This is a genomic window from Pseudomonas koreensis, assembly GCF_012986595.1.
GTDB lineage: Bacteria > Pseudomonadota > Gammaproteobacteria > Pseudomonadales > Pseudomonadaceae > Aquipseudomonas > Aquipseudomonas koreensis.
The window spans coordinates 673072-730373 of the sequence record NZ_JAAQYM010000001.1 but is presented as its reverse complement, the minus strand read 5'-3'; the positions used below and the strand labels follow the sequence as shown (position 1 = coordinate 730373).

Annotated in this window: 52 protein-coding genes (1 of these 52 running past the window's edge); 34 read left to right on the top strand and 18 right to left on the bottom strand. The window is 61.1% G+C overall.

Features of this window, described 5'->3' with window-relative positions:
* Positions 1-1179, top strand: partial view of a formate-dependent phosphoribosylglycinamide formyltransferase gene (purT, locus tag HBN98_RS03510; protein WP_024011715.1) — the 3' portion only. Its footprint begins 3 nt before the window's first position; only the last 1179 of its 1182 coding nucleotides appear in the window; its start codon lies off the left edge, out of view; it ends in the stop codon at positions 1177-1179.
* 94 nt (positions 1180-1273) lie between these two features.
* Here the strand turns inward: purT and HBN98_RS03505 are convergent, their stop codons facing one another.
* From HBN98_RS03505 to HBN98_RS03495, 3 genes are all read right to left on the bottom strand, one after another.
* Positions 1274-2590, bottom strand: coding sequence for an MFS transporter (locus HBN98_RS03505; RefSeq protein ID WP_083366921.1), 1317 nt, complete (start codon positions 2588-2590; stop codon positions 1274-1276).
* Between the two features lie 357 nt (positions 2591-2947).
* Positions 2948-4180 carry an HlyC/CorC family transporter gene (locus HBN98_RS03500; RefSeq protein ID WP_083366920.1) on the bottom strand — a complete coding sequence of 411 codons (1233 nt, stop codon included), beginning with the start codon at positions 4178-4180 and terminating at the stop codon, positions 2948-2950.
* A gap of 12 nt (positions 4181-4192) precedes the next feature.
* Complete coding sequence (locus HBN98_RS03495) at positions 4193-5005, bottom strand: cytochrome C assembly family protein (RefSeq protein WP_064586117.1); 813 nt, start codon at positions 5003-5005, stop codon at positions 4193-4195.
* A 195-nt stretch (positions 5006-5200) separates the two neighbouring features.
* Between HBN98_RS03495 and ffh the strand changes: the two genes are divergently transcribed.
* The 6 genes from ffh (at position 5201) to HBN98_RS03465 (ending at position 9390) form a co-directional block, all read left to right on the top strand.
* Positions 5201-6577: a signal recognition particle protein gene (gene ffh, locus HBN98_RS03490; protein ID WP_008081630.1), complete on the top strand. Its 1377-nt coding sequence runs from the start codon at positions 5201-5203 to the stop codon at positions 6575-6577.
* Between the two features lie 306 nt (positions 6578-6883).
* The gene (gene rpsP, locus HBN98_RS03485; protein ID WP_003185073.1) at positions 6884-7135 is read left to right on the top strand and encodes a 30S ribosomal protein S16; all 252 of its coding nucleotides are present in this window, start codon (positions 6884-6886) and stop codon (positions 7133-7135) included.
* Between the two features lie 5 nt (positions 7136-7140).
* On the top strand, positions 7141-7677 hold the full coding sequence (gene rimM / locus HBN98_RS03480; protein ID WP_003221979.1) for a ribosome maturation factor RimM: 537 nt from the start codon (positions 7141-7143) through the stop codon (positions 7675-7677).
* Between the two features lie 3 nt (positions 7678-7680).
* Entirely contained in the window at positions 7681-8433 is a 753-nt protein-coding gene (gene trmD, locus HBN98_RS03475) for a tRNA (guanosine(37)-N1)-methyltransferase TrmD (RefSeq protein ID WP_003221981.1), read from the top strand.
* A 45-nt stretch (positions 8434-8478) separates the two neighbouring features.
* Positions 8479-8829, top strand: coding sequence for a 50S ribosomal protein L19 (rplS, locus tag HBN98_RS03470; RefSeq protein WP_003175895.1), 351 nt, complete (start codon positions 8479-8481; stop codon positions 8827-8829).
* 147 nt (positions 8830-8976) lie between these two features.
* Positions 8977-9390, top strand: coding sequence for an acyl-CoA thioesterase (locus HBN98_RS03465; protein WP_083366919.1), 414 nt, complete (start codon positions 8977-8979; stop codon positions 9388-9390).
* A 119-nt stretch (positions 9391-9509) separates the two neighbouring features.
* On the opposite strand, the gene HBN98_RS03460 is transcribed toward HBN98_RS03465, so the two are convergent.
* A complete protein-coding gene (locus HBN98_RS03460; RefSeq protein WP_083366918.1) occupies positions 9510-11318 on the bottom strand; it encodes a cation:proton antiporter in 1809 nt (602 codons plus the stop codon).
* 108 nt (positions 11319-11426) lie between these two features.
* Between HBN98_RS03460 and xerD the strand changes: the two genes are divergently transcribed.
* From xerD to HBN98_RS03425, 7 genes are all read left to right on the top strand, one after another.
* Positions 11427-12323 (top strand): site-specific tyrosine recombinase XerD, encoded by an 897-nt coding sequence (xerD, locus tag HBN98_RS03455; RefSeq protein WP_083366917.1) that lies wholly within the window; start codon positions 11427-11429, stop codon positions 12321-12323.
* 298 nt (positions 12324-12621) lie between these two features.
* Positions 12622-13353: a bifunctional protein-disulfide isomerase/oxidoreductase DsbC gene (gene dsbC, locus HBN98_RS03450; protein WP_083366916.1), complete on the top strand. Its 732-nt coding sequence runs from the start codon at positions 12622-12624 to the stop codon at positions 13351-13353.
* 130 nt (positions 13354-13483) lie between these two features.
* Positions 13484-14788: a homoserine dehydrogenase gene (locus tag HBN98_RS03445; RefSeq protein WP_064586124.1), complete on the top strand. Its 1305-nt coding sequence runs from the start codon at positions 13484-13486 to the stop codon at positions 14786-14788.
* Positions 14789-14893: 105 nt separating this feature from the next.
* Positions 14894-16303 (top strand): threonine synthase, encoded by a 1410-nt coding sequence (gene thrC, locus HBN98_RS03440; RefSeq protein WP_064586125.1) that lies wholly within the window; start codon positions 14894-14896, stop codon positions 16301-16303.
* A 119-nt stretch (positions 16304-16422) separates the two neighbouring features.
* Complete coding sequence (locus tag HBN98_RS03435; RefSeq protein WP_083366915.1) at positions 16423-17796, top strand: transporter substrate-binding domain-containing protein; 1374 nt, start codon at positions 16423-16425, stop codon at positions 17794-17796.
* Positions 17797-17913: 117 nt separating this feature from the next.
* Positions 17914-18321: a response regulator gene (locus HBN98_RS03430; RefSeq protein ID WP_083366914.1), complete on the top strand. Its 408-nt coding sequence runs from the start codon at positions 17914-17916 to the stop codon at positions 18319-18321.
* A 163-nt stretch (positions 18322-18484) separates the two neighbouring features.
* Positions 18485-18766, top strand: coding sequence for a DUF3509 domain-containing protein (locus HBN98_RS03425; RefSeq protein ID WP_064586128.1), 282 nt, complete (start codon positions 18485-18487; stop codon positions 18764-18766).
* 175 nt (positions 18767-18941) lie between these two features.
* Here HBN98_RS03425 and HBN98_RS03420 read toward each other — a convergent pair whose 3' ends face one another.
* Positions 18942-19895 (bottom strand): TIGR02285 family protein, encoded by a 954-nt coding sequence (locus HBN98_RS03420; protein WP_082920284.1) that lies wholly within the window; start codon positions 19893-19895, stop codon positions 18942-18944.
* The gene (locus tag HBN98_RS03415) at positions 19849-21048 is read right to left on the bottom strand and encodes a CaiB/BaiF CoA transferase family protein (protein WP_064586129.1); all 1200 of its coding nucleotides are present in this window, start codon (positions 21046-21048) and stop codon (positions 19849-19851) included. The genes HBN98_RS03420 and HBN98_RS03415 overlap by 47 nt, the downstream gene beginning before the upstream one ends.
* Positions 21049-21194: 146 nt before the next feature.
* Here HBN98_RS03415 and HBN98_RS03410 point away from each other — a divergent pair, with 146 nt between their 5' ends.
* The 4 genes from HBN98_RS03410 (at position 21195) to HBN98_RS03395 (ending at position 25495) form a co-directional block, all read left to right on the top strand.
* Positions 21195-21737 carry a YaeQ family protein gene (locus tag HBN98_RS03410; RefSeq protein WP_083366913.1) on the top strand — a complete coding sequence of 181 codons (543 nt, stop codon included), beginning with the start codon at positions 21195-21197 and terminating at the stop codon, positions 21735-21737.
* Positions 21738-21791: 54 nt separating this feature from the next.
* Positions 21792-23501: a single-stranded-DNA-specific exonuclease RecJ gene (gene recJ / locus HBN98_RS03405; RefSeq protein ID WP_083366912.1), complete on the top strand. Its 1710-nt coding sequence runs from the start codon at positions 21792-21794 to the stop codon at positions 23499-23501.
* Between the two features lie 270 nt (positions 23502-23771).
* Positions 23772-24878 (top strand): NADH:flavin oxidoreductase/NADH oxidase, encoded by a 1107-nt coding sequence (locus HBN98_RS03400; protein ID WP_064586131.1) that lies wholly within the window; start codon positions 23772-23774, stop codon positions 24876-24878.
* An 83-nt stretch (positions 24879-24961) separates the two neighbouring features.
* Positions 24962-25495, top strand: coding sequence for a GNAT family N-acetyltransferase (locus HBN98_RS03395; protein ID WP_083366911.1), 534 nt, complete (start codon positions 24962-24964; stop codon positions 25493-25495).
* A gap of 168 nt (positions 25496-25663) precedes the next feature.
* Here HBN98_RS03395 and HBN98_RS03390 read toward each other — a convergent pair whose 3' ends face one another.
* The gene (locus HBN98_RS03390) at positions 25664-27292 is read right to left on the bottom strand and encodes a glucan biosynthesis protein D (RefSeq protein ID WP_064586132.1); all 1629 of its coding nucleotides are present in this window, start codon (positions 27290-27292) and stop codon (positions 25664-25666) included.
* Positions 27293-27686: 394 nt separating this feature from the next.
* On the opposite strand from HBN98_RS03390, the gene HBN98_RS03385 reads away from it, so the two are divergent.
* Complete coding sequence (locus HBN98_RS03385; RefSeq protein ID WP_064586133.1) at positions 27687-27872, top strand: hypothetical protein; 186 nt, start codon at positions 27687-27689, stop codon at positions 27870-27872.
* A gap of 365 nt (positions 27873-28237) precedes the next feature.
* Here HBN98_RS03385 and HBN98_RS03380 read toward each other — a convergent pair whose 3' ends face one another.
* From HBN98_RS03380 to HBN98_RS03345, 8 genes are all read right to left on the bottom strand, one after another.
* A complete protein-coding gene (locus HBN98_RS03380; protein WP_083366910.1) occupies positions 28238-29722 on the bottom strand; it encodes an APC family permease in 1485 nt (494 codons plus the stop codon).
* A 226-nt stretch (positions 29723-29948) separates the two neighbouring features.
* Positions 29949-31373: a gamma-aminobutyraldehyde dehydrogenase gene (locus HBN98_RS03375; protein WP_083366909.1), complete on the bottom strand. Its 1425-nt coding sequence runs from the start codon at positions 31371-31373 to the stop codon at positions 29949-29951.
* Positions 31374-31532: 159 nt separating this feature from the next.
* Positions 31533-32342 (bottom strand): ABC transporter permease, encoded by an 810-nt coding sequence (locus tag HBN98_RS03370; RefSeq protein WP_003222021.1) that lies wholly within the window; start codon positions 32340-32342, stop codon positions 31533-31535.
* Positions 32332-33267: an ABC transporter permease gene (locus HBN98_RS03365; protein WP_083366908.1), complete on the bottom strand. Its 936-nt coding sequence runs from the start codon at positions 33265-33267 to the stop codon at positions 32332-32334. The genes HBN98_RS03370 and HBN98_RS03365 overlap by 11 nt, the downstream gene beginning before the upstream one ends.
* A gap of 1 nt (position 33268) precedes the next feature.
* Positions 33269-34306, bottom strand: a complete 1038-nt coding sequence (locus HBN98_RS03360; RefSeq protein ID WP_083366907.1) for an ABC transporter ATP-binding protein — start codon at positions 34304-34306, stop codon at positions 33269-33271.
* Positions 34307-34528: 222 nt separating this feature from the next.
* Positions 34529-35680: a putative ABC transporter substrate-binding protein YdcS gene (gene ydcS / locus HBN98_RS03355; RefSeq protein WP_083366906.1), complete on the bottom strand. Its 1152-nt coding sequence runs from the start codon at positions 35678-35680 to the stop codon at positions 34529-34531.
* 84 nt (positions 35681-35764) lie between these two features.
* Positions 35765-37222, bottom strand: a complete 1458-nt coding sequence (locus tag HBN98_RS03350) for a gamma-aminobutyraldehyde dehydrogenase (protein WP_083366905.1) — start codon at positions 37220-37222, stop codon at positions 35765-35767.
* 130 nt (positions 37223-37352) lie between these two features.
* Entirely contained in the window at positions 37353-38267 is a 915-nt protein-coding gene (locus HBN98_RS03345) for a LysR family transcriptional regulator (protein ID WP_007954670.1), read from the bottom strand.
* Between the two features lie 208 nt (positions 38268-38475).
* Here HBN98_RS03345 and HBN98_RS03340 point away from each other — a divergent pair, with 208 nt between their 5' ends.
* The 15 genes from HBN98_RS03340 (at position 38476) to HBN98_RS03270 (ending at position 55074) form a co-directional block, all read left to right on the top strand.
* Complete coding sequence (locus tag HBN98_RS03340; RefSeq protein WP_083366904.1) at positions 38476-39198, top strand: tellurite resistance TerB family protein; 723 nt, start codon at positions 38476-38478, stop codon at positions 39196-39198.
* A gap of 294 nt (positions 39199-39492) precedes the next feature.
* Positions 39493-41115 (top strand): methyl-accepting chemotaxis protein, encoded by a 1623-nt coding sequence (locus HBN98_RS03335; protein ID WP_064586142.1) that lies wholly within the window; start codon positions 39493-39495, stop codon positions 41113-41115.
* A complete protein-coding gene (locus tag HBN98_RS03330) occupies positions 41115-41633 on the top strand; it encodes a chemotaxis protein CheW (RefSeq protein ID WP_083366903.1) in 519 nt (172 codons plus the stop codon). The genes HBN98_RS03335 and HBN98_RS03330 overlap by 1 nt, the downstream gene beginning before the upstream one ends.
* The gene (locus tag HBN98_RS03325) at positions 41630-42904 is read left to right on the top strand and encodes a CheR family methyltransferase (RefSeq protein ID WP_083366902.1); all 1275 of its coding nucleotides are present in this window, start codon (positions 41630-41632) and stop codon (positions 42902-42904) included. The genes HBN98_RS03330 and HBN98_RS03325 overlap by 4 nt, the downstream gene beginning before the upstream one ends.
* The gene (locus HBN98_RS03320; RefSeq protein ID WP_064586145.1) at positions 42901-43596 is read left to right on the top strand and encodes a chemotaxis protein CheW; all 696 of its coding nucleotides are present in this window, start codon (positions 42901-42903) and stop codon (positions 43594-43596) included. The genes HBN98_RS03325 and HBN98_RS03320 overlap by 4 nt, the downstream gene beginning before the upstream one ends.
* Complete coding sequence (locus HBN98_RS03315; protein ID WP_083366901.1) at positions 43593-45887, top strand: hybrid sensor histidine kinase/response regulator; 2295 nt, start codon at positions 43593-43595, stop codon at positions 45885-45887. Before HBN98_RS03320 ends, HBN98_RS03315 begins: the two co-directional genes overlap by 4 nt.
* A complete protein-coding gene (gene cheB, locus HBN98_RS03310; protein WP_083366900.1) occupies positions 45884-46894 on the top strand; it encodes a chemotaxis response regulator protein-glutamate methylesterase in 1011 nt (336 codons plus the stop codon). The genes HBN98_RS03315 and cheB overlap by 4 nt, the downstream gene beginning before the upstream one ends.
* A gap of 48 nt (positions 46895-46942) precedes the next feature.
* On the top strand, positions 46943-47944 hold the full coding sequence (locus tag HBN98_RS03305; RefSeq protein WP_064586148.1) for a response regulator: 1002 nt from the start codon (positions 46943-46945) through the stop codon (positions 47942-47944).
* A gap of 196 nt (positions 47945-48140) precedes the next feature.
* Positions 48141-49236 (top strand): peptide chain release factor 2 gene (gene prfB / locus HBN98_RS03300; protein ID WP_098967418.1). Its coding sequence is split into 2 segments (ribosomal slippage): positions 48141-48212 and positions 48214-49236, totalling 1095 coding nucleotides; the frame shifts between segments, so codons are not numbered across the junction.
* Positions 49237-49348: 112 nt separating this feature from the next.
* Entirely contained in the window at positions 49349-50851 is a 1503-nt protein-coding gene (lysS, locus tag HBN98_RS03295) for a lysine--tRNA ligase (protein ID WP_083366899.1), read from the top strand.
* Between the two features lie 105 nt (positions 50852-50956).
* Positions 50957-51670 carry a TetR/AcrR family transcriptional regulator gene (locus tag HBN98_RS03290; protein WP_064586150.1) on the top strand — a complete coding sequence of 238 codons (714 nt, stop codon included), beginning with the start codon at positions 50957-50959 and terminating at the stop codon, positions 51668-51670.
* A gap of 149 nt (positions 51671-51819) precedes the next feature.
* Positions 51820-52377: a hypothetical protein gene (locus tag HBN98_RS03285; RefSeq protein ID WP_083366898.1), complete on the top strand. Its 558-nt coding sequence runs from the start codon at positions 51820-51822 to the stop codon at positions 52375-52377.
* Between the two features lie 33 nt (positions 52378-52410).
* Positions 52411-53688, top strand: a complete 1278-nt coding sequence (locus HBN98_RS03280; protein WP_003222055.1) for a flavohemoglobin expression-modulating QEGLA motif protein — start codon at positions 52411-52413, stop codon at positions 53686-53688.
* Between the two features lie 154 nt (positions 53689-53842).
* Positions 53843-54748, top strand: coding sequence for an alpha/beta hydrolase (locus tag HBN98_RS03275; protein WP_064586152.1), 906 nt, complete (start codon positions 53843-53845; stop codon positions 54746-54748).
* Positions 54745-55074 (top strand): PA3694 family proteiin, encoded by a 330-nt coding sequence (locus HBN98_RS03270; protein ID WP_083366897.1) that lies wholly within the window; start codon positions 54745-54747, stop codon positions 55072-55074. The genes HBN98_RS03275 and HBN98_RS03270 overlap by 4 nt, the downstream gene beginning before the upstream one ends.
* A 143-nt stretch (positions 55075-55217) precedes the next feature.
* Here HBN98_RS03270 and lptF read toward each other — a convergent pair whose 3' ends face one another.
* From lptF to HBN98_RS03255, 3 genes are all read right to left on the bottom strand, one after another.
* Entirely contained in the window at positions 55218-56006 is a 789-nt protein-coding gene (gene lptF, locus HBN98_RS03265; RefSeq protein ID WP_041063276.1) for a lipotoxin F family OmpA-related lipoprotein LptF, read from the bottom strand.
* 56 nt (positions 56007-56062) lie between these two features.
* On the bottom strand, positions 56063-56467 hold the full coding sequence (locus HBN98_RS03260) for a DUF4398 domain-containing protein (RefSeq protein WP_007964219.1): 405 nt from the start codon (positions 56465-56467) through the stop codon (positions 56063-56065).
* A gap of 365 nt (positions 56468-56832) precedes the next feature.
* Positions 56833-57177, bottom strand: a complete 345-nt coding sequence (locus tag HBN98_RS03255) for a hypothetical protein (RefSeq protein ID WP_064586154.1) — start codon at positions 57175-57177, stop codon at positions 56833-56835.
* Between the last annotated feature and the right edge of the window lie 125 nt (positions 57178-57302).

Below are 57302 nucleotides of genomic sequence, written 5' to 3'. Positions count from 1 at the left end.
ACCCGTATCGGAACTCCATTGTCGCCGACCGCGACCCGCGTATTGCTGTGTGGCTGTGGTGAGTTGGGCAAGGAAGTGGTGATCGAGCTGCAACGCCTGGGCGTTGAAGTGATTGCCGTCGACCGTTACGCCAACGCGCCGGCCATGCAGGTTGCGCATCGCAGCCACGTGATCAACATGCTCGATGGCGCCGCCCTGCGTGCGGTGATCGAAGCCGAGAAGCCGCACTTCATCGTGCCGGAAATCGAAGCGATCGCCACCGCCACTCTGGTCGAACTCGAAGCCGAAGGCTTCACCGTGATTCCGACCGCGCGCGCCGCACAACTGACCATGAACCGTGAAGGCATCCGTCGTCTGGCGGCTGAAGAGCTGGACCTGCCAACGTCGCCGTACCACTTTGCCGACACCTTCGAGGACTACAGCAAAGCCGTCCAGGACCTGGGCTTCCCGTGCGTGGTCAAGCCGGTCATGAGCTCCTCGGGCAAAGGCCAGAGCCTGCTGCGCAGCGCCGATGACGTGCAGAAAGCCTGGGATTACGCGCAAGAAGGCGGCCGCGCCGGCAAAGGCCGGGTGATCATCGAAGGCTTCATCGATTTCGATTACGAAATCACGCTGCTGACCGTGCGCCACATCGGTGGCACCACGTTCTGCGCACCGGTCGGTCACCGTCAGGAGAAGGGCGACTATCAGGAGTCCTGGCAGCCACAGGCCATGAGCCCGATTGCCCTGGCCGAGTCCGAGCGCGTGGCCAAAGCCGTGACCGAGGCACTGGGTGGTCGCGGTCTGTTCGGCGTCGAGTTGTTCATCAAGGGTGATCAGGTGTGGTTCAGCGAAGTTTCGCCGCGCCCGCACGACACCGGTCTGGTGACCCTGATTTCCCAGGACCTGTCGCAGTTCGCGCTGCATGCCCGCGCCATTCTTGGCCTGCCGGTGCCGCTGATCCGTCAGTTCGGCCCTTCGGCTTCGGCGGTGATTCTGGTGGAAGGGCAGTCGACTCAAACCGCCTTCGCCAACCTCGGCGCCGCGCTGAGCGAGCCGGATACCGCGTTGCGTCTGTTCGGCAAGCCGGAAGTCAACGGTCAGCGCCGCATGGGCGTGGCGTTGGCGCGGGATGAGTCGATTGAGGCTGCTCGTGCCAAGGCAACCCGTGCGTCTCAGGCTGTTGTTGTAGAGCTGTAAACCGAGGCGCGGCATTCGCGAGCAGGCTCGCTCCCACAGGGAAATGCATTCCAAATGTGGGAGCGAGCCTGCTCGCGAAGCTTTTGATCTTCTGTCAGGCAACCTGATTCAGATCGTTGCCACGCGTTTCCTTCAGGCACAGCACCGCAATCAAACTCAGCACCGCTGCCGCCGACACATACCCGCCTACATAACTCAACCCCCCCATCGCCACCAGTTTCTGTGCGAAGAACGGTGCCGCCGAGGCGCCGACAATGCCGCCGAGGTTGTACGCGGCCGATGCGCCGGTATAGCGCACGTGCGTCGGGAACAGCTCCGGCAGCAGTGCACCCATGGGCGCAAACGTCACGCCCATCAAGAACAGCTCGATGCACAGGAACAGCGCCACGCCCCAGGTCGAGCCCTGTGTCAGCAACGGTTCCATCAGGAATCCGGACAGAATCGCCAGCACGCCACCGATGATCAGCACCGGTTTACGCCCGTAACGGTCGCTGGCCCAGGCGGACAGCGGCGTTGCGGCGGCCATGAACAGTACGGCAAAGCAAAGCAATCCAAGGAACGTTTCCCGGCTGTAGCCGAGGGTGGACACGCCGTAGCTCAGGGAAAATACCGTCGAGATGTAAAACAGCGCGTAGCACACCACCATCGCCGCCGCGCCGAGCAGGGTTGGCGCCCAGTACTGGCTGAACAGCTCGACCAGCGGCACCTTGACCCGCTCCTGACGAGCGATGGCATTGGCGAATACCGGGGTTTCGTGGAGCTTGAGGCGCACGTACAGACCGACCATCACCAGCACCGCGCTGAGCAGGAACGGAATCCGCCAGCCCCAGCTGCGGAATTGTTCGTCGTTGAGGGTCATGGCCAGGGTCAGGAACAGGCCGTTGGCCGCGAGAAAACCGATAGACGGGCCGAGCTGCGGGAACATGCCGAACCACGCCCGTTTGCCCTTGGGCGCGTTTTCCGTCGCCAATAGCGCCGCGCCACCCCATTCGCCGCCCAGCCCCAAACCCTGACCGAACCGCAGCACACACAGCAGAATCGGTGCCCAGGCGCCAATGCTGTCGTAACCCGGCAGTACGCCAATCAGCGTGGTGCACACGCCCATCAGCAACAGCGAGGCGACCAGGGTCGATTTGCGCCCGATGCGGTCACCGAAATGGCCGAACAGCGCCGAACCCAACGGTCGGGCGAGGAAAGCGATGCCGAACGTGAGAAACGCCGAGAGCATCTGCGCAGTGCCGGAGGTTTGCGGGAAGAACACCGGCCCGATCACCAATGCGGCGGCGGTGGCATAGACGTAGAAGTCGTAGAACTCGATGGCGGTGCCGATGAAACTCGCCGTCGCCACGCGGGTGGCAGAGTTGGTCGGCTGGGCAGGCGCGGTGGCGCTGTAAGCGGTACTGGTCGTCATGCGGTGATCCCTGACAGTCATGAGCTCCGTTGGAGCGAATTATTATGGTCGAGCACCCAGGGATGTGGGATGAGGCGCGGTCGCTGTTTCGAGTAGGAACAGTCGCCGGGGTGATGTGGAAATAGCCGAAACCTGTCTTGTGCGGGGTAAGCACGAGGTTCGGCGGCGCTTGGGTAAGCGCCTCGATTATAGGAAGGGGGCTAACGATCAAACAAGAGCAAAAGAATGCAGCGGATTGACGTCGATTGATCTTCCAGTGGTGAGGGAGCTTGCTCCCGCTGGGTGGCGAAGCGACCCCAACACATTTACGGCCGCTGCGCGCCCGAGCGGGAGCAAGCTCCCTCGTCACAAAAACGCTTAAACCTTGGCGGGCACCGAGCTCGTATGCCAGATCAACACCTTGCTCACGCGGTTCTCCTCGGTCTCGAGAATTTCCAGCCGGTAACGTCCGATTTTCAGGCACACCGCGCTTTCCGGAATGGTCTCCAGCGCTTCGGTCACCAGGCCGTTGAGGGTTTTCGGCCCGTCGCTGGGCAGGTGCCAGCCCAGGCATTTGTTCAGTTCGCGGATCGACGCGGTGCCGTCGATCACCATGCGCCCGTCGCCCTGGGGATGAATGTGCGGATTGTCCAGGCTGTGCTCGCTTTCGAATTCGCCGACGATCTCTTCGAGAATGTCTTCCAGGGTGACGATGCCCAGCACTTCGCCGTACTCGTCCACCACCATGCCCAGGCGACGCTGCTGTTTGTGGAAGTTCAGCAGTTGCAGCTGCAGCGGCGTGCTTTCCGGGACGAAGTACGGTTCGTAGCTGGCGGCCAGCAACGCTTCGCGGGTCAGCGTGCCATCGTTGAGCAGGTGGCGGATCTGCCGGGTGTTGAGCACCGCTTCGACCTGGTTGATGTCGCTGTGAAACACCGGCAGGCGCGTGCGCTTGTTGTGGCGCAGTTGTTCGATGATCTCTTCGATCGAGTCGTCGAGGTTGATCCCGTCGACATCGCTGCGCGGCACCAGAATGTCGTTGACCGTGATGTTGTCCAGCGCGTGGATGCCCGAAACCGGATGGCTGCGCGACGGATGTTCCGGGTCTTCGTGGTGATCAGTCGGATCTTCGTCGTCGCTCTGCTGCACCACTTGTGGCTTGCGGGCGAAAGGGCGCAGCAGCACGCCGCTGATGCTGCTCAGCAGCCAGGCCAGCGGATAAAGGATTTTCAGCGGTACGGCCAGCAGGGTATTGCCGAAGGACAGCACGGCCTCCGGATAGCGCTGGGCCACGGTGCGCGGGAAGTAATCGGCAAACACCAGCAGCACGGCAGCGGCGCCGAGGCAGGCTGCCCACGGGCCGTTCTCTTCGCACAGGAAGATCGCCAGCAGCGTGGCGATGACCACCGCGAGGGCGCGGCACAGGGTGTTGCAGAGGATCAGGCTGTCGAGCGGGAAGCTCAGCTTCGCCAGCGGTTTATCGCTGGCGCGTGAGGCGGTGCGTTTGGCGAGCAGGTGCTGCTGCGCGATTTCGACGGCGGTAAACAGCCCCGACCATAAAATCAGCAGGACAAATACCGCGAGCATCGGCCCTATGGGCAAACCGTCCATTTATGCCGCCCGTCAGATGTGCAGGATGTATTCACGAACCAGTTTGCTGCCGAAATACGCCAACATCAGCAGGCAGAAACCGGCGAGGGTCCAGCGAATCGCCTTGTGACCGCGCCAGCCGAGACGATTGCGGCCCCACAGCAGCACGCTGAACACGATCCAGGCCAGGCACGCCAGCAGGGTCTTGTGCACCAGATGCTGGGCGAACAGGTTCTCGACGAACAGCCAGCCGGAGATCAGCGACAGCGACAGCAGCGTCCAGCCGGCCCAGAGGAAGCCGAACAGCAGGCTTTCCATGGTTTGCAGCGGCGGGAAGTTCTTGATCAGGCCCGACGGGTGCTTGTGCTTGAGCTGGTGATCCTGCACCAGCAGGAGCAGGGCCTGGAACACCGCGATGGTGAACATGCCGTAGGCGAGGATCGACAGCAGGATGTGAGCGAGAATGCCCGGCTCTTCGTCGATGATCTGTACGGTGCCCGCCGGGGCGAATTGCGCCAGCAGCACGGTGGCCGCGCCCAGCGGGAACAGCAGCACCAGCAGGTTTTCCACCGGGATCCGCGAGCAGGCCAGCAGTGTCAGCGCGATAACGGCGGCGGCGATCAGGCTGGCGGCGCTGAAGAAGTCCAGGCCCAGGCCGATCGGCGTCAACAGGTGAGTGAGCAGGCTGGCGCTGTGGGCGAGCACGGCGAGGACGCCGAGCGTAACCAGCAGGCGCTTGTTCGCCTTGGCGCCGGAGGCCAGGCGGGTGCCCTGATAAAGGGTCGCAGCGGCATAAAGAAGCGCGGCGGCGAGTGTGGTCAGCAAACTGGGTGACAAGGGGAGCATAAATCCTGTTAAGCAGGCCCGAAAGGCGCTGAGTTTGGCATAGAACCGTCATGCCACGAAAGTGCGAGGTGTCCGCCCGACGCAGTCTTCGCTATAATCCGCGACCTGCCCACGCCGCAGGCTCGCCGAGCACAAGTTGAATCCGGTCTGGGCCGCCATTATCCCGGTCTACACAGGGCCTGAAAGGATCGCGCAATGTTTGAAAACTTAACCGACCGTCTCTCGCAGACGCTGCGCCATGTCACCGGCAAGGCGAAGCTGACTGAAGACAATATCAAAGACACCCTGCGCGAAGTGCGCATGGCGTTGCTCGAAGCCGACGTCGCCCTGCCGGTGGTCAAGGACTTCGTCAATTCGGTCAAGGAGCGCGCTGTCGGCACCGAGGTGTCGCGCAGTCTGACGCCGGGCCAGGCGTTCGTGAAGATCGTCCAGGCCGAACTCGAAAGCCTGATGGGCGCGGCCAACGAAGACCTGAACCTGAGCGCCGTGCCGCCAGCGGTCATTCTGATGGCTGGTCTGCAGGGTGCCGGTAAAACCACCACGGCCGGCAAACTGGCGCGCTTCCTTAAAGAGCGCAAAAAGAAGTCGGTGATGGTCGTGTCGGCGGACGTTTACCGTCCTGCGGCTATTAAACAGCTGGAAACCCTGGCCAACGACATCGGCGTGACGTTCTTCCCGTCCGACCTGAGCCAGAAGCCGGTGGATATCGCCACCGCAGCTATTAAAGAAGCCAAACTGAAGTTCATCGACGTGGTCATCGTCGACACCGCCGGTCGTCTGCACATCGACGAAGAGATGATGGGCGAGATCAAGGCGCTGCACGCCGCGATCAACCCGGTCGAAACGCTGTTCGTGGTCGACGCCATGACCGGTCAGGACGCCGCCAACACGGCCAAGGCCTTCGGTGATGCGCTGCCGCTGACCGGTGTGATCCTGACCAAGGTCGACGGTGATGCCCGTGGCGGTGCCGCGTTGTCGGTCCGCGCAATCACCGGCAAGCCGATCAAGTTCATCGGTATGGGCGAGAAGAGCGAAGCGCTCGATCCGTTCCACCCTGAGCGTATTGCTTCGCGGATCCTCGGCATGGGCGACGTGCTCAGCCTGATCGAACAGGCCGAAGCGACCCTCGACAAGGACAAGGCCGATAAACTGGCCAAGAAGCTGAAGAAGGGCAAGGGCTTCGACCTCGAAGACTTCCGCGATCAGCTGCAACAAATGAAGAACATGGGCGGCCTCGGCGGGCTCATGGACAAACTGCCGAGCATCGGCGGCGTCAACCTGTCGCAAATGGGCAATGCCCAGAATGCTGCAGAGAAGCAGTTCAAGCAGATGGAAGCCATCATCAACTCCATGACCCCGGCCGAGCGCCGCGACCCTGAGCTGATCAGCGGTTCGCGCAAGCGCCGGATCGCCATGGGTTCCGGCACTCAGGTGCAGGACATCGGCCGCTTGATCAAGCAGCACAAGCAGATGCAGAAGATGATGAAGAAATTCACCGCCAAAGGCGGAATGGCGAAAATGATGCGCGGCATGGGCGGAATGTTGCCCGGCGGCGGCATGCCGAAAATGTAAGGTGTCCCGTCTCACCCATTCTGCTCATTTATGGCGCGTGGCTGAGACGGGACACAAGAATCTCGCCGGTCGTCGCACCGGCGCAGACCCCGCAAGGACGCGGGATCAACAGCAAACCCGCACTCGGCGGGAGCTGACTGGCCGTTTTCATCGACGGCTCTACATGCAAATCCGCACGGCATGCCATAGGCGCCGGAAAAAGTCATTTGCAAAAGTCCGGATATTCCTTAGAATATGCGGCCTTTCGGGCACCCATGCCCGCTGTGCATTTAGATTTGCAGCACCGACTACAGGAACGATGTTCACATGCTAACAATCCGTCTTGCCCTTGGCGGCTCCAAAAAGCGCCCGTTTTACCACCTGACCGTAACCGACTCGCGTAACCCGCGTGACGGCTCCCACAAAGAACAGGTTGGTTTCTTCAACCCTGTTGCCCGTGGTCAGGAAATCCGTCTGTCCGTGAACCAAGAGCGCGTAGCCTACTGGCTGAGCGTTGGTGCACAGCCTTCTGAGCGTGTTGCTCAGTTGCTGAAGGAATCTGCCAAGGCTGCAGCCTGAGCAGTATGAGCGCGACGCCAGAAAAAGCTGATGACCTGATCGTTGTCGGCAAGATTTTTTCGGTTCACGGCGTTCGCGGCGAGGTGAAGGTCTTTTCCTTTACCGATCCGATTGAAAACCTGTTGGACTACCGCAACTGGACGCTTCGGCGCGAAGGCGTGGTGAAACAGGTCGAGCTGGTCAGCGGCCGATCCACTCAAAAGGATCTGGTTGCCAAGCTCAAAGGCCTCGACGATCGCGATGAAGCCCGTCTTCTGAGCGGTTATGAGATTTGCATCTCGCGAAGCCTTTTGCCCAACCTGACAGGCGACGAGTACTACTGGTACCAGTTGCAGGGTCTGAGCGTCATCAACCAGGACGAGCAATTGTTCGGCAAGGTTGATCACTTGTTGGAGACCGGTGCGAACGATGTATTGGTGGTCAAGCCCTGCGCGGGCAGCCTGGATGATCGCGAGCGGTTGTTGCCCTACACAGAGCAATGCGTGCTGGCAATCGACCTGGATGCAGGCGTGATGAGGGTGGAATGGGACGCGGACTTCTAAGCAATGGCCAGCCTGCGCGTAGACGTCATTACGCTGTTCCCCGAGATGTTCTCGGCCATCAGTGAGTACGGCATTACCAGTCGTGCGGTCAAACAGGGGCTGTTGCAGCTGACCTGTTGGAATCCGCGGGATTACACGACGGATCGGCATCACACTGTGGACGATCGCCCGTTTGGCGGTGGTCCGGGCATGGTGATGAAGATCAAGCCCCTGGAAGATGCTCTGGTTCAGGCCAAGGCAGCAGCCGGGGAGGCGGCGAAGGTGATTTACCTGTCCCCCCAAGGCCGTCAACTAACTCAGTCGGCGGTACGCGAGTTGGCAAAATCGGATGCATTGATCCTGATTGCCGGCCGCTATGAAGGCATTGACGAGCGCTTTATTGAGGCTCATGTCGATGAAGAGTGGTCGATTGGTGACTATGTACTGTCTGGCGGCGAGCTGCCGGCCATGGTCATGATCGATGCGGTTACACGACTGCTGCCTGGAGCTTTAGGGCATGCGGATTCCGCTGAGGAAGATTCCTTTACGGATGGTCTGCTGGATTGCCCGCACTACACCCGACCTGAGGTGTATGCGGATCAGCGTGTTCCCGACGTGTTGCTAAGTGGCAATCACGCGCATATCCGGCGTTGGCGTTTACAGCAGTCCCTTGGTAGGACCTATGAACGACGCGCCGATCTTCTGGAAAGCCGCTCGCTTTCTGGAGAAGAGAAGAAGCTGCTCGAGGAATACATCCGCGAGCGGGACGATAGTTAACAACGTATCGATGGTAGATCAGTTGATTTACCTTAGGAGCACAGCATGACCAACAAAATCATCCTTGCACTCGAAGCAGAGCAGATGACCAAAGAAATCCCTACCTTTGCCCCAGGCGACACCATTGTCGTTCAGGTGAAAGTGAAGGAAGGCGATCGTTCCCGTCTGCAAGCGTTCGAAGGCGTTGTAATCGCCAAGCGTAACCGCGGCGTGAACAGTGCGTTCACCGTTCGTAAAATCTCCAACGGTGTTGGCGTAGAACGTACTTTCCAGACCTACTCCCCGCAGATCGACAGCATGGCTGTTAAACGTCGCGGTGACGTACGTAAAGCCAAGCTGTACTACCTGCGCGACCTGTCGGGTAAAGCAGCTCGCATCAAGGAAAAACTGGCTTAAGTCCAGCTTCCGATGCAGAAAAAAGCAGCCTACGGGCTGCTTTTTTGTTGCCCGCAATAAACTGTCCTCACTATGTAGGAGCTGCCGAAGGCTGCGATCTTTTGATCTTGCTTGTGTTTCGGGAGCCAGAAATCAGAGCCATTCTTCATGACCACCCGCGACCAGGAAATCGAACGCCGCACCGAACTCTCGGTGACCCGCGTGACCAAAGCCGTCTTCCCGCCGACCACCAACCACCACAACACCTTGTTCGGCGGCACCGCACTGGCGTGGATGGACGAAGTGTCGTTCATCACCGCCACGCGCTTCTGTCGCCTGCCGTTGGTGACCGTCTCTACTGACCGCATCGACTTCAATCACGCGATCCCGGCCGGCTCCATCGTCGAGCTGGTTGGCAGGGTGATCAAGGTCGGCAACACCAGCCTCAAGGTCGAGGTGGAAGTGTTCGTCGAGAGCATGAGCTGTGATGGGCGCGAGAAGGCGATCCACGGGCAGTTCAGTTTTGTGTCGATCGATGATGACAAGCGACCGGTGCCGGTGCTGCCGGGGTTTGCCGCCTGATCTGAAACCGGGTCGCGTCGTTCGCGAGCAGGCTCGCTCCCACAGAGTTCGTGTCGACCACAAAAATTGTGTCAGGCACAGAACCTGTGGGAGCGAGCCTGCTCGCGAACGGTGCCAGATCAAACGCCGCTGATCTCAGGTTGAATCAACGCCAACAACGTCCACCCGGCCCCCGGTTTCACCGTGGTCTCCGGCGTCACCACATGCACCCAGCCGCTGTCATCGCGCATGAACAGCAACGTCGCGCGATTGCCATGCAAGGCGCGGTAATCCTCCCAACCGAAGCCGTCGGTCAGCGTCGTGCTGTACAACTCGGCACCTTGGCCCATCTGGCTCGCCAGTTTCGCGTAGGTGAGTGCCTCGCTGCCCAGTTGATTGCCACGGTGCTCGAGGCTCGCGCGATGCTTGTCGCTGCGACGGCTTTCATGTCCGCTGGCCAGGCCAAACAAGCGTTGATGACCGAAGTCGTGGCGAAAGCGCATGGCCGCCAACGTATTGAGTTCGCCCGACGGCGACAGCGCCAGCAGATGCCCCAGCCCGACCAGGTCCAGATGCGCATCGGCGTGCTGCGAGGCCGGATTGCCAAAATACGTTGGCAAGCCTTCCATGCGCGCGGCGCGGATGTTCTCCCAGCTCGAATCGGTCAACAGCACCCGGCTGCCCAGTTGCTGCAGTGACTTGCCCAGCTCCCGCGCCGGACCGTTGGCGCCGACGATCAGGAAACCACTCGGCGCCGGCTCGGCCACGTTGAGCAAGCGAGCCAGTGGCCGAGCGGTGGCGCTTTGCAGGACCACGGTGCCGATGATCACTGCGAATGTCAGTGGCACCAGCAGCAGCGCGCCTTCATGCCCGGCTTCATCCAGGCGAATCGCGAAAATCGCCGACACCGCCGCCGCCACGATGCCGCGCGGGGCAATCCAGCACAGCAAGGCGCGCTCACGCCAGCTCAGGCTGGAGCCGGCGGTGCTCAGCAGCACGTTCAGCGGGCGGGCGATCAGTTGGATCACCAGCAGCAGAATCAGCACCAGAGGGCCGAGGCCGATCAGCGCATTCAGGTCCAGGCGCGCCGCCAGCAGAATGAACAGCCCGGAAATCAGCAGCACGCTGAGGTTTTCCTTGAAGTGCAGAATGTGCCGCACATCCACGCCCTTCATGTTTGCCAGCCACATGCCCATCAGCGTCACGGCCAGCAGGCCGGACTCGTGCATCACCTCATTGGAGGCAATGAAAATCCCCAGCACCGCCGCCAGCGAGGCGAGGTTGTGCAGGTACTCCGGCAGCCACTGCCGGCGGATGACCGTGCCCAGCACAAAGCCCCCGACGATGCCGAACACGCTGCCGCAGAGAATCACGCCACCGAAGGTCAGCAGACTCTGCTTGAGCCCATGGCCTTCGCCGCTGGCGATGATGAAGCTGTAGATCACCACCGCGAGCAGCGCACCGATCGGGTCGATGACAATGCCTTCCCAGCGCAGGATGTTGGCAATCGAGGCTTTCGGCCGCACCACCCGCAGCATTGGCACGATCACCGTCGGGCCGGTCACCAGCGTCAGGCTGCCGAAGAGGATCGCGAGCAGCCAGTCGAAGCCGAGCAAGAAGTGCGTAGCAACGGCGATCACCACCCAGGTGACCAGGGCACCGAGGGTCACCAGGCGATGCACGACACTGCCGATCTCGCGCCACTCGGACAGGTGCAGGGTCAGGCTGCCCTCAAACAGGATCAACGCCACTGCCAGCGAGACCAGTGGCATCAGCAGCGGGCCGAACATTTCCTGCGGATCGAGCCAGCCCAGCACCGGACCGGCAAGAATCCCGGTCAGCAGCAGAAACAGGATCGCCGGCAGCTTCAAGCGCCACGCCAGCCATTGGCAACCCAGCGCCGCGGCGCCAATCCCGCCAAATGCCAAGAGAATTTGCTGCTCGTTCATTGATGCTCCCTGTTCCTTGAAATTGCGGGCTATGAAAGACTAGCGGCCATTCCGACAGTTCACTCTACATTTGCGCGCAGTCCCTGAGGCTGCGTGTCTTGAGCGCCCATGCCTGCCATCGACCATCCGCTGATTGATCAATTCCTCGACGCCCTGTGGCTGGAAAAAGGCCTGTCCGACAACACCCGTGGTGCCTACCGCAGCGACCTGGCGCTGTTCAACGGCTGGCTGCAGGAGAAAAACCTGGAGCTGATCAATGCCGGTCGCGAGTTGATCCTCGATCATCTGGCCTGGCGTCTGGAACAGAACTACAAGCCACGCTCCACGGCCCGGTTTCTCTCCGGCGTGCGTGGCTTTTATCGCTATCTGCTGCGGGAAAAGTTGATCACGGTGGACCCGACGTTGCGCGTCGACATGCCGCAACTCGGCCGACCGCTGCCCAAATCCCTGTCGGAAGCTGACGTCGAAGCGCTGCTCAAGGCGCCGGATCTGAGCGAAGCCATCGGCCAGCGTGATCGCGCCATGCTTGAAGTGCTGTATGCCTGCGGTCTGCGCGTGACCGAACTGGTGAGCCTGACCCTGGAGCAGGTCAACCTGCGTCAGGGCGTGCTGCGGGTGATGGGCAAGGGCAGCAAGGAACGGCTGGTGCCGATGGGCGAGGAGGCGATTGTCTGGATCGAGCGCTATATGCGCGATGGCCGCAGCGAGCTGCTTGGCGGGCGCCCCAGCGATGTGCTGTTCCCCAGCCAGCGCGGCGAGCAGATGACGCGCCAGACGTTCTGGCACCGAATCAAGCATTGGGCCAAGGTCGCCGGGATCGGCAAAACGCTGTCGCCACACACCTTGCGTCATGCGTTTGCCACGCACCTGCTCAACCACGGCGCGGATCTGCGGGTGGTGCAGATGCTGCTCGGCCACAGTGATCTGTCGACCACGCAGATCTACACCCATGTGGCGCGGGCGCGACTGCAGGACCTGCACGCCAAACATCATCCGCGCGGTTGATGAAAACCGCGCTTTTTGTGGCGAGGGAGCTTGCTCCCGCTGCGGCGCGAAGCGCGCCCAAAATTTGTCAGTCGCATCGGCTTGGCAGTCTTTGCGACTGCTGCGCAGCCGAGCGGGAGCAAGCTCCCTCGCCACGTGGTAATTCTGGTCACGTTGCAATGAATGTGTGGCGACAGGCGCATTCGGCCCTGCGAGCCTTATGTGTTAGGCTTTGCCGGTTTGCACGATGGACGGTTATGACCCGGTGTTCCGGCACGGGCGTTCTGACCGTTTCATTTGTCCGCCTTCAGGAGTTCTCATGCGTCTGACCCAGATTTTCGCCGCCGCAGCCATTGCGTTGGTCAGCACCTTTGCCGTCGCCGATGACGCGGCCGACAAAGCGATTCGTCAAAGCCTGGAAAAACTCGAACTCGAGGTTCCGGTAGAAAGCATCAGCGCCAGCCCGTTGCCGGGCATGTATGAAGTCAAGCTCAAGGGCAGCCGCGTGCTGTACGCCAGCGCCGACGGCCAGTACATCGTTCAGGGCTATCTGTTCCAGCTCAAGGACGGCAAACCGGTCAACCTGACCGAGAAGACCGAACGCCTGGGCATCTCCAAACTGATCAACGCCATCCCGGTGGCCGAAACCGTGGTGTATCCGGCCGTGGGCGAGACCAAATCGCACATCACCGTGTTCACCGACACCACCTGCCCGTACTGCCACAAGCTGCACGCTGAAGTGCCCGAGCTGAACAAGCGCGGCATCGAAGTGCGTTATGTGGCGTTCCCGCGTCAGGGCCTGGGTTCGCCGGGTGACGAGCAACTGCAAGCCGTGTGGTGCTCGAACGACAAGAAAGCCGCCATGGACAAAATGGTCGATGGCAAGGAAATCAAGGCCGCCAAGTGCGCGAACCCGGTTTCCAAGCAGTTCGCCCTCGGTCAGTCGATCGGCGTGAATGGCACACCGGCCATCGTTTTGGCCGACGGACAGGTCATTCCGGGCTACCAGCCGGCGCCACAAGTCGCCAAACTGGCACTGGGCGCCAAGTAATTCGCATCGTCGCGGTCAGCCGTGACGATCATGGTCCGGCGGTAACATTGCCGGGCCATTAATAGAGAGCCGCGAGCACGCGGTTGTTTTCCGGCCGACCTTGCGTCGGCCGTTTCATGGGGAGTTCACAGTGAATCCGGTCAAAGTAGGCATCTGTGGGTTAGGGACCGTCGGTGGCGGTACCTTCAACGTACTTCAGCGCAACGCCGAGGAAATTGCTCGTCGTGCCGGGCGTGGAATCGAAGTGGCACAAATTGCCATGCGCACGCCAAAGCCTCAGTTCCAGACGACCGGTATTGCGATTACCAACGATGTCTTCGAAGTGGCCACGAACCCTGAGATCGACATCGTCATAGAGCTGATGGGCGGCTACACCGTTGCCCGCGAGCTGGTACTCAAGGCCATCGAGAATGGCAAGCATGTGGTCACCGCGAACAAGGCACTGATCGCCGTTCACGGTAATGAGATTTTCGCCAAGGCACGCGAGAAAGGCGTGATCGTGGCGTTCGAAGCGGCGGTGGCCGGTGGCATTCCGGTGATCAAGGCGATCCGTGAAGGCCTGTCCGCCAACCGCATCAACTGGGTCGCCGGGATCATCAACGGTACCGGCAACTTCATCCTCACCGAAATGCGCGAGAAGGGTCGCACCTTCGAAGACGTGCTGGCCGAAGCGCAAGCGCTGGGCTACGCCGAAGCCGATCCGACCTTCGACGTCGAAGGCATCGACGCGGCGCACAAGCTGACGATTCTGGCGTCGATCGCGTTCGGCATTCCGCTGCAATTCGACAAGGCTTACACCGAAGGCATCACCAAGCTGACCACCGCTGACGTCAACTACGCCGAAGCGCTGGGCTATCGCATCAAGCACCTCGGCGTGGCCCGCAGCACCGCTGCCGGCATCGAGCTGCGCGTCCACCCGACGCTGATCCCGGCCGATCGTCTGATCGCCAACGTCAACGGCGTGATGAACGCGGTGATGGTCAACGGTGACGCTGCCGGTTCGACGCTGTTCTACGGCGCTGGTGCCGGCATGGAGCCGACCGCGTCGTCGGTGATCGCTGACCTCGTCGACGTGGTTCGCGCGATGACCTCCGACCCGGAAAACCGCGTACCGCACCTGGCCTTCCAGCCGGATTCGCTGTCGGCCCATCCGATCCTGCCGATCGAAGCCTGCGAAAGCGCCTACTACCTGCGCATTCAGGCCAAGGACCATCCGGGCGTACTGGCCCAGGTGGCGAGCATCCTCTCGGAGCGCGGCATCAACATCGAGTCGATCATGCAGAAGGAAGTCGAAGAACACGACGGTCTGGTGCCGATGATCCTGCTGACCCACCGCGTGGTCGAGCAGCGCATCAACGATGCGATCACCGCCCTCGAAGCGCTGGCCGGCGTCAACGGTCCGGTTGTACGGATCCGTGTCGAACACTTGAATTAACACCAGCAGCAAGTTTCAAGCTTCAAGCTGCAAGTAAAAGCACAGCCGCTTTTCACTTGTAGCTTGTAGCTCAAAGCTTGTAGCTCAAACCGAAGGTTTGCCCCTATGCGTTACATCAGTACCCGCGGCCAGGCACCGGCCCTGAATTTCGAAGACGTCCTGCTGGCCGGTCTCGCCACCGACGGCGGTCTGTACGTCCCGGAAAACCTGCCACGTTTCACTCAGGAAGAAATCGCTTCCTGGGCCGGCCTGCCGTATCACGAGCTGGCTTTCCGCGTCATGCGCCCGTTTGTCACCGGCAGCATTCCTGACGCCGATTTCAAAAAGATTCTCGAAGAAACCTACGGCGTGTTCTCGCACAGCGCGGTTGCGCCGCTGCGTCAGTTGAACGGCAACGAATGGGTGCTGGAGCTGTTCCACGGCCCGACCCTGGCGTTCAAGGACTTCGCCCTGCAACTGCTCGGTCGTCTGCTCGACTACGTGCTGGAAAAGCGCGGCGAGCGCGTGGTGATCGTCGGCGCCACCTCCGGTGATACCGGTTCGGCTGCCATCGAAGGCTGCAAGCATTGCGAAAACGTCGACATTTTCATCCTGCACCCGCACAACCGCGTGTCCGAAGTGCAGCGTCGGCAGATGACCACCATTTTCGGTGAGAACATCCACAACATCGCCATCGAAGGCAACTTCGACGACTGCCAGGAAATGGTCAAGAACAGCTTCGCTGACCAAAGCTTCCTCAAGGGCACGCGTCTGGTGGCGGTGAACTCGATCAACTGGGCGCGGATCATGGCCCAGATCGTTTACTACTTTCACGCCGCCCTGCAGCTGGGCGGCCCGGCGCGTTCGGTGGCGTTCTCGGTACCGACCGGCAACTTCGGCGACATCTTCGCCGGTTACCTGGCGCGCAACATGGGCCTGCCGATCAACCAGTTGATCGTCGCCACCAACCGCAACGACATCCTGCACCGCTTCATGAGCGGCAATCAGTACGTCAAGGAAACCCTGCACGCCACGCTGTCGCCGTCGATGGACATCATGGTCTCGTCGAACTTCGAACGCCTGCTGTTCGACCTGCATGGTCGCAATGGTGCGGCGATTGCCGGGCTGATGGATTCGTTCAAGCAGGGCGGTGGTTTCAGCGTCGAGCAAGAGCGCTGGACCGAAGCACGCAAGTTGTTCGACTCACTGGCCGTGGACGATGCGCAAACCTGCGAAACCATTGCCGATGTCTACGCGCAGTGCGGTGAAGTGCTGGATCCGCACACGGCCATCGGCGTGCGTGCTGCCCGCGAATGCCGTCGTAGCCTGGACATCCCGATGGTGATCCTGGGCACCGCGCATCCGGTTAAATTCCCGGACGCTGTGGAGAAAGCGGGTGTAGGAAAAGCTCTCGAACTGCCTGCACATCTTTCTGATTTGTTTGAGCGAAACGAGCGCTGCACCGTTCTGCCAAACGAGCTGAAAGCCGTGCAGGCCTTTGTCAGCCAGCATGGCAACCGCGGCAAGCCGCTGTAAGCCGAAAAAGCTGTCACATTTTGAAGCCCGTCTCCTGACGGGCTTTTTTGTTTCTGCTGCCACACTGCTCGGGTTTTCGCCCATGAAGGACGGGTGAGTCGATCACGAAGGAAGTGGCAATGCTGTTTGAACGAGCAATTAAACCAGCCCTGGGCTGGCTTCTGTTGTTGTGCCTGAGTGGCATGGTCCGCGGGGGCATGGCGGCACAAATGGTGCTGAACGAACAGGTGCAGGCACAGAAGATCGAAAGGATTGAGTTGGACGAGCGCGAGCGGCGCTGGATACGTGAAAACCCTCGCGTGACGGTCGCTTCGGTGCAATACCCCCTGTATCTGTTTCAGGACGAGTACGGGCACTGGATTGGCTTGAACAGCGATGTGCTCAAGCGCATCAGTGCCATGACCGGTTTGCAGTTTGTGCACGAGGAATCGTTTTCCACCGATCAGATGCTGGAGCGCCTGCAAAGCGGCGCGGCGGATCTGAGTACGACGCTGGCCATGAATGACCAGCGCAAAACGTTCCTCGATTTCAGTCACGCGTTCGGCGGCGCCGGCTGGGTGTTCGTCGGGCACAGGGATCAGCCGGCGATCCAGTCGCTGGAACAACTGGTCAAGCGAGTGTTGGTACTGCCCGCGAGGCACGCGCTGGAGGAAGTGATTCGCCGCGAATACCCGTCAATCGAGATTCTGTCGGTCAAGACGTATGCCGAAGCGCGGGCGCTGGTCGAGAGCGGTGAGGCCTACGCCACCATCGAAAATGAAATCGGTGCGCAGCTGTTTCCTTCCGGCCTGCTCAAGGTCGGCGCTTTGGTCGAAGGGCGCTGGGAAGCCGATCACCTGGCGGTGCGCAAGGGCATGCCTGAACTGGTGAGTATCCTCAACAAGGCCTTGGGTGCCTTTCCCGCCGCAGAGCTGCGCGCCATCCGCCTGAAATGGCTGAGCGGGGTCGCTCCGCCGGCGCCGCGTTCGCCGTGGGACGAGATCGTCAATTGGTGCTTTTGGGGGATGGGTGGGCTCGGCGGCTTCGGGCTGCTGTCACTGCTCTGGAATCGGCGGCTGACGGCGGTCATCCGGCAACGCTGCGAAGCCGAAAAGCTCTTGGGCGACCAGTTGGCCTTCCAGCACGCGTTGATCGATGCGATGCCGGATCCGGTCTTCGTACGCGATCTGCAAGGACGCCTGGTGATGTGCAATCGAAGCTACGAAGAGGCGCTCTCGATCCGCTTCGAGCAGACGCAGGGCCGGCTGCTGTTCGAAGTCGATACGCTGCCCGAAGCCACGGCGCGGATGCTGCACGACGAGTTCATGGTGCAGATGCATACGCGCAAGGCGCGCTTCAGCCAACGCCAGTTGGCATTCAAGAGTGGCCCCAAGTCGATCTATCAGTGGACCGTGCCGTTTTACAGCGCCGATGGAGAGTTGCGCGGCCTGCTCGGGGGCTGGATCGACATCAGTCAGCGCCGCGCGCAAAGCGGTTGCCAATGTCCGCCGTGAAGAAGGGAAATATCCTATGCGATGCGGCGCCTTTTCCGATGGGAGGCTGAGGACGGCTCCCCTAGAGTGAACGGCCAATGCGGCGAAAGTCCGCCACCGCCGTTTCCGAGGTCGCCGATGCGCTCGTTAAAAGTCCTGATACTTGAACCCAATCCGTTCCAACTGATGGCCTTGCATCAGATGCTCAATGCCATCGGCATCTACAACGTACTGACCGCGCCGACACTGGCCTCGGCGCTGGTTTCCCTGGGCCATCGTGGTGCCGTGGACATCGCGATCTGCGATCCGCAGCTCAAGGGCGGTGACGGCCTGGCACTGATCCGCCACCTGGTGGCACAGCGCCAGGCACGCGGGCTGATTCTGCTGGGTCCGGTGGCGGCAGGCTTGCTGGCCGATCTCGAGCGCTCGCTGCAGGGGCATGAGCCGATATTGCTGGGGCGCCTGCATACGCCGGTGTCGGCCGTCCTGATGAGAGGCCTGCTGGATGCGTATCTGGCGTCCAGGGACGTGCCGGTCATCGCATGAGCCGGGTGGATATTTTTCTGTCATCTTCAGCGTGCATGCTCTGACAGACCGGTAACTGTTCAGGGAGCAGTCCGGTATTCAGAACTTTCTTCTCGGGCCGGTGGTCATTTATTGTGGACACGCCCCAGGCACAATGTTTTCGGACTATTGAGTGGAGATCGAGATGGAAAGTATCAGTCTATTGCTCGGTGAGGCTCTGAGCCCGTATGAGGTGACGTTGACCCCTTGTGGCGCCCATGGCGAATGCCTGGTGACGCTCAAGAACAGCAACGGCGCCCTCGTGGTGGAGCGCGAATTCAATCAGGCGCAGTTGACCGACAAGCGTCTGCTGACCGATGTGGTCGATGGTTTGCACCGCGACGTCCTGATCGCCGAAGGGCGACTGGAACCCTGTGTCATCGCGGCCTTGCGCAATGCGGCGCTGGACAAGCGCGCGGCCCTGTGAAGATGAAATATTTTTTGTGGGAACCTTCCTGCATCCCTGTCAGTCAGACCCCATAACAGCAGTATCAAGCATTGTGCTCCGGTGCTTGTCGCTTGCTGCTACGGGTCTTTATGTAGACCACGTTTAACCCCGAGTCGTCTCCCCACTTCTCGGGGTTTCTTTTTGCCCGCAGGTTTTACGGCGCGGTCTGTTGCTCGAAAAATGTCCGGGCCTGTTCGAGATAATCGCTGCGCATGCCCGGGTCCAGCCAGTCCGCGTAGAGCTCGTCCAGACGCTGGTGGGGCAGGGTGCGCAGCAGTTGGTTGATCTCGATGATGGCCTGCCGACCCTCGGCGGTGTCAGAGCAGCCGATGTATCCCGACAGATATTTTCCCGTGCCCTGAATCGGGTAGAACACCAGCTCATCTTCGGCAATTTGTGCTTGTTGAGCCTGGTAACGGATCTCCGGCCAGTAGCCCAGCACGACTTGAAGACGGCCCAGACGCTGCATCGACAAGAGGTTGCTGAGCGCTTCGTTGCCGTAGTGGGGGGTGAGTGCACCGTCGGGCGCCTGTTTCAGCAGACTGTCGACAAACTCACCGTAACTGCGCTGGGCCACGATCCCGACCTTTTGTTCGGCGTTCGCCAAAAAAGCCCCCAGATCGACTTCGCCGTTCACCACGTAGGGCTCCAGCACTTCACGATCTTTCTGACGCACGACCAGGCCGTTACTGACAGCGCGAAACGCCGGGATGGAGAACGCGATCCATTGCGCCCGTTCTTTGCTCCAGATCAGCGACGGATCACAGGTGAACGAGGCGTCTTGCATCATTTGCATGCCACGGGCGCGATTGACCCGCATCAGCGTGTGTTCGTATTGCGGCATGCCGGCAATCAGCAGCGGCAGCATCTGATCAATCACCCCCTGACCTTTTTTCGGGCCTTCGAAAATGGTCAGGGGCGGCAGATCGCGCAATAACCAGGTCAGCGTCGGTTTCGCCTCGGCCAGGGCCGACAGGGCCAGCAGAAACAACAGGCCGAACAGCCGCCACGTCCACCAGTGGTGGGCGCGGTTGGCGACCGGTGTCTGCCGATGTTTCAGCTTAAATGGCTCCGTCGGCGCGCAAGCGGGCGATCTGCTGTTCGTCATAGCCAAGATCGTGGAGTACCTGCGCGTTGTGTTCACCGAGCTGTGGTCCGACCCATTCGGACGTACCCGGTGTCTCTGAGAGTTTCGGCACGATGCCCGGCATCTTGAAAGGCTTGCCGTCCGGCAGTTTGGCCTGCAGGAACATTTCCCGAGCCAGGTACTGCGGATCGCTGAACATGTCCTCGGCGCTGAAGATGCGGCTGGCCGGTACTTCCGCTTGATTAAGCAGGTCGAGCACGCTTTGCAGCGGCAGCGAATTGACCCAGCGGTCGATCACCCCATACAACTCGTCACGGCGCGTATCGCGCCCGTCGTTGCTCGCCAGCGTCGGGTCGTTGGCCAGGTCTTCACGGCCGATGATCAACATGAAGCGCTTGAAAATCGCGTCGCCATTAGCCCCGATCTGCACGTGCTTGCCGTCGGCACTGGTGTGAATCGATGACGGCGTGATGCCCGGCATGATGTTGCCGGTGCGCTCGCGGATGAAACCGAACACGTCGAACTCCGGGACCATGCTTTCCATCATGGCGAAAATCGCTTCGTACAGTGCGACATCGACCACTTGGCCGAGCCCGCCATTGACCTCGCGATGACGCAGCGCCATCAGCGCACCGATCACGCCCCACAGCGCGGCGATCGAATCGCCGATGGAAATCCCGGTGCGCACCGGTGGCCGGTCTTCGAACCCGGTGATGTAGCGCAAGCCACCCATGGATTCGCCGACCGCGCCGAAGCCTGGTTGATCTTTCATCGGTCCGGTCTGGCCAAAACCCGAGAGACGCACCATCACCAGTTTCGGGTTCAGCGCATGCAGGGTCTCCCAGCTCAGCCCGAGTTTTTCCAGGACACCGGGGCGAAAGTTCTCGATCAGGATGTCGGCTTCGCTCAGCAGTTTTTTCAGGATCGCCAGACCCTCGGGGTGCTTGAGGTTGAGCGTCAGCGATTTTTTATTGCGCGCCTGGACGAACCACCATAGCGAGGTGCCTTCGTACAACTTGCGCCATTTGCGCAATGGATCGCCGCCGTCGGGCGATTCGATCTTGATCACTTCGGCGCCGAACTCGCCGCAAATGCGTGAGGCAAACGGCCCGGCAATCAACGTACCCAATTCAATGACTTTCACGCCGCTGAGCGGTTTGTTGGCGAACGACATACTGAATCCTGTAGGACAAGGTTGTGCGGATACAGCGTTTTAACATAGCCGGCTGTCAGGCGCCCGAAGTTGATCGCCATCAATTCGATGATTGCCTACCGCATCGGTTAGACTTGCCGACTTTCCTCGTATCAAGAAGCCCGTTCATGGCCCAGCCGTCCACTACCTATAAATTCGAACTGAACCTCACCGATCTCGACCGCAGCGTCTACGAGAGCGTCAAGCAGACCATCGCCCGTCACCCTTCGGAGACCGAAGAGCGTATGACCGTGCGCCTGCTGGCCTACGCGCTCTGGTACAACGAGCAGTTGTCGTTTGGCCGTGGTCTGTCGGACGTGGATGAACCTGCGCTGTGGGAAAAGAGCCTGGATGACCGTGTCCTGCACTGGATCGAAGTCGGCCAGCCGGACGTTGATCGCCTGACCTGGTGCTCGCGTCGCACCGAACGCACCAGCCTGCTCGCTTACGGCAGCCTGCGCGTCTGGGAAACCAAGGTGATCCCGGCGATCAAGAACCTGAAAAACGTCAACATCGCCGCCGTCCCACAAGAAGTGCTGGAGACCCTGGCCAAGGACATGCCTCGCGTCATCAAGTGGGACGTGATGATCAGCGAAGGCACGATCTTCGTCACCGACGACCGTGGTCAGCACGAAGTCCAGTTGCAATGGCTGCAAGGCGAGCGCGGCTGATCCCGCGTTACGACTGATTAATCCCACGTATTCAAGAGAAGTTTCCGTTACCCCATGCGTATTGATCCTCGACCGTTGCCTGCCACTCTGCCGTTTCTCGGCGACCTGCCACCGCTGCTGACCCGCTTGTACGCGGCGCGGGGCGTGCAGTCCGAGGCGGAGCTGGATAAAAGCCTGGCGCGGTTGATTCCGTTCCAGCAGCTCAAGGGCATCGAGGCAGCGGTGGATCTGCTGGTGACGGCGCTGGAGCAGCGCCAGCGGATTCTGATCGTCGGCGACTTCGACGCCGATGGCGCCACGGCCAGTACGGTCGGCGTGCTCGGTTTGCGTCTGCTGGGCGCGGCGCACGTCGATTATCTGGTGCCAAACCGCTTCGAATACGGCTACGGCCTGACCCCGGAAATCGTCGAAGTGGCCCTGACCCGCGAGCCGCAGTTGTTGATCACCGTCGACAACGGCATCTCCAGCGTTGAAGGCGTGGCCGCTGCCAAGCGCGCAGGGTTGAAAGTATTGATCACTGACCACCACTTGCCCGGCGATGAGCTGCCGCTGGCCGATGCGCTGGTCAACCCGAACCAGCCGGGCTGCGAGTTTCCGAGCAAGGCACTGGCCGGGGTGGGGGTGATTTTCTACGTGTTGATGGCCTTGCGCGCGCGCCTGCGTAGCCTCGGCTGGTACGAGAGCAAACCGCAACCGAACATCGGCGAACTGCTCGATCTGGTGGCGCTGGGCAGCGTCGCCGACGTAGTGCCACTGGACGCCAACAACCGGATCCTGGTGCATCAGGGCCTCGAGCGGATTCGCGCCGGGCGTGCACGGCCGGGGATCAAGGCGATTCTCGAAGTGGCCAAGCGTGATGCGGCGCGTATCACCTCGACGGACTTGGGTTTCATCGTCGGCCCGCGCCTGAACGCGGCGGGGCGCCTTGACGACATGAGCCTCGGGATCGAATGCCTGCTCACCGCCGATGCCAATCTGGCGCGGGAAATGGCCGCACAACTGGACGGCATGAACCAGGATCGCAAATCCATCGAGCAGGGCATGCAGCGCGAGGCACTGGCCCAGCTCAAGGACTTGCCGGTGGAATCGATGCCGTTCGGCCTGTGCCTGTTCGATCCCGAGTGGCACCAGGGCGTCATCGGCATTCTCGCGTCGCGGATGAAAGAGCGTTATTTCCGTCCGACCATTGCCTTCGCCGATGCCGGTGACGGTCTGCTCAAGGGCTCTGGGCGCTCGGTGCAGGGCTTCCATATTCGTGATGCCCTGAGCGTGGTGGCCGCGCAGCATCCGAACCTGATCGCCAAATACGGTGGTCACGCCATGGCGGCCGGCCTGACTTTGCCGCAAGAGAATTTTCCGCTGTTCGCCGAGGCCTTCGACGCCGAAGTGCGTCGGCAACTTCGCGAAGAAGACCTCACCGGGCGGATGCTGTCGGATGGCACCTTGGCGGTCGAAGAATTCCACCTCGAACTGGCCCGCGCCCTGCGCCATGCCGGACCTTGGGGCCAACACTTCCCGGAACCGCTGTTCCACGGCGTGTTCCAGTTGGTCGAACAGCGGGTGGTGGGCGAGCGGCACCTCAAAGTGGTGCTGAAAAGCGAGTGTGGTTCGGTGAAGCTCGACGGGATCGCCTTCGGCATCGACCGTGATATCTGGCCGAATCCGACCATTCAGTGGGTTGAACTGGCCTACAAACTCGACGTCAACGAGTTCCGTGGTAACGAGACGGTGCAACTGCTGATTGCCCACATCGAACCGCGTTGACGCCATTCGCGAGCAGGCTCGCTCCCACAGGGATATGCATTCCAAAATGTGGGAGCGAGCCTGCTCGCGAAAGCACCCTTTCACACACTGAATCACTCTGAACCCTCCCTCATCCCCGGTTGTCGACTAGGCTCTAAGCACTGCTTGATTGGCCTTGTGACGTCTTGTCGATTTTTTTGCCCGCGGGGGCGGGTGCTGCACCTTTTCCTGTCACTCGTCGACTTTTCAAACAGAACCCTGGAGCCTGCCCACTGATTTGAGAGGTGCCCCATGAGTCTGCTGCTCGAACCCTTTACCCTTCGCCAACTGACCCTGCCCAACCGCATCGCCGTGTCGCCGATGTGCCAGTACTCCAGCGTCGACGGCCTGGCCAACGACTGGCACCTGGTGCACTTGGGCAGCCGCGCCGTGGGCGGTGCCGGACTGATTTTTACTGAGGCCACGGCGGTCACGGCCGACGGGCGAATCACCGCCGAAGACCTCGGTTTGTGGAACGACGAACAGATCGAACCGCTGCAACGCATCACCCGGTTCATCACTGCCCAGGGCGCTGTCGCCGGTATTCAACTGGCTCACGCCGGGCGCAAGGCCAGCACCCATCGGCCATGGATCGGCAAACATGGCAGCGTCAAACCTGACGATGGCGGCTGGACCCCGGTCGGGCCGTCGCCGATTGCTTTCGACCCGCAGCACACGCAACCCAGACAGCTCGATGAAGCGCAGATCGGTGAAGTCATTCAAGCCTTCGTCGCCGCGGCCAAGCGCGCGCTGACAGCAGGTTTTAGTGTGGTCGAAGTGCATGCCGCCCACGGCTATCTGCTGCATCAGTTCCTGTCACCGTTGAGCAATCAGCGCCGCGATCAATACGGTGGTTCGTTCGAAAACCGTATTCGGCTGGTGCTGCAAGTCACCGAGGCCGTGCGTGAAGTGTGGCCGCAAGAGTTGCCGGTGTTCGTCCGGGTGTCGGCCACCGACTGGGTTGAAGACGGCTGGAATCCGGATGAGACCGTGGAGCTGGCGCGCCGCCTCAAGTCCTTGGGGGTGGATCTGATCGACGTTTCCTCCGGTGGCACCGCCGCCAACGCCGAAATTCCCGTGGGGCCGGGTTATCAGACGCGCTTCGCCGAACGGGTGCGCAAGGACTCAGGCATCGCCACCGGCACCGTCGGCATGATTACCGAGCCGGCGCAGGCCGAGCATATTCTGCGCACCTGCCAGGCCGACATCATCTTCCTCGCCCGCGAGCTGCTGCGCGATCCGTACTGGCCGTTGCACGCTGACGATGATCTCGGCGGGCGCCAGGCAGTGTGGCCGGCGCAGTATCAGCGCGCGACGCATCGTGACCAGCCGATTCACGAATCCGACCTGCGCGATTGATTCCAAAGCAGAGTAACGTCTATAAAACCCGCCATTGAACCGGCGGGTTTTTTCTTGCCTGCCATTTGCCAAGGACGTCGAGCATGTTGATTGAACGTGAACTGACCGAACACGATTTGCCGTTGCTGGCGCAGATCGACCGCAGCGAGCTGGTGGAAGAGTGCTATCGCCTGGAGAACGGCGTGCTGGCGCTTTTTCCGGCGCGTTTCGACATGCGCGGATGGCCTGAAGGCGAAGCCGAAGAGAATGCGCTGGCGCTGGAGCAGTGCTTGCGGCGAGGTGGCTGGTTGTATGGGGTGTTCGATGGGCAGGCGCTGGTCGCGGCGGTGGTTGTGGATAACCGGGTTATTCACAACCAGGTGCTGAACATGCGGCAGTTGAAGTTTCTGCACATCAGCCGTGATTACCGGGGGCAGGGGCTGGGGACGAAGCTGTTTGCGCTGGCCGCTGAACAGGGGCGGCGGTTCGGTGCCGAGGCGTTATATGTTTCAGCCACCGAGTCGCGCAATACCGTGGAGTTCTATCAGCACCAGGGTTGCCGGTTGGTTGATCAACCGGATCCTGAGCTGTTTGATGAAGAACCCTGCGACATCCATCTGTACTGTCCTCTTGGCTGACAACATTCCCCGTAGGAGCTGCCGAAGGCTGCGATCTTTTGACTTTGACGGAGCATGAACAAGATCAAAAGATCGCTGCCTTCGGCAGCTCCTACGGGGATTCGTTTTGCTCAAAAATCCAACGTAGGAGCCTGCTCGCGATGAGGCCCATGCAGGCACCTCTCGTCATCAAGGATACTTGCGCTTGTCCGGTGCCGGCGGGAAGTACTGGTACAGCCAGGTCTCGCTCAGCGTGCGGTCATTGGTGCGGATGAACAACCGCAGCTCCACCGGATCGACGCTGTCGTTGGTCGGGTACCAGTCGAACAGGATCCGGTAACCCTTGATGTCGTCCAGCACCAGCACGCTGAAGTCCTGCACCTTGCCGTTGGAGCAAGTGACCACCGGTTCGATGCCGGTGCCCTGCGGCAGGCGATCCAGGCCGCCACCGGTGAAGTCCACGGCAAATCGACGGGCCCAGACCGGTGGGTAATGCTCGCCCGGTGCCCAGCCTTCGACGAATCCACCCATGCCCGAACGGGTCGCATGCACCCGCGCCAGCGGCGTGCCGACCGGCGGCAGGGCGCTCCAGTAGAGCTTGTAGCCATAGTTCAGCGAGTCGCCGGCAGCCACCGGTTTTTTCGGGGTCCAGAAGGCGACGATGTTGTCGAGGGTTTCGCCGGTGGTCGGGATTTCCAGCAGATCAATCGAGCCCTCGCCCCACGCGGTGGTCGGTTCGACCCACAGGCTCGGGCGCTTGCTGTACCAGTCGACGGTGTCCTGATAGTTGGCGAACTCATGGTCGGTCTGCACCAGACCAAAGCCCTTCGGATCGGTGTCGGCGAACGCGTTGAACTGCAGGGTCGCCGGGTTGTTCAGCGGGCGGCAGATCCACTCGCCGTTGCCACGCCACATCGCCAGGCGATCAGAGTCGTGGATCTGCGGGTGAATGGTGTCGCACATGCGGCGTTCGTGGGTGCCGCAACTGAACATGCTGGTCATCGGCGCGATGCCCAGTTGTTCGATGGCGGTACGCGCGTTGATATGGGCGTCGATCTCCATCACCACGCGCTCGGCCTGGCAATCGATGTCGAAGCGGTACGCACCGGTGGCGCTCGGTGAGTCGAGCAGGGCGTAGACCACAAAACGGGTGGCGTTCTGATCCGGGGTCTCGAACCAGAATTTGGTGAAGTCAGGAAATTCTTCGCGTTTCTTCGCGTAGGTGTCGACGGCCAGGCCTCGTGCCGAGAGGCCATATTGGCCAGTGGCGTCCACCGCGCGGAAATAGCTGGCGCCGAGGAACGACACCACGTCGTGGCGATCCAGCTCTGGGGCCTTGAACAGTTTGAAGCCGGCAAAACCCAGGTCGCCCTTGAGCTGCTGGGTGTCGACCGAGGTGTTCTCGTAGTTGAACAGTGTCGGACGGAAATGCACTTCGCGGGCAGTGCGGGTCTTGGGATCGACACTGTACATGCGCACCGGCTGACGGAAGCCCATGCCGACGTGGAAGAACTGCACGTCCAGCTGACCCTTGTTCTCTTTCCACAACGAATGATCGCCGTCGTAGCGGATCGCGTTGAAGTTCTGCGGGGTCATGGTCGCCAGGGTCGGCGGCAGCACCTGTTTGGTGTCCTGGTAGGCCGAACCGGCCAATTGCTTGGCCTGACGCTTCAGCGTTTCGAAATCGAAAGCCTGGGCTTCACCATCAGCGGCGCCACCATTGGCTGCCCAGGCACGGGCGGCCAGCAGGCCGGAAGCCGAGAGACCGGTGTAAGCCGCAATGGCCATCGACGCTTTGAGCAAATTCCTGCGGTGCATAAATACAACCTGTCGTGAGCAATCCCGCGCCGTTCCTGGCACGTGCTGGATCAGAAATTACGGTTCGGACAAGCCTTCGGCCAAACGCAACGGACTATAAACAGATGCCGGCTAGCTTAAACGGTTCGCTCGCGGAGCAAAATTCGTTGATAGCACAGTGACAGAGTGTCAATGAAACAAGACATGTCGGTTAAATTTCTGACGGCACTTTCTGATTTATAGGGCATATCTGCTTTTCTCGACTAATTACTCTAAAAACCGCTTTTCAGCGCCGATTAAATTTCTATTCTATGGGCATGGCCGGCACAACCGGCAGGGCACAGGCGCTGCTGTAAGGGGCAGGGCGATGTGGTGATCAAGCAGTTCTTTGACGTATTAGAGAAGGACATCGTCCATGGCAAAAGTACAAGACATCACCGAAATGCTCGGCATCTTCCCCTGCCTGAGCAGCGCACGCAGAAGGCGTAGATTGAGCTCTGAGGAATTGAAACTGGTGGAGCGCTATCGCGAGTTGTCGGAGAGCGACCGGATTGCGATGAGGTATCTGGTGGATGCGATGAGGAGTGTTTCGCGGTTTTAACCCTGGGGTAGGTGCCTTGATAGCCATTTGGCATTTACGGTGTGCAAATCAATCAACTTGCGGAGTAAACCTGTGGCGAGGGAGCTTGCTCCCGCTGGACTGCGCAGCAGTCCCCTGCTTTTGCAGAAGGGCCGCTTCGCGACCCAGCGGGACGGTGCGACGATTCGACAAGCTCCCTCGCCACAGGATTTTTGTTGAATGGACTTGTTAGCGACAAGTACCCAATACTGGATACGGCCGCTGTCCATTCTGGATCGCTTCGAAGCTGTTAGAGGTAAAGCCGATATCAAATGGCGTACTTATGAATTGATGGCAGTGCTTCGAGGAAACCCCGGAATCAAATCTCGATTCCGGGGTGATTCTTCTTAGCGACTCACCTTCCACGCATCCCCAGCCGGCGCCTTCCCATGGTCATACGGCTTGCCAATCCACATATAAACCAACCCCAATCCAATCACGATCGCCGTGCTCAACACCATCGCATAGTTCACGTACCACGCCGCATCCGGCGTACGTGGCCAGGCCATGTTGATGATTGCGCCGACGCCATACACCAGCGCGCCGATGTTCACCGGCCAGCCCCACGCGCCGAGGGTGAATTTGCCGCTCGGTTTCCAGCCTTTGCTGCGGGCGTACAGCGCAGCCAGGACGATCATCTGGAACGCGAGGTAGATGCCGATGGCCGCGAAACTGACGATGGTCGCTACGGCGTCTTGCAGGAAGAAGCCGAGGGCGATGATCAGGGCGGGCAGGACGCCGGACACGAACAGCGCGGCAACCGGGACTTGGGTTGTAGGAGAAATCTTTTTCAGCAGGCGGCTGCCGATGACCATTTCATCGCGAGCGTAGGAGTACAGCAGACGACTCGCTGCGGCTTGTAGGCTGATGACGCAGGAAATGAAGGAAATCATTACCACGCCCATCACCACTTTCGAGCCGATCGGGCCGAAGGCGTTGTTGAGGATGGTGGTGACAGGGTCTTTGTCGGTGCCGTTGATCACCGCTTGCATGTCCGGCACGGCGAGGATCAGCGCCAGGCAGGCGAACATCGCCGCGATACCGCCGATGTAGATGGTCATGCGCATGGCCACCGGGATTTTCGCGCTCGGGTTCGGGGTTTCTTCGGCAACGTCGCCGCAGGCCTCGAAGCCGTAGTAGAGGAACATCCCCGCCAGCGAGGCGGTGAGGAACGCCGGTAGGTATGAGCCGTCGACGCTGATGTCGAAGGTGTTGAACAACACGCTCAGCGGCTGGTGACGTTCGAAGATCAGCAGGTAAACGCCGACGATCACCGCGCCGACCAGTTCGCAGAGGAAGCCGAACATGGCAATCCGGGCCAGCACTTTGGTGCCGCTCAGATTGACCAGGGTGGCGAACAGCGTCAGCACCAGGGCGATAACGATGTTGGTGTTGTTGCTCGGCTCAAAACCGAGCATCGCCGCCAGATACGGTCCAGCACCGACGGCGACTGCAGCAATGGTGACGCACAGGGCGATGGAGTAGATCCAGCCGACCATCCACGCCCATTTCTTGCCTACCAGGCGCCGCGCCCACGGATACACCCCGCCGGAAATCGGGAACTGCGAAACCACTTCGCCGAAGATCAGGCACACCAGCAATTGGCCGCAACCGACCAGCAAATAGGCCCAGAACATCGGTGGCCCGCCAGCGGCGAGGCACAAGCCGAACAGGGTATAAACCCCTACGACCGGTGACAGATAAGTGAAGCCCAGGGCGAAGTTTTCCCACAGGCTCATGCTGCGGTTGAAGTTGGAGGTGTAGCCCAGTTTGCGCAGTTGTTCGGCATCGCTGTCGGCAACGGCTGTGGCGATATCGGGTGAGGAACTCATGTGTGTTTTACTCCGTGAAATCGGCAGATTTCGGATGGCCGAGGCCGTGGCGGGGCTTTGTGGGCGCCGCCCGGTTCGGTAGTTGTTGTTTTGGTTTTGGTGAAGCCTGGTGGTGAATCGCCGACATCATCCGTGTGTCGCGGAAAAGATCGCAGCCTGCGGCAGCTCCTACAGGGTAACGGCGTCCATCATGTAGGAGCTGCCGCAGGCTGCGATCTTTTCGCTGTTAATGCTTGAACATCACATGCCGAACGGTGGTGTAGTCCTCCAGCCCATACATGGACATGTCCTTGCCGTAACCGGACAATTTCTGACCGCCATGGGGCATTTCACTGACGAGCATGAAGTGCGTGTTCACCCACGTGCAGCCGTACTGCAAACGCGCCGACAGGCGATGTGCGCGTCCTACATCGGCGGTCCACACCGAGGACGCCAGGCCGTAGTCCGAATCGTTGGCCCACTCCAGCGCCTGCGCTTCATCGGTGAACTTGGTCACCGAAACCACCGGCCCAAACACTTCGCGGCGGACGATCTCGTCATCCTGCTGCGCATCGGCCAGCACCGTCGGTTCGAAGAAGAAACCGGCGCCTTCAACAGCCTTGCCACCGGTGATCAAACGGATGTGCGGCTGAGCCACGGCACGCTCGACAAACCCGGCAACACGGTCGCGATGTTGCGCAGTGATCAACGGCCCCAGCTCAGTCGACGGATCATCCTGCAAACCGTATTTGATGCTGCTGACCGCCGCGCCAAGCTTCTCGACAAACTTGTCGTAAATGCCTTGCTGCGCATAAATCCGGCACGCGGCGGTGCAATCCTGCCCGGCGTTGTAGAAACCAAAGGTGCGAATGCCTTCCACCGCGGCATCGATGTCGGCGTCATCGAAGATGATCACCGGGGCTTTGCCGCCCAGTTCCATGTGCATGCGTTTGACGCTGTCGGCGGTGCTGGAAATGATGTTCGAACCGGTGGCGATCGAGCCGGTCAGCGAAACCATGCGCACTTTCGGGTGTGTAACCAACGGACTGCCGACGGTAGGACCACGGCCGAATACCAGATTGAGTACACCGGCCGGGAAGATTTCCGACGCCAGTTCGGCCAGACGCAACGCGGTCAGCGGGGTTTGTTCCGACGGCTTGAGCACCACCGTATTCCCGGCGGCGAGCGCTGGGGCGATTTTCCAGGCGACCATCATCAGCGGGTAGTTCCACGGCGCGATGGAGGCGATCACCCCGACCGGGTCACGGCGAATCATCGAGGTGTGGCCGGGCAGGTATTCGCCACCGGCCGAGCCGCTCATGCAACGGCTGGCGCCGGCGAAGAAGCGGAATACGTCGGCGATTGCCGGGATTTCGTCATTCAGCGCGGCGCTGTAGGGTTTGCCGCAGTTGGCCGATTCGAGCTGCGCCAGTTCCTCGCCGTGGGCTTCGATGGCGTCGGCGAGTTTGAGCAGCAGCAGCGAACGGTCTTTCGGCGTGGTTTGCGACCACTCGGCAAAAGCGTTGTCGGCGGCACGCACGGCGGCATCGACCTGGGCTTCAGTGGCTTCGTTGATCTCCACCAGCACTTCGCCGCGCGAAGGGTTGAGCACCGGTTGCGCCGGGCCTTCGCCGTTGACCAGATGGCCGTTGATCAAGAGTTTGGTTTGCATGGTTTTGTCCTCACTAACACTTTTATTGTTCTGTCGAAACCGAACTCTGGGTAGGAGCTGCCGCAGGCTTCGATCTTTTGATCTTGATCTTCAAAGCAACCTCAAAAGATCGCAGCCTTCGGCAGCTCCTACAGGAATCCGGTTTCTTCGGTTATTCAGTTATTTGCCGCCACTGCCCGCCACGCTCTCACCACCCCGGGTCAGGTAATACGCGCCGAGAATCGGCAGCATGGTCACCATCATCACCAGCATGGCGACGACGTTGGTCACCGGCACATCCCGTGGGCGGCTTAGCTGGTTGAGCAGCCACAACGGCAAGGTGCGCTCATGCCCGGCGGTAAACGTGGTGACGATGATTTCGTCGAACGACAGCGCAAACGCCAGCATGCCGCCGGCCAGTAACGCCGAGCCGAGGTTCGGCAGGATGATGTAGCGGAAGGTCTGCCAGCCGTCGGCGCCGAGGTCCATCGAGGCCTCGATCAAACTGTGCGACGTACGGCGCAGGCGGGCGATGACGTTGTTGTAGACGATCACCACACAGAAGGTCGCGTGGCCGACGATGATGGTGAACATCCCCGGCTCGATCCCCAGCGTCTTGAACGTCGCCAACAGCGCGATGCCGGTGATGATTCCCGGCAACGCGATTGGCAGGATCAGCATCAGCGAAATGCCCTGTTTGCCGAAGAAGTCGCGGCGGTACAACGCGGCCGATGCCAAGGTGCCGAGCACCATCGCAATCAAGGTGGCGATGGCCGCAATCTGCAGTGACAGCTTGATTGCTTCCAGCACGTCCGGCCGGGAAAACGCCACGCTGAACCAGTGCAGCGTGAAGCCCTTCGGCGGAAAGCTGAACGCGGCCTCTTCAGTGTTGAAGGCGTAAAGAAAGATGATCAGGATCGGGAAGTGCAGAAACACCAACCCGCCCCAGGCGGCGATGCGCAGACCCAGTGAAGCGCGCTCAGAGTGCATCGAAGGCCCCCAGTCGTTTAACGATGGACAGGTAGATGGCGATCAACACAATCGGCACCAACGTAAACGCGGCGGCCATCGGCATGTTGCCGATCGCACCTTGCTGCGCATACACCATGCTGCCGACGAAGTAGCCCGGCGGCCCGACCAGTTGCGGCACGATGAAGTCGCCCAGGGTCAGCGAAAAAGTGAAGATCGACCCGGCGGCAATCCCGGGAATCGACAACGGCAGAATCACCTGCATAAAGGTCTGACGCGGCTTCGCGCCAAGGTCGGCAGAGGCTTGCAGCAGTGACGGCGGCAGGCGTTCCAGCGACGCCTGGATCGGCAAAATCATGAACGGCAGCCAGATGTAGACGAACACCATGAACCGCCCCAGGTGCGAGGTCGACAAGGTGCTGCCACCGACGCCGGGAATCCCCAGGATGAACTGCAACACCGGCTCCAGCCCCAGGTGCTGCACAAACCATTGCGCGACACCGCCCTTGGCCAGCAGCAGCGTCCACGCATACGCCTTGACGATGTAACTGGCCCACATTGGCATCATCACCGCGATGTAGAAAAACGCCTTGGTTTTGCCGGTGGTGTAGCGCGCCATGTAGTAGGCAATCGGGAACGCCACAATGGCGCTGGCAATCGACACGACGATGGCCATGCTCAATGTGCGCAGGATGATGTCGAAGTTCGACGGTTGAAAAAGCGCAGCAAAATTCGCCAAAGTCAGGTCAGGCGTGACCGCCATGGTGAAGTCGTCGAAGGTGTAGAAACCCTGCCACAACAGCACCAGCAGCGAGCCCAGATAGATCGCGCCAAACCACAGCAATGGCGGCACCAGCAACATCGACAGATACAGGTTCGGCTTGCGGTAGAGCAGGTTGGAAAACCGGCGCAACGGCGGCGCTTGAGTCATCGCGAGCGTGCTCATTTCACACCCCGCTCGTCACGGTGTCGTGCAACGGAATCATCGCTTCCCGCGCCCAGCGTGCGCTCAGGCGCTGGCCAGTCTGGTGCTGGGCGCTGCTGTCGATCCACTGATTGTTGGCGTGGCTGATGCTCAGGGTCTGGCCGTTTTCCAGGGTCAGTTCATAGCGCGTGGCACTGCCCTGATACTGGATATCGTGGAGCAGACCGCTGACTTCGATCTCGTGGCTGGCGAGCGGACCCTCGGCGAAACGCACGTGCTCCGGGCGGATCGAAAACGGCTGCGGGTGACCGCTGAGCTGGCGCGCCAGATCGCCACGGATCACGTTCGAAGTGCCGACGAATTCGGCGACGAAGGTGGTGCTCGGTTTCATGTACAGGTTGCGCGGGGTGTCGACCTGTTCGATCCGTCCCTTGTTGAACACCGCAACCCGGTCGGACATTGACAGCGCTTCGGTCTGGTCGTGGGTAACGAAGATGAAGGTGATGCCGAGCTGGCGTTGCAGCTTCTTCAGTTCGCTCTGCATTTGTTCGCGCAGTTTCAGGTCGAGGGCGCCCAAAGGTTCATCAAGCAACAGCACGCGCGGACGATTGACCAAGGCGCGGGCGAGGGCCACGCGCTGGCGCTGACCGCCGGACAACTGCACCGGTTTGCGTGCGCCGTAACCGCCAAGGGCGACCATGTCCAAGGCTTCTTCGGCGCGTTTGTGCCGTTCGTTTTTGCTCACGCCTTTGACCTTCAAGCCGTAGGCGACGTTGTCCAGCACGTTCATGTGCGGGAACAGCGCGTAGTCCTGGAACACGGTGTTTACATCGCGTTGATATGGCGGCAGGCCGGCCGCTTCGGCGCCGTGGATGCGGATCGAGCCGGCGCTCGGTTGCTCGAACCCGGCGATCAGGCGCAGGCAGGTGGTTTTGCCCGAGCCGGAAGGGCCGAGCATGGAAAAGAACTCGCCGTCCTGAATATCGATGGAAACCCGGTCAACGGCCTTCACCTCGCCGAACTGCCGGGAAACGTTGGTGAACTGGACTGCAAGCGTCATGGTGCGGTGCTCCAAAAAGGCGACAGCCTTCGCAGCGGCCCTGCCTGGACTTCTGAGAAAACTGAAACGTTTTGCTTGTGTGGCGAGGGAGCTTGCTCCCGCTGGGTGGCGAAGCCGCCCCAAAACCAGCCAATGCGGTCTGTCAGTTGAGTCGCATCAAGCCATTTGGGAGTGCTGCGCACTCCAGCGGCAGCAAGCTCCCTCGCCACAGATGAATGTGGATTACCTGCCGCCCATGATCGCGATGTAGTCCTGGGTCCAGCGGCTATACGGCACAAACTTGCCGCCCTCAGCCTGCGGGGTTTTCCAGAAGGCGATCTGGTCGAACTGGTCGAAACCGTTGGTCTTGCAGCCTTCGGCGCCGAGCAGTTCGCTGCCCTTGCACGCCGCTGGCACTGCCGGCAACGAGCCGAACCACGCGGCCACGTCACCCTGGACTTTCGGTTTCAGCGACCAGTCCATCCACTTGTAGGCGCAGTTCGGGTGCTTGGCTTCGGCGTGCAGCATGGTGGTGTCGGCCCAGCCGGTGGCGCCCTCTTTCGGAATGGTCGAGGCGATCGGCTGCTTCTCGTTGATCAGGCCGTTGACCTGATACGGCCAGGCGCTGGAGGCAACCACGCCTTCGTTCTTGAAGTCGCTCATCTGCACCGTGGTGTCGTGCCAGTAGCGGTGGATCAACGGTTGCTGCGCGCGCAACAGATCGAGCACGGCTTTGTATTGATCTTCGGTGAGCTGGTACGGGTCTTTGATGCCCAGCTCAGGCTTGGCAGTCTTCAGGTACAACGCCGCATCGGCGATGTAGATCGGCCCGTCATACGCTTGCACGCGGCCCTTGTTCGGCTTGCCATCGGGCAGCTCCTGAGCCGCGAACACTACGCTCCAGCTGGTTGGCGCGGTCTTGAACACGTTGGTGTTGTACATCAGCACGTTCGGGCCCCACTGGTACGGGGTGCCGTAAGTCTGCTTGTTGACCACGTACCACGGCGCATCTTTGAGGCGTGGGTCGAGGGTGTTCCAGTTCGGGATCAACGCGGTGTTGATCGGTTGCACGCGCTTGCCGACGATCAACCGCAGCGAGGCATCGCCCGACGCGGTCACCAGGTCGTAACCGCCCTTGGCCATCAGGCTGACCATTTCGTCGGAGGTGGCGGCGGTCTTCACGTTGACCTTGCAGCCGGTTTCCTGCTCGAAACCGGTCACCCAGTCGTAGGCCTTGTCGCTCTCGCCACGTTCGATGTAACCCGGCCACGCGACGATATCCAGCTGACCCTCGCCGGCGCCGACGGCCTTCAGCGGTTCTGCCGCTTGCAGGCTGGCGCTGGCCAGCAAGGCCGTGGTGATTGCACTGAACAGTGCGGTCTTGTGCACGAACATGGTTGAACCCTCTTCTTCAAATTATGGTCGGGGCAGTTTGTGAACGCGGTGCAGCGATGCCGTTTTGGCTTGTTATTAGCGTAGTCAGAGATGCTGGCCGTGGCGGGCCATGATGTGCCGCACCACGCTGTAGTCCTGCAGCGAATCACTGGATAAGTCTTTGCCGTATCCGGAGCGTTTCAGCCCGCCGTGGGGCATTTCGCTGACCAGCATGAAATGGCTGTTGATCCAGGTGCAGCCGTACTGCAAGCGGGCGGCGACCTGCATCGCCTTGTCCAGGTTCTGCGTCCACACCGACGAGGCCAGGCCGTATTCGGAGTCGTTGGCCCAGTCCACCGCTTGCGCGAGTTCGTCGAAGCGGGTCACGGTGACCACCGGGCCGAACACTTCGCGCTGGACGATTTCATCGATCTGTTTGCAGCCAGCGAGCAGCGTTGGTTGGTAAAAGAAACCGGCGCCGGAATGCACCGCCGCGCCGGTCACCCGCTCGATGTGCGGCTGACCGAGGGCGCGCTCGACGAAACTGGCGACGCGGTCGCGCTGGCGAGTGCTGATCAGCGGGCCGATCTCGTTGTCGGCGTCGCGTTTGCCGGCGAAGCGCAGGCTGCTGACCGCTGCGCCGAGTTCGGCGACCAGTTTGTCGTGGATTCCCGCCTGGGCGTAGATCCGGCAAGCAGCGGTGCAGTCCTGGCCGGCATTGTAGTAACCGTAGGTGCGCACGCCGTCGACCACTGCTTGCAGGTCGGCATCGTTGCAGACGATCACCGGGGCTTTGCCGCCGAGTTCAAGGTGCGTGCGTTTGAGGGTTTTAGCGGCGGCCTGGAGGATCTTCTGCCCGGTGACGATATCGCCGGTCAGCGAGACCATGCGCACCTTGGCGTGGCCGACCAGATGGCTGCCGACGCCTTCACCGCCGCCGCAGATGATATTGATCACCCCCCGCGGCAGGATCTCGGCCAGTGCGGGCGCCAGCGCGAGGATCGACAGCGGCGTGTGTTCCGAGGGCTTGAACACCAGCGTATTGCCGGCGGCGAGGGCCGGAGCGATTTTCCACGCGGCCATCATGATCGGGTAGTTCCACGGCGCAATCGAGGCGACGACGCCAATCGGATCACGACGGACCATGCTGGTGTAGCCCGGCAGGTATTCACCGCTGAGCTGGCCGGTCTGGCAACGCACGGCACCGGCGAAGAAGCGGAACACATCGACCGTGGCGGTCAGGTCGTCCTGCCGCGCCAGGTGCAGCGGCTTGCCGCAATTCAGCGCTTCGAGGCGGGCGAGGTGGTCGGCGTGTTTTTCGACGGCGTTGGCGATCTCCAGCAACAGGTTCGAGCGTTGCTGCGGTGTGGTCCGGGACCATTCGGCAAAGGCGTGATGGGCGGCAAGGATCGCGGTTTCGACCTGCTCGGTGCTGGCCTCGGCGATGTGCGTAAGGATCTCACCGGTGGCCGGGTTGAGGATCGGTTCGACAAAACCTTCCCCGGCGACCAGTTCACCGTCGATCAACAACGCGGTACACATCGGGGTCTGCACGCCAGCCATTTTCCGCGATCTCTTTTCTTGTGTGGTCATTGTTGCTCCCGTGCCCGGGAGCCAACCGTCTTATAGATGCAGCAAGACTAGTGCGCGGCTCCGAGGTCGACAAATTCTAAATACTGAAGGTGGCATTCGATTAAATAGATGGCTTGCGTCCGCCGTGCGGCTGCTCGCGGGCCACGGTCAGGAACGGATCGACCAGCGCCGGTCGCGCGGTGCCCCGGCGCCAGGCCAGGCCGACGTCGAGGGTCTGGTTGAGGTCGGCAATTGGCCGCGCTTCGATGATGTCGCCCTCCAGCGACCACGGGCGATAGGTCATGTCCGGCTGGATCGACACGCCCAGCCCCGCCGCGACTAGGCTTCGCACCGCTTCGGTCGAGGCTGTGCGCAGGGTGATCTTCGGCTGCAACCCGGCGCCGCGCCACAGGCGTTGGGCATTGCGATCCATTTCATCGACGTTCAGTTGAATCAGCGGCTCGCGGGCGACATCGGCGAGGTTGATACTGTCGTGTTCCAGCAACGGATGCTGGGCCGGCAGCCATAAACGATGCGGCGAGTGGGTCAGCACTTCGGTCTGCAAAGCGTGGCGGTCTTCGAGATTGGAGAGGATCAGCACGCCGACATCGATCTCGCCGCTGACCAACAGATGCTCGATGTAGGGGCGTTCGTCCTCCATCACGCGAATTTCGACGTTGGGATAAGCGCGCTGAAAACGGGTGAGCAAATCGGCGAGGTAGTAACCGGCGACCAGACTGGTCACGCCGACGATCAACTGCCCGGCGACCTGATCGGTGCTTTGTTGCAGGCTGCGCTTGGCGTTGTCCACCGTTGCCAGAATCAGGTGCGCCTGGCGCAGGAATTGATGACCCTGGTGCGTCAGCGTCATGCCCTTGGCGTGGCGGTTGAACAGGCTCACGCCGATTTCCTCCTCCAGTTGCTGGATCGCCAGGGTCAACGTCGATTGGGAAATGAACGCGGTTTGCGCCGCTGCGGAAATCGAGCCGGTCTCGGCCACCGCGATGAAGTGACGGATTTGACGCAGGGTCATCATGAGCAGGGTACCCGGTGGGCGGTTTTTATAGATTGGCTTGAGTGTATATCGGTTTTTTAGAGGGTAGCTGCAAGCTCCCTCGCCACAGAAGTTGCGGTGCAAACCTTTGAGCAACATCTGGAAGCACACTCGCCGGCATGGCAGGGGCACTTTCGAACTAGGCTGAGGGCCATATAGATCCGGATAACCCCTGTTTTGGAGGCGGCACATGAACACCCGTGGATTGCTCGATCAACTACTCAAATCCGGCCAGGATCTGTTGCAGAACAAAGCCGGCGGCGCGCAGAACAAACCGGCGGCTGGCGGTCTGGGCGGTTTGCTGGGCGGGTCTTCAGGCTCCGGTGCGCTGGGTGGCCTGCTCTCGGGGGCGGGCGGTGGCGCATTGGCGGCCGGGGCAATGGGCCTGCTGCTCGGCAGCAAAAAGGCGCGCAAAGTCGGCGGCAAAGTGGCGGTCTACGGTGGCCTCGCGGCTCTCGGTGTGCTGGCCTACAAGGCTTATGGCAACTGGAACGCGCAGAAGGGCACGGCACCGCAAACCGAACCGCAGACACTGGATCGGCTGCCGCCCGCGCAAGCCGAGCAGCACAGCCAGGCGATTCTCAAGGCACTGGTCGCCGCCGCCAAGGCCGACGGTCACATCGATGACCGCGAACGCCAGTTGATCGAGGGCGAATTCACCCGACTCGACAACGATCAGGAACTGAAACAGTGGCTGCATGCCGAACTCAACAAGCCCCTCGACCCTGCCGATGTCGCCCGCGCCGCCAGCACGCCGGAAATGGCGGCGGAGATGTACATCGCCAGTGTCATGCTGGTGGATGAGGAAAGCTTTATGGAAAAGGCCTATCTGGAAGAGTTGGCGAAGCAACTGAAGCTGGAGCCGGGGTTGAAGGTAGAGCTGGAGAAACAGGTTCGCTTGACCGCTGCGTAATGCCGGCGGGCCCTTCGCGAGCAGGCTCGCTCTTACCTTTGGAATGCGTTCCCTTGTAGGAGTGAGCCTGCTCGCGATTGCGTTTTCAGCCTCGCATCAACAGCAATGGCCGATCCATCGCCCCCTTTTGCCATTCCATCACTGGCACGCCAGCCCCGGATTGTCGGACAGTCCCACCCCAGAGCCTTCCCGCAAACCACGTCGGGTGGGTCCGAGGGTTAAAAAGCGTCTTATAAATGAAACACCGCCCTCGGCTATACTCCCCGCATTTCGACTTAGGCACGAGGACTCACTGTGAAGAACTGGACGTTGCGCCAACGCATTTTGGCGAGCTTTGCGGTGATTATCGCCATCATGTTGCTGATGGTCGTCGTCTCTTATTCGCGGTTGCTGAAGATCGAGGCCAGTGAAAGCAGCGTGCGTGACGACGCGGTTCCCGGCGTCTATTACAGCTCGATGATTCGCGGTGCGTGGGTCGACAGCTATCTGCAGACCCAGGAACTGCTGGGCCTCAAGGAAGGGCAGGGCATCAGCAGCGAAGACGCGGCGGACTACAAGGCGTTCGAGAACCGTCTGCAAGAGCAGATGGCCAACTACCGCAACACCGTGACCACCGACGAGGACCGTGTCGAGTTCGCCGCGTTCGAGAAGGATCACGACACTTATATGCAGATCCAGGACCAGGTGCTCGATCTGCACAAGCGCAATCTGGAAGCCGAGGCGGTCAAGCTGTTCACCGAGAAGCTGACCCCGGCCTGGTACACCGGTCGCATGAAACTCAACGACATCATTGGCGAGAACAAGCGGGTCGCTGATCAGGCCATGGCCAACATCGACGAGGCGGTGGCGGCGGCCAAGGTCAGCATGTTCGTCTCGCTGCTGGTGGCTGTGCTGGCGGCCGGTGCCTGCGGCTTGCTGCTGATGCGCGCGATCATGGCGCCGATGAACCGCATCGTGAAGATCCTCGACATCATGCGCACCGGCGACTTGAGCAGCCGCCTGAATCTGGACCGCAAGGACGAGTTCGGCGCGGTGGAAACCGGCTTCAACGACATGATGACCGAACTGACCTCGCTGGTGTCCCAGGCCCAGCGCTCCTCGGTGCAGGTGACCACTTCGGTGACCGAGATCGCTGCCACCTCCAAGCAGCAACAGGCCACCGCCACCGAAACCGCCGCCACCACCACCGAAATCGGCGCGACCTCGCGGGAAATCGCCGCCACCTCGCGGGATCTGGTGCGCACCATGACCGAAGTGTCCACCGCTGCCGATCAGGCCTCGGTGCTCGCCGGTTCCGGCCAGCAAGGTCTGGCGCGCATGGAAGACACCATGCACTCGGTGATGGGCGCGGCCGATCTGGTCAACGCCAAACTGGCGATCCTCAACGAGAAGGCCGGCAACATCAATCAGGTGGTGGTGACCATCGTCAAGGTCGCCGACCAGACCAACCTGCTGTCGCTCAACGCCGCGATCGAAGCCGAGAAGGCCGGTGAATACGGCCGTGGTTTTGCCGTGGTCGCCACGGAAGTGCGACGTCTGGCGGACCAGACCGCCGTCGCCACGTATGACATTGAACAGATGGTCCGCGAGATCCAGTCGGCGGTGTCCGCCGGGGTGATGGGCATGGACAAGTTCTCCGAAGAAGTGCGCCGCGGCATGGCCGAAGTGCAACAGGTCGGCGAGCAGCTGTCGCAGATCATCCATCAGGTGCAGGCGCTGGCGCCTCGGGTGTTGATGGTCAACGAAGGCATGCAGGCCCAGGCCACCGGTGCCGAACAGATCAACCATGCGCTGGTGCAACTGGGCGACGCCAGCAGCCAGACCGTCGAGTCGTTGCGTCAGGCCAGTTTCGCCATCGACGAACTGAGCCAGGTGGCCGTCGGGCTGCGCAGCGGCGTTTCGCGATTCAAAGTCTGATGAGCGAAATCACCGCCAAACGCAGCGCTGCGCCGGTGGCGAAGCAGGCGTTGTTCCTGCTGTTTCGCATTGGTAAGGAGCGCTATGCCTTGCGCGCCACGGAAGTGGCCGAGGTCTTGCCGCGTCTGCCGCTGAAGCCGATCGCCCAGGCACCGAAATGGGTGGCCGGAGTGTTCGCCTATCGTGGTGCGGTGGTGCCGGCGATCGACCTCAGTGCGCTGACCTTCGGCCATCCCGCCCAGGAGCGCACCAGCACCCGACTGGTGTTGGTGCATTACCGCCCGGATGAGCTGCAGCCGCCGCGCTGGCTCGGACTGATCCTTGAGCAGGCGACCGACACCCTGCGCTGCCATCCCGACGATTTTCAGCCTTATGGCCTGGACAATCGGCAGGCGCCGTACCTCGGTCCGGTGCGTGAGGACGCTCAGGGGCTGGTGCAGTGGGTGCGAGTCAACGATCTGCTGGATGACGCCGTGCGCAATCTGTTGTTCCCCGCGCCGCTTGAGGCGCAGTCATGAGCAGCGACCAACGTTTTTTCGATTTCCTCAAGGAACGCATCGGCCTGGATGTCACTTCGGTCGGGCCGGCGATCATCGAGCGTGCGGTGCGTCAGCGCACGACGCTCTCGCAGGCCGCGCACAGCGACGAATACTGGCAGTTGCTGCAAGGTTCGCGGGACGAACAGCAGGCGCTGATCGAAGCGGTGATCGTTCCTGAAACCTGGTTTTTCCGTTACCCGGAATCCTTCGCCACGCTGGGCAAACTGGCGTGCAAACGGCTGGGCGAACTGAACAACATGCGCGCGCTGCGCATCCTCAGCCTGCCGTGTTCCACCGGTGAAGAACCCTATTCGATTGCCATGGCCTTGCTCGATGCCGGACTCAAGCCGCATCAGTTCAAGGTCGATGGCATGGACGTCAGCCCACTGTCGGTGGACAAGGCGCGGCGGGCGCTGTACGGCAAGAACTCGTTTCGCGGCCAGGACCTGGACTTTCGCGAGCGGCACTTCAGCGCGGAACAAGATGGGCATCGCGTCAACGAGGCGGTGCGCGAGCAGGTGCGCTTGCAGGTCGGCAACGTGCTGGATCCGACGCTGCTGGCCAGCGAGCCGCCGTTCGACTTTGTGTTCTGCCGCAACCTGCTGATCTATTTCGATCAGCCGACCCAGCAGCAAGTGTTTGCGGTGCTCAAGCGCCTGACTCACGTTGACGGGGTGCTGTTTATCGGCCCGGCCGAGGGCAGTCTGCTCGGGCGTCTGGGCATGCGCTCGATCGGCATCCCGCAGTCGTTCGCGTTCAGCCGCCACGCTGAGCCGCTGCCCGAACCCGTGGCACTGCCGACGCCCACGCCGTTGCCGGTGCGCCAGCCGTTGCGCAGTCCGCCGCCACCGCCACCGGTGCGCCCGCGTCCGTTCGCCAGCGTCGCGCCGGCGCCTGCCAGCAGCAAAAGTGCCAACCCGGACGCCGCGACGTTGTTGGCGCACATCGCTGCGCTGGCCAACGAAGGCAAAAGCGCCGAGGCCCGTGCGGCGTGCGAACAATACCTGCGCAGCCACCCACCGGTGGCGCAGGTGTTCTATTGGCTCGGCCTGCTCAGTGACGTGGCCGGCTCCGCGCTCGAAGCCCAGGGTTATTACCGCAAGGCTTTGTACCTTGAGCCGCAACACCCCGAAGCGTTGATGCACCTGGCCGCGCTGCTCCAGGCCCAGGGTGACAGCGCCGGTGCCAGACGATTGCAGGAGCGCGCCGCCCGCAGCGGCCGCACCGCCGACAGTGAGCGTAAACGATGATCCCGTCCGACACCTTGAACGTCACCCATGAAGACGCCCGGGCCATCGATGATTGCTGGAACCGCATCGGTATTCACGGCGACAAGTCCTGCCCATTGCTGGCCGAGCATATTCATTGCCGCAACTGCGCGGTGTATTCCGCCGCCGCCACGCGCCTGCTCGACCGTTATGCGTTGCAGCAGGACGAGCGCGACCCGGTCGCCATCGCGGTTGAAACTGATGTTAAAACCCGTTCGCTGTTGATGTTCCGCCTCGGCGAAGAGTGGCTGGGCCTGGCGACCCGCAGCCTGGTTGAGGTGGCGCCGCTGCAGGCGATTCACTCGTTGCCGCACCAGCGCTCGCGGGCCTTGCTCGGTGTGGCAAACGTGCGCGGGGCATTGGTGGCGTGCCTGTCGCTGGTCGAATTGCTCGACCTTGACGGTAACGCCGCACCGGCCACCGGCGCGCGGATCATGCCGCGCATGCTGATCATTGCCGCCCGCGGCGGGCCGGTGGTGGTGCCGGTGGATGAGGTCGACGGCATCCATGCCATCGACGAACGCATTCTCGACGCCGCATCACGCGCCGGTGGCGAGCACAACAGCACGGCCAGCGCCAAATACACCCGTGGAGTCCTGCAATTTCGGGGGCGCAGCCTGCGTTGGCTGGATGAAGAACAGTTGCTGTCCGCCGTGACCCGGAGCCTCACATGACCCCCGAGCAAATGCGCGACGCCTCGCTGCTGGAGCTGTTCAGCCTCGAAGCTGAGGCCCAGACCCAGGTTCTCAGCAGCGGGCTGCTGGCGCTGGAGCGCAACCCGACTCAGGCTGATCAACTGGAGTCGTGCATGCGCGCGGCGCACTCGCTCAAGGGTGCGGCGCGGATCGTCGGCATCGACAGCGGCGTCAGCGTTGCCCATGTGATGGAAGATTGTCTGGTCAGCGCTCAGGAAGGGCGGCTGTTGCTGCGTCCGGAACACATCGATGCGTTGTTGCAGGGCACCGATCTGCTGATGCGCATCGCCACCCCGGCCAATGCCCCGCAAGCGCCGGATATCGAAGCGTACGTGGCGTTGATGGGGCGTCTGCTCGATCCATCGGCGCCGCCTGCAGCAGCGCCGCCACCCATGGCCGAATTGCAGTTGCAGGCCCCTGCACCGATTGAAACCCCGGCGCCAATGCCCACGCCGGCGCTCGATACACCGCTTGAATCTTCTGACTCGGGCCCGCGCAAGAACAAACGCACCACCGAAGGTGGCGAGCGCGTGCTGCGGGTCACCGCCGAGCGCCTGAACAGCCTGCTCGACCTGTCGAGCAAATCGCTGGTCGAAACCCAGCGCCTCAAGCCGCATCTGGCGACCATGCAGCGCCTCAAGCGCATGCAGAACAACGGCCTGCGGGCGCTGGAAAGCCTCAATGTGCATCTCAAGGAACATGCGCTGAGCCTCGAAGCCCAGGAAGCCCTCGAAGATGCGCGGCGCCTGCTGGCCGAATCCCAGCAGTTGCTCGCGGAGAAAAACGCCGAACTGGACGAGTTCGCCTGGCAAGCCAGCCAGCGCGCGCAGGTGCTCTACGACACCGCGCTGGCCTGCCGCATGCGCCCGTTTGCCGATGTGCTCACCGGGCAGGTGCGCATGGTCCGGGATCTGGGGCGCAGCCTCGGCAAACAGGTGCGGCTGGAGATTGAAGGCGAGAAGACTCAGGTCGATCGCGACGTGCTGGAAAAGCTTGAAGCGCCGCTGACTCATCTGCTTCGCAACGCGGTCGACCATGGCATCGAAACCCCGGAACAACGCCTGCTCAAGGGCAAGTCCGAAGAAGGCCTGATCCGCCTGCGCGCCTCGCACCAGGCCGGTTTGCTGGTGCTGGAACTGAGCGATGACGGCAATGGTGTCGACCTGGAAAAGGTCCGCCGCAGCATTGTCGAGCGTCAGCTGTCGCCAGCCGAAACGGCGGCGCAGTTGAGCGAAGAAGAGTTGCTGACGTTCCTGTTCCTGCCGGGTTTCAGCCTGCGCGACACGGTCACCGAAGTGTCCGGGCGTGGAGTCGGCCTCGACGCGGTGCAACACATGGTGCGGCAACTGCGCGGTGCGGTGGTGCTGGAGCAGACGGCAGGCGAGGGCAGTCGCTTTCATCTCGAAGTGCCGCTGACCCTGTCGGTGGTGCGCAGTCTGGTGGTGGAAGTCGGGGAGGAGGCCTACGCCTTCCCGCTGGCGCACATCGAGCGCATGTGCGATTTGCAGCCGCAGGACATCGTCCAGGTCGAGGGCCGCCAGCATTTCTGGCATGAGGGCCGGCATGTCGGGCTGGTCGCCGCCAGCCAGTTGCTCAATCGCCCGGCGAGCCAGAGCAACGGCGAAACCCTCAAGGTCGTGGTGATCCGTGAGCGCGACGCGATCTACGGCGTGGCGGTCGAGCGGTTTGTCGGCGAGCGCACGCTGGTGGTGCTGCCGCTGGATGAGCGGCTGGGCAAGGTTCAGGACATTTCCGCCGGGGCGCTGCTCGACGACGGTTCGGTGGTGTTGATCGTCGACGTCGAAGACATGCTGCGCTCGGTGGACAAACTGCTCAATACCGGGCGCCTGGAGCGCATCGCACGGCACGGCAATCAGGCCGCCGAGGTGGCGCGCAAACGGATTCTGGTGGTCGACGATTCGCTCACCGTGCGCGAGTTGCAACGCAAGCTGCTGCTCAATCGCGGCTATGACGTGGCGGTCGCGGTGGACGGCATGGACGGCTGGAACGCGTTGCGTTCGGAGGATTTCGATTTGCTGATCACCGATATCGACATGCCGCGCATGGACGGCATCGAACTGGTTACCCTGTTGCGCCGTGACAACCGTCTGCAATCGCTGCCGGTGATGGTGGTTTCGTACAAGGATCGTGAAGAAGATCGCCGTCGTGGACTGGATGCCGGGGCGGACTATTATTTAGCCAAGGCCAGTTTTCATGACGACGCCCTGCTTGATGCAGTGGTTGAGCTCATTGGAGGAGCGCGGGCATGAAAATCGCAATCGTCAACGACATGCCCCTGGCGGTGGAGGCGCTGCGCCGGGCGCTGGCCTTCGAGCCAGCGCATCAAGTGGTCTGGGTCGCCAGAAATGGCGCCGAGGCGGTACAACTGTGCGCCGAAAATACCCCGGACCTGATCCTGATGGACTTGATCATGCCGGTGATGGACGGCGTCGAAGCCACCCGCCGGATCATGGCCGAGACCCCGTGCGCCATTGTCATTGTCACGGTAGATCGGCAGCAAAACGTGCACCGCGTCTTCGAAGCCATGGGCCACGGTGCACTGGACGTGGTCGACACCCCGGCGCTCGGTGCCGGTAATGCGCAGGAGGCGGCGGCACCGTTGCTGCGCAAGATCCTCAACATCGGCTGGCTGATCGGCGAGAAGACCAGCCGCACGCGCCCGGTACACGCGCCGCCGCGCAGCTCCGGTTCATGCAAGCGGCTGGTGGCGATCGGCTCTTCTGCCGGCGGGCCGGCGGCGCTGGAAGTCCTGCTCAAAGGCCTGCCGCGTGATTTTTCGGCCGCCATCGTGCTGGTGCAGCACGTTGATCAGGTGTTCGCTGCCGGCATGGCCGAATGGCTGGCCAGCGCCAGCGGCCTGGACGTGCGCCTGGCCCGCGAAGGCGAGCCGCCGCAGGCCGGCGCGGTGCTGCTGGCCGGCACCAATCACCATATTCGCTTATTGAAAAACGGCACGCTGGCCTACACCGCCGAGCCGGTCAACGAGATTTACCGACCGTCGATCGACGTGTTTTTCGAAAGCGTCGCCAGTTATTGGAACGGCGATGCCATCGGGGTTTTATTGACCGGGATGGGACGCGACGGGGCGCAAGGGCTTAAGCTCATGCGCCAGCAGGGTTATTTGACCATCGCGCAGGACCAGCAAAGCAGTGCGGTGTACGGCATGCCCAAGGCCGCAGCGGCGATCGATGCGGCTGTCGAAATCCGTCCACTGGAAAAGATAGCGCCACGGTTGCTGGAGGTTTTCCCCAAATGAACAGGTTTTTCCGCAATCCTGGCCCCCGCAGTATTCAGGTGACCGCCCATGAATGACTTACAGATCGACGACATTAAAACCGACGAAAACGCCGCCATGGTGTTGTTGGTGGACGATCAGGCGATGATCGGCGAAGCCGTGCGCCGTGGGCTGTCGAACGAAGAGAACATCGACTTCCACTTCTGCTCCGACCCGCATCAGGCCATCGCCCAGGCGGTACGGATCAAGCCGACGGTGATTTTGCAGGACTTGGTGATGCCCGGCCTCGATGGCCTGAGCCTGGTGCGCGAATACCGCAATCACCCGGCCACCAAGGACATCCCGATCATCGTGCTCTCGACCAAGGAGGACCCGCTGATCAAGAGCGCGGCGTTTTCCGCCGGGGCCAACGATTATCTGGTGAAACTGCCGGACACCATCGAACTGGTGGCGCGCATCCGCTATCACTCGCGCTCCTACATGACCCTGTTGCAACGGGACGCGGCTTATCGCGCGTTGCGGGTCAGCCAGCAGCAGTTGCTCGACACCAACCTGGTGCTGCAACGCCTGATGAACTCCGACGGCCTTACCGGACTGTCCAACCGCCGACACTTCGACGAATACCTGGAACTGGAATGGCGTCGCTCGATGCGCGATCAGAGCCAGTTGTCGCTGCTGATGATCGATGTTGATTACTTCAAGTCGTACAACGACAGCTTCGGCCATGTCGAGGGCGACGAGGCGCTGCGCAAGGTGGCCACGGCGATCCGTGATGCCAGCGCCCGGCCGTCGGACCTGCCGGCGCGCTACGGCGGTGAGGAGTTCGCCCTGGTGCTGCCGAACACCTCGCCGGGCGGCGCGCGGCTGGTGGCGGAGAAACTGCGCCAGACCGTGGCGGCGCTGAAAATTCCGCACAACACCCCCAGCGAAGGGGCGAGCCTGACCATCAGCATCGGCCTGGCGACCATGGTGCCGCAGGCGGGCAGTGACTGCCGGCTGCTGATCTCGGCGGCGGATCGCGGGTTGTATCAGGCGAAGAACAATGGGCGTAATCAGGTCGGTATCGAATAAGCGCCGCCATCCCCTGCAGGAGCTGCCGCAGGCTGCGATCTTTTGATTTTGTTTTTTGAAGATCAAAAGATCGCAGCCTGCGGCAGCTCCTACAGTTTGAGATTGCGCGATTCGCCCCGCCAGACGGGCTGCCGTCACAGCCTGTTTACGTTATACTCGCCGGCTTTCAAAAGTTCGCCAACGAGTGCTGCCCGTCATGGAAATCAACCCGATCCTGAACACCATCAAGGACCTGTCCGAGCGCTCCGAAACTATTCGGGGGTATCTTTGACTACGATCAAAAGCATGAGCGTCTGACCGAAGTCAATCGCGAGCTTGAAGATCCGAGTGTCTGGAACAAACCTGAATACGCCCAGGAACTGGGCCGCGAGCGCTCGGCGCTGGCGCAGATCGTCGACACCCTCGACGAACTGAACGCCGGTCTGGCCGATTGCCGCGACTTGCTGGACATGGCCGTCGAAGAAAACGACGAAGGCGCAGTGGGCGATGTTGTCGCCGAGCTGGCCCGTCTCGAGGAAAACCTCGCCAAGCTTGAATTCCGTCGCATGTTCAGCCACGAGATGGACCCGAACAACGCCTACCTGGACATCCAGGCTGGCTCCGGCGGTACCGAGGCCCAGGACTGGGCCAACATCCTGCTGCGCATGTACCTGCGCTGGGCTGACAAACGTGGTTTCGACGCGACCATCATGGAACTGTCGGCCGGTGAAGTCGCCGGTATCAAAGGTGCGACCGTGCACATCAAGGGCGAATACGCCTTTGGCTGGCTGCGCACCGAGATCGGCGTGCACCGTCTGGTGCGCAAGAGCCCGTTCGACTCCGGCAACCGTCGCCACACTTCGTTCTCTGCGGTGTTCGTCTCGCCCGAGATCGATGACAAGGTGGAAATCGAGATCAACCCGGCAGACCTGCGGATCGACACCTATCGTTCCTCCGGTGCCGGTGGTCAGCACGTAAACACCACCGACTCGGCCGTACGTATCACCCACGTACCGACCAACACCGTGGTCAGCTGCCAGAACGAACGTTCCCAGCACGCCAACAAGGACACCGCCATGAAAATGCTGCGGGCCAAGTTGTACGAGCAGGAAATGCAGAAACGCAACGCCGCGTCGCAAGCGCTGGAAGACACCAAGTCGGACATCGGCTGGGGTCACCAGATCCGCTCTTACGTGCTCGATGCGTCGCGGATCAAGGATCTGCGCACCAACATCGAACGCAGCGACTGCGACAAGGTGCTCGACGGCGACATCGACGAATACCTGGAAGCCAGCCTGAAATCGGGGCTGTAAAAGACGCACACAGGATCGCTGATGCAACGCGATCCCTGTAGGAGCCAGCCCTGCTGGCGATTCCCGGGCCGCCAGGCCCGGGGGCAACGAACCTGATGGAATATCTAAAGACATGAGCGACCAACAACTCGACCCGCAAGCCCTGCAACAGGAAGAAAACTCCCTGATCGCCCTGCGCAAGGAAAAGCTGGCTGCCGAGCGCGCCAAGGGCAACGCTTTCCCGAACGACTTCCGCCGCGAAAACTACTGCGAAGATCTGCAGAAGCAATACGCGGACAAGACCAGGGAAGAGCTGGCCGAGGCTGCAATCCCGGTCAAGGTTGCCGGTCGCATCATGCTCAACCGTGGCTCGTTCATGGTGATCCAGGACATGACCGGTCGCATCCAGGTCTACGTCAACCGTAAAACCCTGTCCGAAGACACCCTGGCCGCCGTCAAGACCTGGGACATGGGCGACATCATTGCCGCTGAAGGCACCCTGGCGCGTTCCGGCAAGGGCGACCTGTACGTCGAAATGACCCACGTGCGCCTGCTGACCAAGTCGCTGCGCCCGCTGCCGGACAAGCACCACGGCCTGACCGACACCGAACAGCGCTACCGTCAGCGTTACGTTGACCTGATCGTCAACGAAGACGTGCGCCAGACCTTCCGCGTGCGTTCGCAAGTGATCGCGCACATCCGCAGCTTCCTGATGAAGCGCGACTTCCTGGAAGTCGAAACGCCGATGCTGCAGACCATCCCGGGCGGCGCTGCGGCCAAGCCGTTCGAAACCCACCACAACGCGCTGGACATGGAAATGTTCCTGCGTATCGCCCCTGAGCTGTACCTCAAGCGTCTGGTGGTGGGTGGTTTCGAAAAAGTGTTCGAGATCAACCGCAACTTCCGTAACGAAGGTGTTTCGACGCGTCACAACCCGGAATTCACCATGTTGGAGTTCTACCAGGCTTACGCCGACTACGAAGACAACATGGACCTGACTGAAGAACTGTTCCGTGAACTGGCGCAACTGGTTTTGGGCAGCACCGACGTGCCGTACGGCGACAAGGTGTTCCACTTCGGCGAGCCGTTCGCCCGCCTGTCGGTGTTCGACTCGATCCTCAAGTACAACCCTGAGCTGACCGCAGACGACCTGAACGACATCGACAAGGCACGCGCCATCGCCAAGAAGGCCGGCGCCAAGGTGCTGGGCTTCGAAGGTCTGGGCAAGCTGCAGGTGATGATTTTCGAAGAGCTGGTCGAGCACAAGCTGGAGCAGCCGCACTTCATCACTCAGTACCCGTTCGAAGTGTCGCCGCTGGCCCGTCGCAACGACGAGAACCCGAACGTCACCGACCGTTTCGAGCTGTTCATCGGCGGCCGTGAAATCGCCAACGCCTACTCCGAGTTGAACGACGCGGAAGACCAGGCCGAGCGTTTCATGGCGCAGGTGGCCGACAAGGACGCCGGCGACGACGAAGCCATGCACTACGACGCCGACTTCGTGCGTGCGCTGGAGTACGGCATGCCGCCAACGGCCGGTGAAGGGATCGGTATCGACCGTCTGGTGATGTTGCTGACCAACTCGCCGTCGATCCGCGATGTGATCCTGTTCCCGCACATGCGACCGCAAGCGTAAACGTTTCAGTTAAAAAGCCGCCTAAAACAGGCGGCTTTTTATTGCCTGTCTGGTACAAATGTATCAATTGGTTAATTTTGCAATAGCAGAGGAAGTCCAGTCGTGATGGTTGCAATCGCTCAAGAAGGTGCAGCGGGTATCGCCACTGCGGTCGCTGAAAGTGTTCAGTACCAGGGCCGCAAGGCCAGCCGACAGGGCAGTGAGCAGCGTCGACAGGACATTCTCGACGCGGCGATGCGCATTGTCGTGCGCGACGGCGTGCGCGCCGTGCGCCACCGGGCCGTGGCCGCGGAGGCCGGCGTGCCGCTGTCGGCCACCACCTATTACTTCAAGGACATCGATGACCTGCTCACCGATACCTTTGCCCAATACGTCGAACGCAGCGCGGCCTACATGGCCAAGCTGTGGAACAACAACGAAGGCCTGTTGCGCGAGATGGTGGTCAGTGGCGACGGCAGCCCCGCGTCGCGCTCGCAGCTGGCGGACGATATCGCACGGCTGATGGCCGACTATGTGCACCGGCAACTGGTCAATCGTCGCGAGCATCTGATGGCCGAGCAGGCGTTCCGCCAGGAAGCGCTGCTCAACCCGCGTCTGGCGGATCTGGTGCGCTCTCATCAGCAGATTCTGCTGCAGGGCACCTGCCAGTTGTTCCAGGTGCTGGGCTCGCGCGAACCGCAGCAGGATGCCAAAGTGTTGACGGCGATTATCGGACGGATGGAATATCAGGGCCTGCTCAACGAAGCCGAGCCTTTGGCCGAACAGGACATGCTCGGGATTCTGACGCGGTATATGCACTTGGTGCTCGCGTCGGTGTAACGCAATCCCTTGTATGAGTGAGCCTGCTCGCGATAGCGGTGTATCAGACAACTAAAGTGTTGAATGCAAATCCGCTATCGCGAGCAGGCTCACTCCTACAGGAGAACGCAATCACCGTGAGGGCGGCGTGTATTCATAGGGAGTGTTGAATGAAAGCCTGGCGTGGCGTGCTGATCGCCCTGTCGTTCCTGCTGCTCAGCGGTTGTCTGGTGACCTTCAAGGACCCGCTGCCCGCCAGCGAGCCCGCGCCCAAGGGGCTGCTGGGCAAATGGGCGAGCACCAATGCCTGGGGCGAGCCGATGAACCTTGAGTTGACCCGGGTCGGCCCCGATCGCTATCAGGCCGTCACCTGGTTCAAGGCCAGACCCCACGAGCGCGAGGCGTATCCGTTCACCGTGTCGCACCATGGCAGTCGCTGGTACCTGTCGGCGAAAGTGCCGGCGCGTTATGGCGGGCAGTACACCATTGCCGGTTTCGAACTGACCGACAAACACGAACTGGTGGTGTACAACCTCGACCTCGAGCAGATCAATCAGGCGATCAAGCAGCAAGCCCTCGACGGCCAGTCTTTCCAGACTGACGACGATGGTGACGGTGTACAGGTCGACAGCCGTCTCGACAAAGTCTTTGCTTACCTCGACGATCCGGCCAATTCCGATGTGTTCGTCGAGGCCGCGCGCTATCAGCGCCAGGCCCGCGCCAAATAATTCAGTACGTCACGTTTTCTACAGGAGTTTCGGGTGGACGATTACCAGCAGACGATACGCACGCTGTCCGATCGCATTGTGCTGGCGCAGACACCGATCCGCGTCCTCGATGCGGTGAAATGGGACGAGAACATCCGCAAGGGCTTTCTCAAGGCCAAGGGCAAGGAAATGCCGGCGGTGGATCGCGACTACTACCTCAATCGACCGCTGTCCTTCGATTCGAGCAAGGTCAAACTGGAATTCCAGAATATCGAGCGCGACATCACCCGTCAGCTCGGTCAGTTCAATCCGGTCGGGCAGATCATGCGGCGCATGTGCAAGGAATACCGGATGGTGGTGCGCATGCTTGAAGCGCGCGGCACCGAGGATTTCGGCCTGATCTCCCAGGAACTCTATGGCGCCGCCTCCGATGCGTTCCACGCCGGCGACCCGACCCTGGCCGACCTCGGCCTGATGATGTCCGACTACCTGAACAACATCGACGGCCGTGGCGACCTGAAGGACGAGCCGAAAATCCTCACTGCCAAGGACGCCGTGCACCTGCTGCAAACGCGCTTGAACAAGGTGTTCGGCGAGGCCGAGGAAACCATCCGCGTGTTCGAGTCCGACGGCATCGTTGCCGACGCGGCGGCGGGCGCCGATTACATCAAGATCCGCACTGACGCGCTGTTCAACGACCGCGATGTGCGTGCACTGGAAGTCCACGAAGGCCTGGTGCACGTCGGCACCACGCTCAATGGCTTGAACCAGCCGATCTGCACTTTCCTGTCCAAAGGCCCGCCTTCGTCGACGGTGACGCAGGAAGGCCTGGCGATCCTGATGGAAATCATCACCTTCGCTTCCTACCCGAGTCGCCTGCGCAAACTGACCAACCGCACTCGCGCCATTCACATGGTCGAGGAGGGCGCGGACTTTTTGCAGGTGTTCGAGTTCTTCCGCGAGCAGGGCTTCGAAATGGCCGAAAGCTACGGCAACGCCAGTCGGGTGTTCCGCGGCTCGACCCCGACCGGTCTGCCATTCACCAAAGACTTGTCCTACCTCAAGGGCTTTATCATGGTTTACAACTACATTCAGTTGGCCGTGCGCAAGGGCAAGCTTGAACAGGTGCCGCTGCTGTTCTGCGGCAAGACCACGCTGGAGGACATGCGCACCCTGCGGCAGTTGGTGGATGAAGGCTTGGTGGTGCCACCGAAGTATCTGCCGGAACAGTTCCGCGACATGAACGCGCTGTCGGCGTGGATGTGCTTCTCCAACTTCCTCAATCATTTGAGCCTGGACCGGATCGAGGCGGATTATTCGAATATCCTCTAGACCACACACTAACCCCCTGTAGGAGTGAGCCTGCTCGCGATAGCAATTGGAGCATTCAACATTGATGTTGTCTGATTCACCGCTATCGCGAGCAGGCTCACTCCTACAGTTTTTGACTGTATTCCAACCCGAATCTTTTGCGAGGTTTCACCGGATGAGAATCCTCGGCATTTTTTGCCTGCTCCTGACCCTCGGCGGTTGCAGTTCGTTGTTGTTCTACCCCGAACCGGGCCAGATCTTCACCCCGGAAAAAGCCAAACTCCAATACCGCACCGTCACCCTGACCACGGCCGACGGCCTCAAGCTGAATGCCTGGTGGCTGCCGGCCAAACCTGGTGTCGAGGTCAAAGGCACGGTGCTGCACCTGCACGGCAACGGCGGCAATCTGCCGATGCACCTCGGCGGCAGTTGGTGGTTGCCGAAAAACGGCTATCAAGTGCTGCTGGTGGACTATCGCGGTTATGGCCTGTCCGAAGGCGAGCCGAGTCTGCCGGCGATCTATCAGGACATCGACGCCGCGTTCGCCTGGCTGGACCAGGCGCCGGAAGTCAAAGGCAAGCCGCTGATCCTGCTCGGCCAGAGCCTCGGCGGCTCGATGGCGGTGCATTGGCTGGCGCAGCATCCGCAGCGGCAGAAACAACTCAAAGCCTTCGTGCTCGACGGTGTGCCCGCCAGCTATCGCAGCGTCGGCCAGTACGCCCTCAGCACTTCATGGCTGACCTGGCCGTTTCAGGTGCCGCTGTCATGGCTGGTGCCGGACGGCGACAGCGCCATCAACTCGATGCCGCAGCTCAAGGGCGTGCCGAAACTGATCTTTCACAGCATCGACGACCCGCTGGTACCGCTTGCCAATGGCATCCGCCTGTATCAAGCGGCGCCACCACCACGGGTGCTGCAATTGACCCGTGGCGGCCACGTGCAGACCTTCGGTGACCCGGTCTGGCGCCAGGTGATGCTGCGTTATCTGGAAGACCCCGAACATTTCAACGGCCTGCGCCGCCTCGGCGAGATCCCGAATTATCCGCAATCTCCGAATTCTGAAGATGAGAGTCCGCAATGAGTGAAGAACGTAACGCCATCCCGCTGATCATCACCGGTATCTGCAGCATCCTCGGCACCGTCGGGGCGCTGTGGTACTACGGTTACCTGCACTTCGCCAAACCCGAGGATGCGCTGCTGCTCAACGAATTCACCATGCTCAAGACCGTGCCGGGCGAAGACTACAAGGTCTCGCTGGACCCGGCGCCGCAAGTGGCGCAGTGCATCGATGGCGTGCTGGTGTTGTTTGATACCGAGCAGAAGGGTTTGACCGGTGTGTTGATCAATGCGCAGAAAAAAGCCGTGCGCTGCATGGGGCAGGAAACCCCACAAAAACTCGAACCTTAAAAGCAAAAGATCGCAGCCTGCGGCAGCTCCTACAGGGATCGCGTTCCGATGTAGGAGCTGCCGCAGGCTGCGATCTTTTGATCTTCAACAAAAAAGCCCCGCCTGACTGAGTCAGGCGGGGCTTTTACGTTACCGCGTGCTGTTTAGTTCGAGCTGACTGCCGAACGTGGCACCACTGGCTGGTTGTCGTTGGAAATGGTCACTTCCACACGACGGTTCATTGCACGGCCGGACACGCTGCCGTTATCGGCAACCGGGTATTCCTTGCCATAACCCTGAACCACGATGCGCGAAGGATCTACGCCCATCTTGATCAGTGCAACTTGTACGGAAGTCGCACGACGCTCGGACAGCGACTGGTTGTACGAAGCCGCGCCGGTGCTGTCGGTGTAACCCTCGACGATCACTTTGCGATCAGGGTTTTCCTGGAGGAATTGCGCCAGTTTGTTGATGTTCACCAGACCGCTGGATTTCAGGTCGGCCTTGTTGGTGGCGAACAGCACGTCACCGAAAGTCACCAGCGTACCGCGATCGGTCTGCTTGGCGTTCAGGCTCTGCTGCAGCTGTTTGATCTGCTGGTCGCGAGCGTCCAGACGCGCCTGGGCACGTTGCGCGGCAGCGTTCTTCAGGTTGTTTTCAGCGGTGCGCAGGGCGATGGTCTGCTTGGCCACTTCCACGCGCTGGTTGGTCAGGTAAGCCAGTTGGTCAACCTTGGCCGCGTCTTGCTTGTCCAGGTAAGCCTTGTCGGCTTTGTCCAGGTAATCGCTCGCGTCTTTGGTTTCCAGGGCAGCGACTTTGCTGGCCTGTGGGTTGGCCTGCAGGCCGGCGTAGTTGGTGCGTGCCTGTTCCAGGTTCGGGTTAGGCGGGGTGGAGCAGGCAGCCAGGGCAACGCTTGCAGCCAGGAGAGCGGGGATCATCAGTTGCTTACGCATAATTTGTCGTCCTTTCTATCGATAAAAGTTTCAGCTTTGCGATTCGGGATGCGCGCTTACTGCACGGTGCGCTGACTTTCCTGACGCAGTTCCTGAACACCTTTCTGGGAATCCTTGACAGCCTGTTCGGCCTTGGCGGCCTGAGCCTTGCGTTCTGCTACGCGAGCATCCCATTCAGCCTGCTCGGCGAGGGTGCGTGCTTGCTCATACTTCTTGTCGTGCATGGCGATTTCGGCTTGCTTGAGCTTGTCCTGAGCCTGCTTCATTTCCACTGCAGCGAACTCGGTACCGCCGGCGCTCACGGCGCTGTTGACTGCCGATTGGGTCACAGCGTACTGCTCGGTCGGTGGGTTACCCGCGCAACCGGCCAGCACGAAGCTGGTGCCGATTGCCAGAGCAGCCAGTTTCAGACCGCGCAGGTGAGAGAACGAGGTTTGGGTCTTCATGGTCTTCAACTCCATTGTTTAACTCCTGATAAAACCGAAAATCCATCCTGGTCGAGGAGCCGCAAGCGTCGTGTAAAAGCGCGTTTTTGAAACGCTCGTTCCAGGCGTGGTTACAGCTTCCGACCGGAGGCGTTTTTCAAAAGTTCAGAAAAGATGGCCCATCGCCGCAAATTTTTTTGACTAAACGGACAAGGCTCTAAACCGGGAACTTTGGCGGTTCGCAGAGGTACGCGCGGGGAAAATCAGACAACTTTTCAACAGGAAACACGAGCCCTGTAGGAGTGAGCCTGCTCGCGATAGCGGTGTGTCAGTCAGCATCAATAGCCACTGACACACCGCTATCGCGAGCAGGCTCACTCCTACAGTTGATCTATGTTGTGTCAGTGTTTCTGTTTACCGGTAGCCGTCGACAGATCCTGCAGATGCCGCCTCGACAGCGCCAGAAAACGCGGGGTCGGGCCGACGTCTTCGTACAGCGGATCGCCTTCTTCATCGGTGGCGACCACGGTCGAGCCTTTCACATACGGCAGGCTCGCCTCGAACTCTTCAAGCGCGGCGCCGATCAGTTCGCCGAGCAGTTCTTCGGGGTGGCGTTTGGGGTACATCTCGGCAATCGCCGCCAGCCGCGCGGCGGCCTCGACGTCCAGATGAATCGTGTAGCCGGTGTCGGTCAGGCGACCCTTGGCGTTTTCTTCCCAATGCTGGGCGAGTTCACGGATTTTCATGATGACCTCATTCGTGCCTGCTCGTGGCAGGCCTGGGTGAGTGTCCGGCGGGGCCGGCGGCAAGCCGTTGTACGGCTTACTGTTGAGACTAGCTTCAAGCCACAAGGTTTAAAGTCCCTTCGTCG

Bases quoted from the DNA above. Each gene is read 5' to 3' on its own strand.
- recJ (WP_083366912.1), top strand. From the start codon at position 21,792: ATGCGTATTGATCCTCGACCGTTGCCTGCCACTCTGCCGTTTCTCGGC.
- ffh (WP_008081630.1), top strand. From the start codon at position 5,201: ATGTTTGAAAACTTAACCGACCGTCTCTCGCAGACGCTGCGCCATGTC.
- HBN98_RS03275 (WP_064586152.1), top strand. From the start codon at position 53,843: ATGAGAATCCTCGGCATTTTTTGCCTGCTCCTGACCCTCGGCGGTTGC.
- HBN98_RS03425 (WP_064586128.1), top strand. From the start codon at position 18,485: ATGGAAAGTATCAGTCTATTGCTCGGTGAGGCTCTGAGCCCGTATGAG.
- HBN98_RS03435 (WP_083366915.1), top strand. From the start codon at position 16,423: ATGCTGTTTGAACGAGCAATTAAACCAGCCCTGGGCTGGCTTCTGTTG.
- HBN98_RS03350 (WP_083366905.1), bottom strand. From the start codon at position 37,222: ATGGCTGGCGTGCAGACCCCGATGTGTACCGCGTTGTTGATCGACGGT.
- HBN98_RS03370 (WP_003222021.1), bottom strand. From the start codon at position 32,342: ATGCACTCTGAGCGCGCTTCACTGGGTCTGCGCATCGCCGCCTGGGGC.
- thrC (WP_064586125.1), top strand. From the start codon at position 14,894: ATGCGTTACATCAGTACCCGCGGCCAGGCACCGGCCCTGAATTTCGAA.
- HBN98_RS03345 (WP_007954670.1), bottom strand. From the start codon at position 38,267: ATGATGACCCTGCGTCAAATCCGTCACTTCATCGCGGTGGCCGAGACC.
- dsbC (WP_083366916.1), top strand. From the start codon at position 12,622: ATGCGTCTGACCCAGATTTTCGCCGCCGCAGCCATTGCGTTGGTCAGC.
- HBN98_RS03390 (WP_064586132.1), bottom strand. From the start codon at position 27,292: ATGCACCGCAGGAATTTGCTCAAAGCGTCGATGGCCATTGCGGCTTAC.
- HBN98_RS03290 (WP_064586150.1), top strand. From the start codon at position 50,957: ATGGTTGCAATCGCTCAAGAAGGTGCAGCGGGTATCGCCACTGCGGTC.
- rpsP (WP_003185073.1), top strand. From the start codon at position 6,884: ATGCTAACAATCCGTCTTGCCCTTGGCGGCTCCAAAAAGCGCCCGTTT.
- HBN98_RS03360 (WP_083366907.1), bottom strand. From the start codon at position 34,306: ATGACGCTTGCAGTCCAGTTCACCAACGTTTCCCGGCAGTTCGGCGAG.
- HBN98_RS03380 (WP_083366910.1), bottom strand. From the start codon at position 29,722: ATGAGTTCCTCACCCGATATCGCCACAGCCGTTGCCGACAGCGATGCC.
- HBN98_RS03320 (WP_064586145.1), top strand. From the start codon at position 42,901: ATGATCCCGTCCGACACCTTGAACGTCACCCATGAAGACGCCCGGGCC.
- HBN98_RS03330 (WP_083366903.1), top strand. From the start codon at position 41,115: ATGAGCGAAATCACCGCCAAACGCAGCGCTGCGCCGGTGGCGAAGCAG.
- cheB (WP_083366900.1), top strand. From the start codon at position 45,884: ATGAAAATCGCAATCGTCAACGACATGCCCCTGGCGGTGGAGGCGCTG.
- HBN98_RS03365 (WP_083366908.1), bottom strand. From the start codon at position 33,267: ATGAGCACGCTCGCGATGACTCAAGCGCCGCCGTTGCGCCGGTTTTCC.
- HBN98_RS03385 (WP_064586133.1), top strand. From the start codon at position 27,687: ATGGCAAAAGTACAAGACATCACCGAAATGCTCGGCATCTTCCCCTGC.
- lysS (WP_083366899.1), top strand. From the start codon at position 49,349: ATGAGCGACCAACAACTCGACCCGCAAGCCCTGCAACAGGAAGAAAAC.
- rplS (WP_003175895.1), top strand. From the start codon at position 8,479: ATGACCAACAAAATCATCCTTGCACTCGAAGCAGAGCAGATGACCAAA.
- HBN98_RS03500 (WP_083366920.1), bottom strand. From the start codon at position 4,180: ATGGACGGTTTGCCCATAGGGCCGATGCTCGCGGTATTTGTCCTGCTG.
- HBN98_RS03430 (WP_083366914.1), top strand. From the start codon at position 17,914: ATGCGCTCGTTAAAAGTCCTGATACTTGAACCCAATCCGTTCCAACTG.
- HBN98_RS03495 (WP_064586117.1), bottom strand. From the start codon at position 5,005: ATGCTCCCCTTGTCACCCAGTTTGCTGACCACACTCGCCGCCGCGCTT.
- xerD (WP_083366917.1), top strand. From the start codon at position 11,427: ATGCCTGCCATCGACCATCCGCTGATTGATCAATTCCTCGACGCCCTG.
- HBN98_RS03505 (WP_083366921.1), bottom strand. From the start codon at position 2,590: ATGACGACCAGTACCGCTTACAGCGCCACCGCGCCTGCCCAGCCGACC.
- HBN98_RS03270 (WP_083366897.1), top strand. From the start codon at position 54,745: ATGAGTGAAGAACGTAACGCCATCCCGCTGATCATCACCGGTATCTGC.
- HBN98_RS03465 (WP_083366919.1), top strand. From the start codon at position 8,977: ATGACCACCCGCGACCAGGAAATCGAACGCCGCACCGAACTCTCGGTG.
- HBN98_RS03395 (WP_083366911.1), top strand. From the start codon at position 24,962: ATGTTGATTGAACGTGAACTGACCGAACACGATTTGCCGTTGCTGGCG.
- HBN98_RS03255 (WP_064586154.1), bottom strand. From the start codon at position 57,177: ATGAAAATCCGTGAACTCGCCCAGCATTGGGAAGAAAACGCCAAGGGT.
- HBN98_RS03460 (WP_083366918.1), bottom strand. From the start codon at position 11,318: ATGAACGAGCAGCAAATTCTCTTGGCATTTGGCGGGATTGGCGCCGCG.
- HBN98_RS03325 (WP_083366902.1), top strand. From the start codon at position 41,630: ATGAGCAGCGACCAACGTTTTTTCGATTTCCTCAAGGAACGCATCGGC.
- HBN98_RS03410 (WP_083366913.1), top strand. From the start codon at position 21,195: ATGGCCCAGCCGTCCACTACCTATAAATTCGAACTGAACCTCACCGAT.
- HBN98_RS03400 (WP_064586131.1), top strand. From the start codon at position 23,772: ATGAGTCTGCTGCTCGAACCCTTTACCCTTCGCCAACTGACCCTGCCC.
- HBN98_RS03260 (WP_007964219.1), bottom strand. From the start codon at position 56,467: ATGGAGTTGAAGACCATGAAGACCCAAACCTCGTTCTCTCACCTGCGC.
- HBN98_RS03315 (WP_083366901.1), top strand. From the start codon at position 43,593: ATGACCCCCGAGCAAATGCGCGACGCCTCGCTGCTGGAGCTGTTCAGC.
- HBN98_RS03285 (WP_083366898.1), top strand. From the start codon at position 51,820: ATGAAAGCCTGGCGTGGCGTGCTGATCGCCCTGTCGTTCCTGCTGCTC.
- HBN98_RS03415 (WP_064586129.1), bottom strand. From the start codon at position 21,048: ATGTCGTTCGCCAACAAACCGCTCAGCGGCGTGAAAGTCATTGAATTG.
- lptF (WP_041063276.1), bottom strand. From the start codon at position 56,006: ATGCGTAAGCAACTGATGATCCCCGCTCTCCTGGCTGCAAGCGTTGCC.
- HBN98_RS03420 (WP_082920284.1), bottom strand. From the start codon at position 19,895: ATGACGAACAGCAGATCGCCCGCTTGCGCGCCGACGGAGCCATTTAAG.
- trmD (WP_003221981.1), top strand. From the start codon at position 7,681: ATGGCCAGCCTGCGCGTAGACGTCATTACGCTGTTCCCCGAGATGTTC.
- ydcS (WP_083366906.1), bottom strand. From the start codon at position 35,680: ATGTTCGTGCACAAGACCGCACTGTTCAGTGCAATCACCACGGCCTTG.
- HBN98_RS03340 (WP_083366904.1), top strand. From the start codon at position 38,476: ATGAACACCCGTGGATTGCTCGATCAACTACTCAAATCCGGCCAGGAT.
- rimM (WP_003221979.1), top strand. From the start codon at position 7,141: ATGAGCGCGACGCCAGAAAAAGCTGATGACCTGATCGTTGTCGGCAAG.
- HBN98_RS03375 (WP_083366909.1), bottom strand. From the start codon at position 31,373: ATGCAAACCAAACTCTTGATCAACGGCCATCTGGTCAACGGCGAAGGC.
- HBN98_RS03305 (WP_064586148.1), top strand. From the start codon at position 46,943: ATGAATGACTTACAGATCGACGACATTAAAACCGACGAAAACGCCGCC.